This window comes from Methylobacterium sp. 37f, from assembly GCF_023093475.1.
Classification (GTDB): domain Bacteria; phylum Pseudomonadota; class Alphaproteobacteria; order Rhizobiales; family Beijerinckiaceae; genus Methylobacterium.
In genome coordinates this window covers 56415-114085 of the sequence record NZ_JAGHKN010000005.1, presented here as the reverse complement: position 1 = coordinate 114085, position 57671 = coordinate 56415, and the positions used below count along the sequence as shown (strand labels likewise).

General features: G+C 68.9%; 48 protein-coding genes and 1 pseudogene (2 of these 49 cut by a window edge). 26 read left to right on the top strand and 23 right to left on the bottom strand.

The window, feature by feature from the left end:
* On the top strand, positions 1-241 hold the 3' end of the coding sequence (locus tag J7U37_RS05270) for a hypothetical protein (RefSeq protein WP_056483850.1). The gene continues 476 nt to the left of window position 1, outside the view; 241 of the gene's 717 nt are visible here — the last part of the coding sequence; its start codon lies off the left edge, out of view; its stop codon occupies positions 239-241.
* Positions 238-1692 (top strand): cobyric acid synthase, encoded by a 1455-nt coding sequence (locus tag J7U37_RS05265; RefSeq protein ID WP_247635036.1) that lies wholly within the window; start codon positions 238-240, stop codon positions 1690-1692. The genes J7U37_RS05270 and J7U37_RS05265 overlap by 4 nt, the downstream gene beginning before the upstream one ends.
* Before the next feature lie 156 nt (positions 1693-1848).
* Here J7U37_RS05265 and J7U37_RS05260 read toward each other — a convergent pair whose 3' ends face one another.
* Positions 1849-2916 (bottom strand): DUF3616 domain-containing protein, encoded by a 1068-nt coding sequence (locus J7U37_RS05260; RefSeq protein WP_247635035.1) that lies wholly within the window; start codon positions 2914-2916, stop codon positions 1849-1851.
* Positions 2917-2946: 30 nt separating this feature from the next.
* Positions 2947-3948, bottom strand: a complete 1002-nt coding sequence (cbiB, locus tag J7U37_RS05255) for an adenosylcobinamide-phosphate synthase CbiB (protein WP_247635034.1) — start codon at positions 3946-3948, stop codon at positions 2947-2949.
* 36 nt (positions 3949-3984) lie between these two features.
* On the opposite strand from cbiB, the gene cobD reads away from it, so the two are divergent.
* Positions 3985-4977, top strand: a complete 993-nt coding sequence (gene cobD, locus J7U37_RS05250; protein ID WP_247635080.1) for a threonine-phosphate decarboxylase CobD — start codon at positions 3985-3987, stop codon at positions 4975-4977.
* A gap of 25 nt (positions 4978-5002) precedes the next feature.
* On the opposite strand, the gene J7U37_RS05245 is transcribed toward cobD, so the two are convergent.
* A complete protein-coding gene (locus J7U37_RS05245) occupies positions 5003-6190 on the bottom strand; it encodes an MFS transporter (protein ID WP_247635033.1) in 1188 nt (395 codons plus the stop codon).
* A 576-nt stretch (positions 6191-6766) separates the two neighbouring features.
* Here J7U37_RS05245 and J7U37_RS05240 point away from each other — a divergent pair.
* The 3 genes from J7U37_RS05240 (at position 6767) to J7U37_RS05230 (ending at position 10182) form a co-directional block, all read left to right on the top strand.
* Positions 6767-6970, top strand: a complete 204-nt coding sequence (locus J7U37_RS05240) for a hypothetical protein (RefSeq protein ID WP_056179092.1) — start codon at positions 6767-6769, stop codon at positions 6968-6970.
* A gap of 169 nt (positions 6971-7139) precedes the next feature.
* On the top strand, positions 7140-8546 hold the full coding sequence (locus tag J7U37_RS05235; protein ID WP_247635032.1) for a malonyl-CoA decarboxylase: 1407 nt from the start codon (positions 7140-7142) through the stop codon (positions 8544-8546).
* A gap of 106 nt (positions 8547-8652) precedes the next feature.
* Positions 8653-10182 carry a malonyl-CoA synthase gene (locus J7U37_RS05230; protein ID WP_247635031.1) on the top strand — a complete coding sequence of 510 codons (1530 nt, stop codon included), beginning with the start codon at positions 8653-8655 and terminating at the stop codon, positions 10180-10182.
* Between the two features lie 111 nt (positions 10183-10293).
* Here the strand turns inward: J7U37_RS05230 and J7U37_RS05225 are convergent, their stop codons facing one another.
* Entirely contained in the window at positions 10294-11991 is a 1698-nt protein-coding gene (locus J7U37_RS05225; protein ID WP_247635030.1) for a methyl-accepting chemotaxis protein, read from the bottom strand.
* A gap of 500 nt (positions 11992-12491) precedes the next feature.
* Here J7U37_RS05225 and J7U37_RS05220 point away from each other — a divergent pair, with 500 nt between their 5' ends.
* From J7U37_RS05220 to J7U37_RS05180, 9 genes are all read left to right on the top strand, one after another.
* Entirely contained in the window at positions 12492-13691 is a 1200-nt protein-coding gene (locus J7U37_RS05220) for a YihY/virulence factor BrkB family protein (RefSeq protein WP_056179103.1), read from the top strand.
* A gap of 108 nt (positions 13692-13799) precedes the next feature.
* Positions 13800-14210: a peptide-methionine (R)-S-oxide reductase MsrB gene (gene msrB, locus J7U37_RS05215; protein ID WP_056179105.1), complete on the top strand. Its 411-nt coding sequence runs from the start codon at positions 13800-13802 to the stop codon at positions 14208-14210.
* A 325-nt stretch (positions 14211-14535) separates the two neighbouring features.
* Positions 14536-15456 (top strand): hypothetical protein, encoded by a 921-nt coding sequence (locus J7U37_RS05210; RefSeq protein ID WP_056484531.1) that lies wholly within the window; start codon positions 14536-14538, stop codon positions 15454-15456.
* A 289-nt stretch (positions 15457-15745) separates the two neighbouring features.
* Complete coding sequence (locus J7U37_RS05205; RefSeq protein WP_056179110.1) at positions 15746-17137, top strand: dicarboxylate/amino acid:cation symporter; 1392 nt, start codon at positions 15746-15748, stop codon at positions 17135-17137.
* Positions 17138-17190: 53 nt separating this feature from the next.
* Positions 17191-18111, top strand: coding sequence for an ROK family protein (locus J7U37_RS05200; protein WP_247635079.1), 921 nt, complete (start codon positions 17191-17193; stop codon positions 18109-18111).
* 71 nt (positions 18112-18182) lie between these two features.
* A complete protein-coding gene (locus J7U37_RS05195; RefSeq protein WP_247635029.1) occupies positions 18183-19223 on the top strand; it encodes a metalloregulator ArsR/SmtB family transcription factor in 1041 nt (346 codons plus the stop codon).
* A gap of 76 nt (positions 19224-19299) precedes the next feature.
* A complete protein-coding gene (gene metF / locus J7U37_RS05190; protein WP_247635028.1) occupies positions 19300-20217 on the top strand; it encodes a methylenetetrahydrofolate reductase [NAD(P)H] in 918 nt (305 codons plus the stop codon).
* A 136-nt stretch (positions 20218-20353) separates the two neighbouring features.
* A complete protein-coding gene (gene metH, locus J7U37_RS05185; RefSeq protein ID WP_247635027.1) occupies positions 20354-24106 on the top strand; it encodes a methionine synthase in 3753 nt (1250 codons plus the stop codon).
* 143 nt (positions 24107-24249) lie between these two features.
* Entirely contained in the window at positions 24250-24696 is a 447-nt protein-coding gene (locus J7U37_RS05180) for a hypothetical protein (protein ID WP_247635026.1), read from the top strand.
* Here the strand turns inward: J7U37_RS05180 and J7U37_RS05175 are convergent.
* The gene (locus tag J7U37_RS05175) at positions 24693-24908 is read right to left on the bottom strand and encodes a hypothetical protein (RefSeq protein ID WP_156376117.1); all 216 of its coding nucleotides are present in this window, start codon (positions 24906-24908) and stop codon (positions 24693-24695) included. The genes J7U37_RS05180 and J7U37_RS05175 overlap by 4 nt on opposite strands.
* A gap of 214 nt (positions 24909-25122) precedes the next feature.
* Here J7U37_RS05175 and fae point away from each other — a divergent pair, with 214 nt between their 5' ends.
* Positions 25123-25662, top strand: a complete 540-nt coding sequence (fae, locus tag J7U37_RS05170; RefSeq protein WP_247635025.1) for a formaldehyde-activating enzyme — start codon at positions 25123-25125, stop codon at positions 25660-25662.
* 61 nt (positions 25663-25723) lie between these two features.
* Here fae and J7U37_RS05165 read toward each other — a convergent pair whose 3' ends face one another.
* The 3 genes from J7U37_RS05165 to J7U37_RS05155 all read right to left on the bottom strand — a co-directional run bounded on the left by J7U37_RS05165 (position 25724) and on the right by J7U37_RS05155 (position 30716).
* Entirely contained in the window at positions 25724-26188 is a 465-nt protein-coding gene (locus J7U37_RS05165) for a hypothetical protein (RefSeq protein WP_247635024.1), read from the bottom strand.
* Between the two features lie 38 nt (positions 26189-26226).
* On the bottom strand, positions 26227-27195 hold the full coding sequence (locus J7U37_RS05160; protein WP_156633739.1) for a histidine kinase dimerization/phosphoacceptor domain -containing protein: 969 nt from the start codon (positions 27193-27195) through the stop codon (positions 26227-26229).
* A gap of 167 nt (positions 27196-27362) precedes the next feature.
* Positions 27363-30716 (bottom strand): error-prone DNA polymerase, encoded by a 3354-nt coding sequence (locus J7U37_RS05155; RefSeq protein ID WP_247635023.1) that lies wholly within the window; start codon positions 30714-30716, stop codon positions 27363-27365.
* A 168-nt stretch (positions 30717-30884) separates the two neighbouring features.
* Here J7U37_RS05155 and J7U37_RS05150 point away from each other — a divergent pair, with 168 nt between their 5' ends.
* On the top strand, positions 30885-31841 hold the full coding sequence (locus tag J7U37_RS05150; RefSeq protein WP_247635022.1) for a D-2-hydroxyacid dehydrogenase family protein: 957 nt from the start codon (positions 30885-30887) through the stop codon (positions 31839-31841).
* 12 nt (positions 31842-31853) lie between these two features.
* On the opposite strand, the gene nudC is transcribed toward J7U37_RS05150, so the two are convergent.
* From nudC to J7U37_RS05115, 7 genes are all read right to left on the bottom strand, one after another.
* Positions 31854-32759 (bottom strand): NAD(+) diphosphatase, encoded by a 906-nt coding sequence (gene nudC, locus J7U37_RS05145; RefSeq protein WP_247635021.1) that lies wholly within the window; start codon positions 32757-32759, stop codon positions 31854-31856.
* Between the two features lie 4 nt (positions 32760-32763).
* Positions 32764-33180, bottom strand: a complete 417-nt coding sequence (locus J7U37_RS05140) for an HIT domain-containing protein (RefSeq protein ID WP_247635020.1) — start codon at positions 33178-33180, stop codon at positions 32764-32766.
* 46 nt (positions 33181-33226) lie between these two features.
* Positions 33227-34006 carry a molybdopterin-dependent oxidoreductase gene (locus tag J7U37_RS05135; protein ID WP_247635019.1) on the bottom strand — a complete coding sequence of 260 codons (780 nt, stop codon included), beginning with the start codon at positions 34004-34006 and terminating at the stop codon, positions 33227-33229.
* Positions 34006-34611: a cytochrome b/b6 domain-containing protein gene (locus tag J7U37_RS05130; RefSeq protein ID WP_247635078.1), complete on the bottom strand. Its 606-nt coding sequence runs from the start codon at positions 34609-34611 to the stop codon at positions 34006-34008. The genes J7U37_RS05135 and J7U37_RS05130 overlap by 1 nt, the downstream gene beginning before the upstream one ends.
* 105 nt (positions 34612-34716) lie before the next feature.
* A complete protein-coding gene (locus J7U37_RS05125) occupies positions 34717-35316 on the bottom strand; it encodes a hypothetical protein (RefSeq protein ID WP_247635018.1) in 600 nt (199 codons plus the stop codon).
* Positions 35317-35414: 98 nt separating this feature from the next.
* The gene (locus J7U37_RS05120) at positions 35415-36014 is read right to left on the bottom strand and encodes a hypothetical protein (protein WP_056179155.1); all 600 of its coding nucleotides are present in this window, start codon (positions 36012-36014) and stop codon (positions 35415-35417) included.
* Positions 36015-36107: 93 nt separating this feature from the next.
* Positions 36108-36965 carry a universal stress protein gene (locus J7U37_RS05115; protein ID WP_056483910.1) on the bottom strand — a complete coding sequence of 286 codons (858 nt, stop codon included), beginning with the start codon at positions 36963-36965 and terminating at the stop codon, positions 36108-36110.
* A 331-nt stretch (positions 36966-37296) separates the two neighbouring features.
* Here J7U37_RS05115 and J7U37_RS05110 point away from each other — a divergent pair, with 331 nt between their 5' ends.
* The gene (locus J7U37_RS05110; protein WP_056179161.1) at positions 37297-38007 is read left to right on the top strand and encodes a DUF4142 domain-containing protein; all 711 of its coding nucleotides are present in this window, start codon (positions 37297-37299) and stop codon (positions 38005-38007) included.
* 116 nt (positions 38008-38123) lie between these two features.
* Here the strand turns inward: J7U37_RS05110 and J7U37_RS05105 are convergent, their stop codons facing one another.
* The 3 genes and pseudogenes from J7U37_RS05105 to J7U37_RS05095 form a co-directional block, all read right to left on the bottom strand.
* Complete coding sequence (locus J7U37_RS05105) at positions 38124-38795, bottom strand: carbonic anhydrase (protein ID WP_056484543.1); 672 nt, start codon at positions 38793-38795, stop codon at positions 38124-38126.
* A gap of 69 nt (positions 38796-38864) precedes the next feature.
* Positions 38865-39365 (bottom strand): annotated as a pseudogene (locus J7U37_RS05100) (NUDIX domain-containing protein); the annotation flags it as partial.
* Positions 39366-39397: 32 nt separating this feature from the next.
* Positions 39398-40189, bottom strand: a complete 792-nt coding sequence (locus J7U37_RS05095) for a DUF429 domain-containing protein (RefSeq protein ID WP_247635017.1) — start codon at positions 40187-40189, stop codon at positions 39398-39400.
* A gap of 102 nt (positions 40190-40291) precedes the next feature.
* Between J7U37_RS05095 and J7U37_RS05090 the strand changes: the two genes are divergently transcribed.
* Positions 40292-40690 (top strand): DUF3775 domain-containing protein, encoded by a 399-nt coding sequence (locus J7U37_RS05090; RefSeq protein WP_056180025.1) that lies wholly within the window; start codon positions 40292-40294, stop codon positions 40688-40690.
* A gap of 76 nt (positions 40691-40766) precedes the next feature.
* On the opposite strand, the gene J7U37_RS05085 is transcribed toward J7U37_RS05090, so the two are convergent.
* A complete protein-coding gene (locus J7U37_RS05085) occupies positions 40767-41153 on the bottom strand; it encodes a hypothetical protein (RefSeq protein ID WP_056179167.1) in 387 nt (128 codons plus the stop codon).
* 340 nt (positions 41154-41493) lie between these two features.
* Between J7U37_RS05085 and J7U37_RS05080 the strand changes: the two genes are divergently transcribed.
* Positions 41494-42153: a transglutaminase-like cysteine peptidase gene (locus J7U37_RS05080; RefSeq protein ID WP_247635016.1), complete on the top strand. Its 660-nt coding sequence runs from the start codon at positions 41494-41496 to the stop codon at positions 42151-42153.
* Between the two features lie 94 nt (positions 42154-42247).
* Positions 42248-42568: a hypothetical protein gene (locus J7U37_RS05075; RefSeq protein WP_056179174.1), complete on the top strand. Its 321-nt coding sequence runs from the start codon at positions 42248-42250 to the stop codon at positions 42566-42568.
* Between the two features lie 17 nt (positions 42569-42585).
* Here the strand turns inward: J7U37_RS05075 and J7U37_RS05070 are convergent, their stop codons facing one another.
* From J7U37_RS05070 to J7U37_RS05060, 3 genes are all read right to left on the bottom strand, one after another.
* Positions 42586-43719 carry an ABC transporter permease gene (locus J7U37_RS05070; protein ID WP_247635015.1) on the bottom strand — a complete coding sequence of 378 codons (1134 nt, stop codon included), beginning with the start codon at positions 43717-43719 and terminating at the stop codon, positions 42586-42588.
* A gap of 37 nt (positions 43720-43756) precedes the next feature.
* A complete protein-coding gene (locus J7U37_RS05065; protein ID WP_056179180.1) occupies positions 43757-44197 on the bottom strand; it encodes a DUF4112 domain-containing protein in 441 nt (146 codons plus the stop codon).
* 90 nt (positions 44198-44287) lie between these two features.
* The gene (locus tag J7U37_RS05060; protein WP_247635014.1) at positions 44288-45445 is read right to left on the bottom strand and encodes an aminotransferase; all 1158 of its coding nucleotides are present in this window, start codon (positions 45443-45445) and stop codon (positions 44288-44290) included.
* 762 nt (positions 45446-46207) lie between these two features.
* Between J7U37_RS05060 and J7U37_RS05055 the strand changes: the two genes are divergently transcribed.
* The 5 genes from J7U37_RS05055 (at position 46208) to zwf (ending at position 57210) form a co-directional block, all read left to right on the top strand.
* Positions 46208-47653 (top strand): MdtA/MuxA family multidrug efflux RND transporter periplasmic adaptor subunit, encoded by a 1446-nt coding sequence (locus tag J7U37_RS05055; protein WP_056179186.1) that lies wholly within the window; start codon positions 46208-46210, stop codon positions 47651-47653.
* A gap of 4 nt (positions 47654-47657) precedes the next feature.
* A complete protein-coding gene (locus tag J7U37_RS05050; RefSeq protein ID WP_247635013.1) occupies positions 47658-50783 on the top strand; it encodes an MdtB/MuxB family multidrug efflux RND transporter permease subunit in 3126 nt (1041 codons plus the stop codon).
* The gene (locus J7U37_RS05045) at positions 50780-54067 is read left to right on the top strand and encodes an efflux RND transporter permease subunit (RefSeq protein WP_247635012.1); all 3288 of its coding nucleotides are present in this window, start codon (positions 50780-50782) and stop codon (positions 54065-54067) included. Before J7U37_RS05050 ends, J7U37_RS05045 begins: the two co-directional genes overlap by 4 nt.
* Positions 54064-55560 (top strand): efflux transporter outer membrane subunit, encoded by a 1497-nt coding sequence (locus tag J7U37_RS05040; protein WP_056179192.1) that lies wholly within the window; start codon positions 54064-54066, stop codon positions 55558-55560. The genes J7U37_RS05045 and J7U37_RS05040 overlap by 4 nt, the downstream gene beginning before the upstream one ends.
* A 135-nt stretch (positions 55561-55695) precedes the next feature.
* The gene (gene zwf, locus J7U37_RS05035; RefSeq protein WP_247635011.1) at positions 55696-57210 is read left to right on the top strand and encodes a glucose-6-phosphate dehydrogenase; all 1515 of its coding nucleotides are present in this window, start codon (positions 55696-55698) and stop codon (positions 57208-57210) included.
* Here zwf and J7U37_RS05030 read toward each other — a convergent pair.
* On the bottom strand, positions 57190-57671 hold the 3' portion of the coding sequence (locus J7U37_RS05030; RefSeq protein WP_247635010.1) for a restriction endonuclease. The gene runs 376 nt beyond the window's last position; the window shows 482 of its 858 coding nt (coding positions 377-858); its start codon lies beyond the right edge, outside the window; it ends in the stop codon at positions 57190-57192. The two genes, zwf and J7U37_RS05030, sit on opposite strands and share 21 nt — an antisense overlap.

Below are 57671 nucleotides of genomic sequence, written 5' to 3'. Positions count from 1 at the left end.
ACTCCTGTGGCAGCCCCTGCCGCAAGGGTGGGAGCAGGCCCCGCCCCCGGCGGCGACCTGCGGCAACCTCGCGATCCCCGACCATCTGATCCGGCACCGGGCCGTGCTCTTCACAGCGGAGCGGGTGCCATTCTCGGAGGTCGTCGAGACCTACGGTGCCGCCATCCTGGCTTTTCATCGCGTCGCGCGGCCGGTCGATCCCGACTGCGCCGCGCCCCCTCCGGCGCGGCCTCAGCCATGACCCGCGCCATCATGATCCAGGGCACCGGCTCGGATGTCGGAAAGTCGCTGATCGTCGCCGGTCTGTGCCGGGTCTTCGCGCGGCGGGGGCTGAGCGTGCGGCCGTTCAAGCCGCAGAACATGTCGAACAACGCCGCCGTCACCGCCGATGGCGGGGAGATCGGGCGGGCACAGGCGCTGCAGGCCCGGGCGGCCGGGGTGGCGCCGTCGGTGCACATGAACCCGGTGCTGCTGAAGCCCCAGAGCGAGACCGGGAGTCAGGTCGTGGTCCAGGGCCGCATGGCCGGCACCGCCAAGGCGCGCGACTACCAGGCCTGGAAGCCGCGTCTCCTCGGTGCGGTGCTGGAGAGCTTTTCGCATCTGAAGGCCCAGGCCGACCTCGTCATCGTGGAGGGCGCGGGCTCGGCCTCGGAGGTCAATCTGCGGCGCGGCGACATCGCCAATATGGGGTTCGCCCGGGCTACCGGCACGCCGGTGATCCTGCTCGGCGACATCGACCGGGGCGGCGTCATCGCCAGCCTCGTCGGCACGAAAGCGGTGATCGACGCCGAGGACGCGGCGATGATCCGGGGCTTCCTGGTCAACCGCTTCCGCGGTGACCCGACCCTGTTCGCGGACGGGATGGCCACCATCGCGGCGGCGACTGGCTGGCCGAGCTTTGGGCTGATCCCGCACTTTCCCGACGCGGCCCGCCTGCCGGCGGAAGACGCCCTCGGCCTCGCCGGATCGGCCCCCGGCGGCACGCGGCGCAAGGTCGTGGCCGTGCCGGTGCTGCCGCGCATCGCCAATTTCGACGACCTCGACCCGCTCCGGGCCGAGCCCGACGTGGCGGTGGTGCTGGTCCGCCCGGGTGAGGCGATTCCGGTCGCCGACCTCGTGCTGCTGCCGGGCTCGAAGACCACCATCGACGATCTCGAATTCCTCTGCGCCCAAGGCTGGGACATCGACATCCGCGCCCATGTCCGGCGCGGCGGGCGGGTGCTCGGGCTGTGCGGCGGCTACCAGATGCTCGGCCGGCGCATCGACGACCCGCACGGCATCGAGGGGGAGGCCCGCTCCGTCGCCGGCCTCGGCCTCCTCGACATCGAGACCGTGATGACGCCGGTCAAGCATCTCTCTGCCGTCACCGGCACCAGCCTGCCCGACGCGGTCGCGTTCTCGGGCTACGAGATGCATGTGGGCGACACCACCGGGCCGGACACGGCGCGCCCGGCGATCCGCCTGCGCGACGGGCGTCACGACGGGGCGATCTCGGCCGACGGGCGCGTCACCGGCACCTACGTGCACGGGTTGTTCGCCGACGACCGCCAGCGCGGCGCCTGGCTCGCCCGCCTCGGCGCGGCCCCGAGCGGCCTCGCCTACGAGGCCGGAATCGAGGCGGTCCTCGATCGTCTCGCCGATCACCTCGAAGCGCATGTCTCTTGCGACGCGCTGCTCGCGCTGGCGTCGTAGCGACGGAACGGACTTGGCTCACCGCCGGGTCCGCGCCGAATGGGCTCGGCGAGGAACGACCCGACGCCGCCCTCATCCGAGATGGACGCGCGCCTCGCGCACGCCGCCATCTGCCCTGAGATCCTGTTCCTCAGGTCCCTGTGGCGCGTCGCGCTCCTAAGGAATCGCCACCGCGTATTCGCGCGGGCCGCCGTTCAGCACGCTGTCGAACACCACCAGCACCCGGCCGGGGCCGAGGCGGACGATGCCCTCGGGCTTGCCCCGGGCCTCGTCGCCCTCCAGCGGCGCGAGGGTGCCGAGCGGCGTGACCCGGCCCGAGGGCAGGTCCGCCAGGAACAGCCCATAGGGCACGGACAGGCCGTTCCGGGTCGGCCCCGAGAGCACGAGGAGGCGCCCGTCCGGCAGGGCGGTGAGATCGCGGATGCCGGCATCAGCGCCGAGGGCGAGGGGGATCGTCACGGGCTTGGCGGCGAGCGGCGCGTCGCCGGGCGCGAACAGCGGGGCGACGGGCACCGAGACCAGGAAGGCCGTGCCGTCCAGCACCGGTGCGCGCAGCCCGGCATAGAGGGTGTCCCCGATCACCGCGAGGCCCTCGACGTTGAGACCGGACAGCGGCTTGCCGCCCTCGCGCGGCTCGAGGTCCTTCAGGGCATAGGCGCCCACCGTGTCGGCGGTCCGCAGGGCGTCGTTGAGGCGGTAGGTCGTCTCGACGCGGGCCTCGGTGGCGTCCGGGTTCGGGCGCAGGCGGGCGAGGAGGCCGGTGGACAGCTTGAACTCGCGCCCACGCCGGCTGCAGCCATGCGAGCCGGTGACGTAGAAATCGGGGGCGGCATAGGCCACGGCCTCGCCGTCCATCTCCCGGTAGGCGCCCTGGCCGAGGGTGCATTCGCCCGTGACCGGAGGCGCGCCGACGGCGGATTTCGGCGGCTTGCGGCCGACGATGTCGATCACGGCCCCCGGCGTGAGGGTGGTGCCCTGGAGCGTGGCGAACTGGGCGCCCGCCGCCTCGTCGTCCACCACCATGCAGGTGCGCGGGCCGGCTTCGGCCGGCGCACAGGCGATGCCGCTGATGTCCTCGGCGGGCTTGCTCCTGTGCTTGGTGATCTCGCCCGTCAGCCCCTCGGCGACGGTGTAGGTCCTGTCGACCGAATGCAGCACCTGCGCCCAGGCCGGGCCTGAGAGCGCCAGCGCCGAAGCGGCGGCGACGAGCGAGCGGCGGATCATGGCGAGTCTCCGGGGGAGGGGGGGCCGCGCTCATAGCAGGGCGCCGGTGAAAAGGGCGAGGAGCAGGGCCGCGAGACCGAACAGGAGCCCGCACGCAGTGCGGTACAGGGCCAGGGCGCGCTCGACGTCGGCGGGGGTCGCCTCCGCCCGTCCATCGCCCATCCAGCCATCCTCGACCCGGGTGGTGCCGTAGGTGCGCGGGCCGGCGAGGCGCAGGCCGAGGGCGCCCGCCATGGCGGCCTCGGGCCATCCGGCATTGGGCGACCGGTGCCGGCGCGCATCCCGCCGCACGGCGCGCCATGCCGCGCCGGGGGAGGTCCCGGACCGGAGCGCCGCCGCCAGGATGATCAGCAGCCCGGTCAGCCGCGAGGCCGGCAGGTTGACGAGATCGTCGAGGCGGGCGGCAGCCCAGCCATAGGCTTCGTGGCGCGGGGTGCGATGGCCGATCATGCTGTCGGCGGTGTTGATCGCCTTGTAGAGCGTGCCGCCCGGCAGGCCGCCGACCCCGATCCAGAAGGCCGGTGCCACGATGCCGTCGGAGAAGTTTTCGGACAGGCTCTCGATCGCGGCCCGGCAGATGCCGGCCTCGTCGAGGCTCTCGGGATCGCGCCCGACGATCATCGAGACCGCGACGCGCCCGCCCGCGAGCCCGTCGCGGCGCAGGTCCGCGGCGACGCGGGCGACGTGGCTGTGCAGGCTGCGCTGGGCCGGCAGGCTCGCCGCCAGTGCGGCGAGAATCGGGAGGGCGGCCCACATCCCCGCCGCGCGCGCCAGGGCGGTGAGCGCGAGGGCGAGGCCGCCGACGAGACCGAGCAGGACCAAAAGCCCCGCCACGCCGGCGATCCGGCGCCGGGCGGGCGTGCCGCGGTTCAGCCGCCGGTCCAGGGTCCCGATCAGCGCGCCGATCCAGGTGACAGGATGGCCGACCGCCCTGTAGAGCCGGTCCGGATAGCCGGCCGCCGCTTCGATCGCGAGGGCCAGCACCAGAACGATGAGCGTATCGGGCGGATGGGTGAGGGCGGTCCAGGACATGGCGTCTCGGTGAGTTCGGGCCCGGTGGCGGAAGAGGTGTCGGTGAGAGAGCCGATCGCCCATGGCGGCGATCTCGATGCCGCCCGGAGCCTGTTCCCTGAGGCGCCCGAACCGTGGATCGACCTCTCCACCGGGATCAATCCGGTGCCCTATCCGTGTCCGGCCCTGGAGGCCAGCGCCTTCCACCGTCTGCCCTCGGCGGCCGACCTCGCGGGCCTGCATCGGGCGGCCGCCCGCGCCTACGGGGTCGCCGACCCGGACCGCATCGTGGCGGCGCCGGGCACCCAGATCCTGATCGAGACGCTGCCGCGCCTGCGGGCGCCGGGCCGGGTCGCCGTGCTGGGGCCGACCTATGCCGAGCACGCTGCGGCCTGGACCCGCGCGGGTCATCGCGTCGCAACCGTGGCGGAGATCGGGGGGGCGGCCGGCGCCGACGTCGTCGTGATCGTCAATCCGAACAATCCCGACGGACGTCGCTGGACCGCCGGGACACTGCTCGCCCTGGCCGGCGACCTCGCCGGACGTGGCGGCCTGCTCGTGGTGGACGAGGCTTTCATCGACCTGGAGCCGGTCGAGTCCCTGGCGCCCGCAATCGTGCCGGGCCTCGTGGTGCTGCGCTCCTTCGGCAAGACCTACGGGCTCGCCGGTATCCGCCTCGGCTTCGCCCTCTGCGACCCCGCCCTGGCGGCACGCCTCGCCGAGGCTCTGGGTCCCTGGGCGGTGTCGGGGCCGGCGCTCGCCATCGGCCGGACCGCCCTGTCGGACGAGGCCTGGCGGCAGGACGCCCGGGTCGCCCGGGGGGCGGATGCGGCCCGCCTCGACTGGATGATCGCGCGGGCGGGCGGCATTGTGGTCGGCGGCACCGGCCTGTTCCGCACCGCCGACTTTCCCGCGGGGGCCGCCCTGTTCGAGCGCCTCGGTGCGGCCGGGATCTACGTCCGGCGCTTCGCCGGAGCGCCCGGGCGCCTGCGCTTCGGCCTGCCGGCGGACAAGACCGAGTGGTGCCGCCTGTCGCGCATCCTGCGCTAGGGCGCGGCGGGCCGACCGCGCGCGGTCAGGCGCCCTTGCGCTCGAGCGCGCTGACCAGGAAACCCGCCGCCGCCAGGGCGATGCCCACGGTGCAGACGCCAGACCAGCCCGCGATCAGGAAGGCCTGCGAGCCCGCGAAGGCGCCGAAGGCGCCGAACACGAACATCACCGTGAACAGCACCGTGTTGATTCGGCCGCGCGCGCTCGGCACCAGGGCGTAGACGCGGGTCTGGTTGGCGATCAGGGCGGCGTTCAGCCCGATGTCGATCAGCAGCACGCCGATCCCCACCGCCACCAGGGACCAGATCCCGGCCCACAGCACCGCGAAAGCGGCGACCACCAGAAGGGCGCCGATCACCACCATCGGGCGCGGGCCGTGGCGGTCGGCGAAGCGGCCGGAGAGCGGCGCGACGCAGGCGCCCGCGACGCCGATCACCCCGAACAGGCCGGCCCCGGCGGCGGTGAGGTTGAAGGGCGGCGCCTCCACCAGCAGCGCCAGCGTCGCCCAGAAGGCGTTGAAGCCGGCGAACAGCAGCCCCTGCGAGACGCTGGCGCGGCGCAGCGCCGGCTGCGACCGCACCAGATGCAGGATCGACAGCATCAGGGCGCGGTAGCGCAGGGGGCGGGTCTGCGCGGCGCCCGGAAGGGTCGCGGCGGCGATGCCGGCCATCAGGACCGCGATGCCGGCGGCGGCGAAGAACACGGCGCGCCAGCCATACTGCGCGCCGACGAGGCCGCTCGCCGTGCGGGCGAGAAGGATGCCGGTGAGGAGGCCGGTCATCACCTGGCCGACCATGCGCCCGCGCGTGGCGTCCGGCGCGAGCTCGGCCGCGAACGGGACCGCCTGCTGGGCCGCCGAGGCCAGGATGCCGATGATGAGGCTCGCGCCGGCGAGCGCCGCCAGGTTCGGGCTCAGGGCCGCCGCCAGCAGCGCGAGAGCGAGGCCGAGGGTCTGCCCGATGATCAGGCTGCGCCGGGACAGGCTGTCGCCGAGGGGCACCAGCGCGAGGATGCCGAGGCCGTAGCCGATGAGGGAGGCGGTCGGCACCCAGAGCGCCGCCCGGGCGCCGAACTCGTTCACCAGCAGCGCCAGCAGGGGCTGGTTGTAGTAGATGTTGGCCACCGCGCCGCCGGCGATCAGCGTCAGGCCGAATCGGGCCCGGGGCGTGAAGCCGTGCGGCGTGGGGGCGGCCGTGCCCGATGGGGTGCTCATGCGCCGGCCATCGGCAGCCAGCGCCGCGCCGGTGCGCGCGGATGCGGATCGAAGTCAGCCATCATGTCGGACAAGCTCGCAGGTCGCAGGCCCGATGGGCGCGACAGGATCGGGGAATCGGAACGCGGCGTTCGCCGACCGGTTAGGCCCGTGCGCCGGCTTCGGCAACCCGCGCCCGTCTTGGGTTTGTCCCTCCGCCCGCGGAGGTCGGGAGCGGCGCTGCTGCGGCCGCGCCGACCAGGCTTGAGATACACTGTCCGGTCATCGCGCATTGTCTTGCATTCGAGCGTCGAACCATGACGTCGCGGGGTGCTTTGCATCCGATTTCGCGCGTCCCATATACACATTCTTATCGGCGACTGATGCGGCGGGGGGCTTCGGCCCGGGTCACACTTGGAATTCTTCGCATCTTGCGCTCTGATCCGGTTTCGAGGCGATGAGTCTGAACAGGGACGGGTGTTCGCGGTGACAAACGCGCCTTTGCGGTAGCAAATCTTGCGGATCGCGCCCGCGGTCCGTCCATCGGGATCGTCCGGCTGAGGCAGCCTGATCCGCTCATCGACCAGGGAGTTTCGAATGGCGACGTATCGCGTCCACTTTGCCAAGCAGATCTTCGGCGTCCCCTTCACCGTCGGGTCGGTGGACATCACCCGGGCCCGGGACCCGATGCGGGCGCTGCGGGCGGCCGAACTGCGCTTCGCGCGCCAGCACGGAGTCGAGGATTGGCGCGAGCGGGCCGACCGGGCCGACATCGCCCCGGCATCCGGCGGCCAGAACTGAGTGTTCCCGTCGCGCCGGCTGGTCTTTCGCGCCTCGACACGCTTTGCCGCCACGGTCTCTGGCCTCTGGAGCGGACACGCCCTAAAGTAACGGCCAAGCCGGGCACCCACGACGCGCGGGGCTTTGGTTCGCCCATGCCGGGCGTCAGCGAAGGGTCAGGCGGCGTGACATGGCGGCGATCTCTTTCTTCGGCGATCTGCTCCAGACCATCAGCGACCGGGGCCGGGATCTCATCGGAATCGGGCGCGGTGATCTGGCGGCCCGCGCCACCGCCCAGGAACTGGTCAAGCTCTGCGAGGACCTGATCTCCCGGCGCGGCGAGGCCTCCGGCGTCGCTTTGGCCCGGCTGATCCTTGAGCGCTACGCCACCCTGGCGAAGCCGGAGCGCGGCAGCTTCCTGCGCCTCGTCGCCACCGAGTTCGCCGCCGACCATACCGCCGTCGACGAGGCGATCGCGGCCTACCGGGCCGATCCGACACGGGCGGCCCTCAGCGTCCTCCACGACGCGGCCGAGCCGCGCAGCCAGGAACTGATCCGCCGCCTGAACCTCGCCCGCGACGGAACCCGCGCCCTGGTGCGGATGCGCGAGGACCTGTTCGGCCTGCGGCGCGACCTGCGGCAGGAGGAGGCCGACCCCGACCTCATCGACGCGGCCGACAGCCTCGACAGCGATTTCGAGCACCTGTTCGCCTCGTGGTTCAACCGCGGCTTCCTGGTGCTGCGCCACATCGACTGGACCACGCCGGCCCATATCCTCGAAAAGATCATCCGCTACGAGGCGGTGCACGAGATCACCGGCTGGGACGATCTGCGCCGGCGCATCGAGCCGACCGACCGGCGCTGCTTCGCCTTCTTCCACCCGGCCCTGGTGGACGAGCCGCTGATCTTCGTCGAAGTCGCGCTCACCGCCGGCATCGCCCCCGCCATCGCGCCGATCCTGGCCCACGAGCGCGAGCCGCTGCCCCTCAAGGCCGCCACCACGGCGATCTTCTACTCGATCTCGAACTGCCAGAAGGGCCTGGCCGGCGTCACCTTCGGCAACTTCCTGATCAAGCAGGTGGTCGAGGATCTGGCCCGCGAGATCCCGAGCCTGAAGACCTTCGTCACCCTCTCGCCGGTGCCGGGCTTCTCGGCCTGGCTCGACCGCGAGCGCCGCTCCGACGCGCCGCAGGGACTGATCCGCGAGGACGTCGAGGCCCTGCGGCTGATCGACGAGCCCGACTGGCACGGCGACAAGGCCAAGTGCGAGGCCGTGCGCAAGGCGATGATCCCGGCCGCGGCCGCCTACTTCCTGCGCGCCAAGAACGAGCGCGGCCGGCCCCTCGACCCGGTGGCCCGGTTCCATCTCGGCAACGGCGCCCGGCTGGAGCGCCTGAACTTCCTCGGCGACGTCTCGGGCAAGGGCCTGGCCCAGTCGCGCGGGCTGATGGTCAACTATCTCTACGACCTCACGGCCATCGAAAAGAACCACGAGACCTACGCCAATCTCGGCACCGTCGCGGCCTCCAGCGCGGTCAGCCGCGAGCTGCGCACCAATCTGCCGCCGATGCGGGCGGTGGCCCTGGCCGAGGCCTGATCCGCCAGCCCAGCCCGCTTTCCGCCGTTCCTCGAAGGGACCCGCCGAAGATCGTAGGATTCTCGCGATCGACGGCGTATCCGTCGCCATCATGTCCGAAACGCCGATGACCAACCACCTGTTCGATCTCGTCCGCCGAAACCTGCCGGCCGATCCCGCCGCCAAGCTCTTCCTGGAGACCGGGGAGGGCGCGCGCTATTCCTATGCCGACCTCATCGTGCGCTCGGGGGCCTACGCGGCGGCGCTGGCGGCGGCGGGCGTGAAGCCCGGGGACCGGGTGGCGGTGCAGGCTGAGAAGAGCCCGGAATTCCTGTTCCTGTATCTCGGCGCCGTCCGCGCCGGGGCGGTGTTCCTGCCCCTGAACACGGCCTACACCCCCACCGAGATCGCCTATTTCCTGGGGGATGCCGAGCCGGCCTTGTTCGTCTGCGATCCGGCCCGGCGCGAGGCCCTGGAGCCGGTGGCGCGTGGCGCCGGCGTGCCGGTGCTGCACACCCTCGACGCGAAGGGGCATGGCACCCTGGCCGAGGCCGCCGATGCCGAGACAGAGGCCTTCACCGACGTCGCCCGCGGGCCGGAGGATCTGGCCGCCATCCTGTACACTTCGGGCACCACCGGGCGCTCGAAGGGCGCCATGCTGAGCCACGAGAACCTCGCCTCGAACGCCCGCACCCTCGGGGAAGCCTGGCGCTTCACCGCGGACGACGTGCTGCTCCACGCCCTGCCGGTGTTCCACACCCATGGCCTGTTCGTGGCCACCAACACCGTGCTGGCCACCGGCGGTACGATGCTGTTCCTCGGCCGCTTCGACCCGGCACGGGTGCTCGCCCTGCTGCCGCGCGCCACCGCCATGATGGGGGTGCCGACCTTCTACACCCGCCTGCTCAAGGAGCCGGGCCTGACCCCGGAGGCGACCGCCGGCATCCGCCTATTCGTCTCCGGCTCCGCGCCGCTGCTGGCCGAGACGCACCGGGACTGGGAGGCCCGCACCGGCCACGCCATCCTCGAGCGCTACGGCATGACCGAGACCAACATGAACACCTCGAACCCCTATGCGGGTGCGCGGGTGGCGGGCACGGTCGGGCCGGCCCTGCCGGGGGTCGCCGTGCGGGTGGTCGACCCGGAGACCGGTGCGGTCCTCGACGTCGACGCGGTCGGGATGATCGAGGTGAAGGGTCCGAACGTCTTCCGGGGCTACTGGCGCATGCCGGAGAAGACGGCGGCCGAGTTCAAGGCCGACGGATTCTTCGTCACCGGCGATCTCGGCAAGATCGATCCCGACGGCTACGTCCACATCGTCGGGCGCGGCAAGGACCTCATCATCACGGGCGGCTACAACGTCTACCCGAAGGAGATCGAGAACGAGATCGACGCCCTTCCGGGCGTGGTCGAATCCGCGGTGATCGGCCTGCCCCACGCCGATTTCGGCGAGGGCGTCACGGCCGTGGTGGTGGGCTGCGAGGGCGTGCCCGACGAATCCGCGATCCTGCGCACCCTCGAAGGTCGGCTCGCCCGCTACAAGTGTCCCAAGCGCGTGCTGTTCGTCGACGAACTGCCCCGCAACACCATGGGCAAGGTCCAGAAGAACCTGCTGCGCGAGGCCCATGCGAGCCTCTACGACGCCGGTCCCGCCTGAGAGCAGGGGCAGAGACGCAGGAACGGCAAAGCCGCCGGGCATCGCGTGCGATGGCCCGGCGGTTCTGGAGAGTGCCGTTCGGCCCGGGCGGGTCGCGCGGCGTCCGGCTGCTTACGCGGCGCGGACGGTGCCGAGGAAGCGCTGCACCTCGGCGTTGAGGTGCTCCGACTGGCGGGACAGTTCACCCGCAGCCCCCAGCACCTGACTGGCGGCTGCGCCGGTCTCGTCCGCCGCCTGGGCGACGGATGTGATGGTGCTCGTCACTTCGGTGGTCCCCACCGAGGCCTGGGCCACGTTGCGGACGATCTCCTGCGTCGCCGCGCTCTGCTGCTCCACCGCCGCCGCGATCGCCGTGGCCACCGTGTTGATGTCGCGGATGCGGGTGGTGATCGAGCCGATCGCCGAGACGGCCTGTCCCGTGGCCCCCTGGATATGACCGATCTGGCTTCCGATTTCCTCGGTGGCCCGGGCGGTCTGGTTGGCAAGCTCCTTCACCTCGGCCGCCACCACGGCGAAGCCGCGGCCGGCCTCGCCGGCACGGGCCGCCTCGATGGTGGCGTTGAGTGCCAGCAGGTTGGTCTGGCCGGCGATGGTCGAGATCAGGCTGACCACGTCGCCGATCCGAGACACGGCGGTGCTCAGTTCCTGGACCAGGACCGAGGTGGTGTCGGCCTCGGTCACGGCGGATTGGGCCATCTGGGAGGAGTTCGCGACCTGGCGGCCGATCTCCTGCACCGAGTTGCCGAGTTCCTCGGCTGCCGCCGCCACGGTGCTGACGTTGACGGAGGCTTCCTCGGCCGCCGCCGCCACGGTGGTGGATTGCGACGCGGTCGCGCTGGCGGTGGCGGTCATGGTCTGGGCCGTCGTCTGCAGTTCGGTGGACGAGGCGGAGACCATGCCGATGATGCCGCCCACGGCTCCTTCGAAGCTGTCGGCGAGTTCGATCATCGCCGTGCGGCGAGCGGCGATGGCGGCCTCGTCGGCGATGCGGCGGACCTCCGCCTCCTCGGCCGTCTTGCGGGCGACCATGGCCTTGATCCCGTCCACGGCCTTGCCGACCGCGCCGATTTCGTCGCCGCGCCGGGCTTCCGGGATGTCGGCGTCGATCTCGCCCTGGGCCATGCGGTTCAGGATCGCGACCAGGCGGCCCAGCGGCCGGGTGATCCCGAGCACCACGATGCTGCCGCACAGGACGGCGGCGAGGACGAGCCCGACGGCGGTGATGGTGATCAGGCGTGCGATCGTGTCGGACGTTTCGGCGTCGAGGCTGTCCTTTCCGGCTTTCATCTCCTCGACGACGCGCTTGGCACGCTGGTCGAGCAACTTGTTCAGACTGGCCCGCGCGGGTTGCGCGTCGTCCCGGAGAACCTGGATTGCGGCCGCCGCCTCATTCCGCAGCCCGTGCTGGATCACGCGGTTCAGGACCGCGAAATAGGCTTCCGTCAATCCGCGCAGGTCCTGGGCGATCTTGCGGCGTTCCGGTGTATCGGCCAGGTCGATCAGCCTGTCGGTCACTTCCAGCGCCGCCGTTGTCGCCGACACGTACTGGACCTTGTATTTCGCCATTTGCTCTTCGCCCGTCTCCAGAATCATGTTCCGGCTCTGAAGCGCGGCCTCGGTAATGCGCAACTGGGCATTGAGATAGGCCTCCTGGCGGGCGTTGAGGACTTCGATCACATGCCTCGATTGTTCCGCGATGTTGTTCATCGACCCGCGGGCGTAGAAGACGAGCCCAAGGGTGAGGGCGCCCAGGGCGAGCAGGGGAAGGGCGATCTTGGCCAGGACGCTGGCTTGATTGACGAGTCTCACGCACGCGGCTCCTTATGTGGGGAAGCCGTCAAACATGAAAGCTTCTGCGATGCGGGACGATATAGATCAGCGATGAAGATCGGATTAATCATTGAATCTTATTTGAAAAATATGTAATAAAAATCGAATCAAAGGAACTATGCAGAAATCAAATACTGATTTCGGATTTTCTATATCAATATGTCCTCGCCTCTGAAGAACGTTCGCGCGTAATCCCAACGGTTTGGAAGTGAAATGGCCCGTAGGGAGAGAAGGCGGAGGATGGTACAACCTTCGGTGGATTTCTGGTGTGTCAATTGGTCTTGGCCGGAACGGGCGCGGGAGACGATGAGCTTCGGGTGCGGCGCGTCCGCGCGATCGGGCGCAGAGCGCAAGCTCCCGCAAAGGCGGCCGGATTCGGAACGGTCAAGCCTGCGTCACGTTGAGCCCGGGCGCCCGGAACACGGGGCGCCGAGACTCCCGGGCGCCTACGCGCCGTCCATCTTCGTTCCGGTTCTGCCATGCCATCTTCTCTCCGCCGCAGTCCCGCACCCGATGGCGAGCCGGCGAGCCCCGTTCTGTGGACGCTGCTGCTCGGCACCGCGCTGATCGCGCTCGCTGCCGCACCGAAGCGACCGGCCCGGACCGGCCCGGTTGGCGCGCCGGATCATCCGTCCCAGGAGTCTCCGTCGAACGACCAGATATCCAAAAATTCTCCCTCCAAGGATCAAGGCGCGCGCTCGCATTCCGGGGCCGCCGCCGAGCACATCGCCGCCACAGAGGTGGCGCGGGGGCGGGCCGCGCAGTCGCCCGCCGACATCACCGCGTCGGGCTGGAAGGACATCCTCACCCGGGTCTATCTCGAATTCATGGCCGACCGGGTCCTCTCGGTCGCGGCGGGCGTGACCTTCTACTCGCTGCTCTCGCTGTTCCCCGCCGTCGCCGCGCTGGTGTCCTGCTACGGCCTCGTCGCCGATGTGGGCTCGATCAACGGGCACCTCGCCAGCATGCAGGGGGTGCTGCCCTCCGGGGCCATCGAGATCATCGGCGATCAGGTCAAGCGCATCGCCGCCAAGGGCAGCGGCTCCCTCGGGCTGACCTTCTTCACCAGCCTGCTGCTCTCGCTCTGGAGCGCCAACGCCGCCATGAAGGCGATGTTCGATGCCCTGAACATCGTCTACGAGGAGGAGGAGAAGCGCTCGTTCATCATGCTGAACCTGCGCTCGCTCACCTTCACCATCGGTGCGCTGATCTTCACCATCCTGGCCCTCACCGGCATCGTGGTGCTGCCGGTGGTGTTCACCTTCGTGGGCCTCAGCGACACCGCCTGGCTCATCGCCCTGCTGCGCTGGCCCGCCCTCCTCGTCGTCGTCCTCGGTGGCCTGTCGCTGCTCTACCGGTACGGTCCGAGCCGCGAGCGCCCGCGCTGGCGCTGGGTCGGGGTCGGCGGCGCCGTGGCGGGCCTGCTCTGGCTCGCCGCCTCGATCCTGTTTTCCTGGTACGTCTCCAGCTTCGGCAATTACAACGAGACCTACGGCTCGCTCGGCGCCGCCATCGGCTTCATGACCTGGATCTGGATCTCCAGCACGATCGTGCTGCTGGGCGGCGAGATCAACGCCGAGATGGAGCACCAGACCGCGCGCGACACCACCACCGGGCCGGAGCGGCCGATGGGCGCACGCCGGGCCCGCATGGCCGACACCCTGGGGGCGGTGGCCTGACGGGGCGGCGACGTGTCGGGACGACCTTGCCGGGCTGGCCTCCCCGGGATGGCGTCCGGCGCCTACATAAGGGGCACGTCCCGACACCCGCACAGGAGCCGTCGCCCCATGTCCGCATCCCCCACCGACGACATCGAATCCCTCGGCGAGGCCGAATGGCGCGCCCGCCTGAGCCCGGAACAGTACCGGGTGCTGCGTGAGCACGGCACCGAGCGGGCCGGCACCAGCTGCCTCAACGCCGAGAAGCGCCCGGGCGTGTTCCACTGTGCCGGCTGCGACGCACCGCTCTTCGTCACCGGCACCAAGTTCGAATCCGGCACCGGCTGGCCGAGCTTCTTCGATCCGATCGACGGGGCGGTGGAGACCACGGTCGACCGCAGCCACTGGATGACCCGGACCGAGGTGCATTGCGCCCGCTGCAAGGGCCATCTCGGCCACGTCTTCGACGACGGCCCGCCGCCCACCGGCCTGCGCTACTGCATGAACGGGTTGTCCCTTCGCTTCGAACCGGAGGCCTGACCGGCCCGGTCCCGCCCGGTTCCCGTCGATGTTCGACGAGAACCGGATGGGGATGAAGCCCGCCGGAATGCCGCGATGGTCTTGATTTCGCCGTCGTTTTGCTTAGTCCGGAATGGAGAATTCTTGCCAGATCGGTCCCGGCGACACCGGGAATGATCGCATATCCTATCTTATGTCATGGTTCGACGTGGCGGGTCGTCCGGCCCGATGCGGCGAGCCGCCTGAAGCCGGTCGATCCGCCCCGCATCGCTGGAGGTCGGCGGCCCTGACGTCAGCGCCGGTCCGGTGTCCCGCCCGGGGCCGGCCGACTCCGCGGAGAATGTCGATGAGCCTCGTACGCCGGTTTCTCGTGGCCCCCGCCCTGGTGCGCCTCATCCGCAAGGAACGCGGCGGTTCGCGGATCTCCGAGGGCTACTTCGCCCCGCAGGCCGGGCGCGTCTCCTACGTCCGGGTCGACGGACAGACCTGCCACCTCGTCCTCGTCACCTCGGCGCCGGACGGCAGCTCCAGCGAGGAGCGCACCGACGTGCCGCGCGCCCACGGCGACGCGCTGATGGACGTGTGCTCGGGCAAGGCCGCTTACGACCGCACCGCGCTCGCCCTCGGGGGCGGTCGCGAGGCGCTGGTCGACCGCTACGTCGCCCCGGGTGAATTCGACCTCGTGACCGTGGCCTTCGACGGGCCGGACGAGGCTCAGGGCTTCGCGGTGCCGGCCTGGTTCGGCCCCGAGGTGAGCGGCGACCCGAGCTACGACCGCCACGCCGTCGCGCTCCAGGGCGTGCCGCAACCCGGCGAGATCGGCCTGTCCAACGCCGCCCTTGATGCGATCCTGGATCTCGTCGAGCCGCGCTTCGGTTTCGGGCGCTACGGCGCGCCGAAGGCGAACGAGGGCGACGGCATGATGAAGGCCCTGCGGCGCGTGGCCGGCGGTGGTGCGGTCGCGGCCCCCGCCGCGGCCGAAGCCGCTCCGCCGGTGCTCCGGGTCGAGGAGCCCGCTCCCGTCGAGACGCACGCGATGGCCGAGCCCGAGCCCGAGCCCGAACCCCACGCCGATGTCGCTCCGGCCGAGGGCCAGCCCGATTCCGCCTCGCAGATCGATTCTCGCATCGACGACGTGATCGAGAGCCTGTCCCAGGCCCTCGGCAACCCGCAGGTTCCGTCGAAGGGCGGTTCGCGCGGCGAGGAGGACATCGCCGCCGAGTTCGAGCGCTGGACCGTCCGCCCCCGGCGCACCCAGCAGACCTGAACCGGCGCGCCGGCCTCCCGACGAAACGCCGTTCCGACGCAGCACCGCCCGACCGACAGCCACCCGCCTCCCTCACCGGGGGCGGGTTTCGCGTGCGTGCGCGGACGGGGGAGACTGAGGGCAGGCCGGCGGCGGAGCGAGGCAGGCGTCCCACAGGTGCCCGCGAAGTCCGTGTGACGGCTCGCGAATTGTCATCCGACGCCCGGCCCCGCGATTGAGCGGCGCGAATAAACTGGCTAGCGTCGGGATTAACAATCAATGGGTTGCGCGGCGCGCAGCGGGAGGGATCATGGCCCAGGTGACGACACACGGAGCGGCGGCAGCCAGCGCGCCCCGCACCCACAAGGAGCCCTGGTACAAGGTTCTCTACATCCAGGTGCTGATCGCCATCGCGCTCGGCATCCTTCTCGGCTGGCTCAATCCGGAATGGGGCAAGTCGGTCAAGTGGCTGGGCGACGCCTTCATCGCGCTGATCAAGATGATGATCGCGCCGATCATCTTCTGTACCATCGTGCACGGCATCGCCTCGATCGGTGACCTGAAGAAGGTCGGCCGCGTCGGCCTGAAGGCGCTGGTCTACTTCGAGGTGGTCTCCACCGTCGCGCTCCTCATCGGCATCCTGGTCGGCGAGGTGGTCAAGCCCGGCGCGGGCTTCAATGCCGACGTGACCAAGCTCGATGCCGGGGCGGTCGAGAAATACGCCAAGCTGGCGGCCAACGATTCGGTGACCAGCCACATCATGGCGCTGATCCCGAAGAGCTTCTTCGACGCCTTCGCCACCGGCGACCTGCTCCAGGTTCTGCTGATCTCGATCCTCACCGGCGTCGTCGTCACCGGCATGGGCCAGCGCGGCGAGGCCATCACCCACGCCATCGACACGGCCGGGCAGATCTTCTTCCGCATCATCGGCCTCGTGGTGAAGCTGGCGCCCATCGGCGCCTTCGGCGCCATGGCCTTCACCATCGGCCAGTACGGCATCGGCAAGGTGATCGATCTCGCCTGGCTCGTCGGCACCTTCTACGTCACCGCCTTCCTGTTCGTGGTGGTGGTGCTCGGCGGCATCGCCCGCGTCGCCGGCTTCTCGATCTTCAAGTTCCTCGCCTACATCAAGGACGAGCTGCTCATCGTGCTCGGCACCTCGTCCTCCGAGACGGTGCTGCCCCACATGATGACGAAGATGCGCCGCCTCGGTGCCTCCGACTCAGTGGTCGGCCTCGTGATCCCGACGGGCTACTCGTTCAACCTCGACGGCACTAACATCTACATGACGCTGGCGACGCTGTTCCTGGCCCAGGCCGTGGGCGCGGACCTGTCCTTCGCCCAGTACGCCACCATCATCCTGGTCGCGATGCTGACCTCGAAGGGGGCGTCCGGCGTCACCGGGGCTGGCTTCATCACCCTGGCGGCGACCCTGAGCGCCATTCCCAACAACCCGGTCCCGGTGGCGGCCATGACCCTGATCCTCGGCGTCGACAAGTTCATGTCGGAGTGCCGGGCCATCACCAACCTGATCGGCAACGGCGTCGCCACCGTGGTGGTCAGCCGCTGGGAGGGCGAGCTGGATCAGGTCAAGCTGCGCCAGGTCATGGAGCACCCGGTCTCGATCGGCACCGACATTTCGGACCATGCGCCGAACATGGATGTCGACGGTGCGGCGCCGATCCCGGCTCCGGCCCGCTGACGGGGCCGGTTCTGTCCGGCCGCGCTTCGTCCGACCCATCACGGCCGGCGCGCCTGCGCATCGGCATCGATCTCGGCGGCACCAAGATCGCCGGGATCGCCCTCGATGAACGGGGCGCAACCCGGGCCGAGCAGCGGGTCGCGACGCCCCGGGACGATTACGCGGGGACGCTCGGTGCCATCGCCGACCTCGTGGCGTCGCTGGAGCGCGCGGCGGGATGCGCGGGCACGGTGGGCATCGGCATGCCGGGGGCGGTCTCGCCCCGCACCGGCCTCGTCAAGAACGCCAATTCGGTCTGGCTGAACGGTCAGCCGTTCGCCGGAGATCTCGAGCGCGTCCTGTGCCGGCCCGTCCGCGTCGAGAATGACGCCAATTGCCTCGCGGTGTCCGAGGCCGTCGATGGGGCGGGGGCCGGGCTCGGCACCGTGTGGGCCCTGATCCTCGGCACCGGCGTCGGCTCCGGAATCGCGATCGCGGGCCGTGCTCTGTCCGGGCGCGGTCGCATCGCCGGGGAGTGGGGCCACAACCCGCTGCCGGCGCCGCGCGACGACGAGCGCCCCGGCCCCGCCTGCTATTGCGGCCGCCACGGCTGTCTCGAAACCTGGGTGTCCGGCCCGGGCCTGGCCGCCGACCATGCCCGCCGCACAGGAACGCCGATCGGCGGCGAGGCGGTGATCGCCGCCCTGCGCGCCGGCGATCCGGCGGCGGACGCGACGATCGCCCGCTACCTCGACCGGCTCGGGCGCGGCATCGCCCAAGGCATCAACCTGATCGACCCCGACATCGTCGTCATCGGCGGCGGTCTCTCACGGGTGCCCGAAATCCTCGCCGGCCTGCCCGAACGGGTCGCGCCGCATGTCTTCTCCGATGCCTTCGACACCCCCATCGTCGCCAGCCGGCACGGCGATGCCTCCGGGGTCCGGGGCGCCGCGTGGCTGTGGAACGACGGACCCGCCGGCCTGCCGGGGGCCTGAGCGGCGATCCCGATATCACGATGGCCCCGAGGCGCTTGTCACGGCGCCCGGTTTCACATAAAGATATCTTTATGTCTAACTCGGGATCTCAAGACGGACCTGTCCTGCCCTTCGGCGATGCGCTGGCCATTCTGCGTGCCGCCGCCGAGGAGACGCGCCTGCGCATCCTGGCCCTGCTGGCCGCCGGCGAATTGTCGGTCTCGGACCTCACCGACATTCTGGGCCAGTCGCAGCCGCGGATCTCGCGCCACCTGAAACTGCTGGTCGAGGCCGGGCTGGTCGATCGGCACCGCGAGGGGGCCTGGGCCTTCTTTCGCCTGGTGGAAGAGCGCGCCGGCCTCGTCGAGCCGCTGATCGCGGGCCTCGATGCGGCGCATCCGCCCCTGTCCGAGGATTTCGCCCGTCTCGAGGCGGTGCGGGCGCAGCGGGCCGAGACGGCCCAGGCGTTCTTCGCCCGGCTGGCGCCGAAATGGGATCGCCTGCGCTCGCTGCACGTGCCGGAAGCCACCGTCGAGGCCGCCGTCCTCGACGCGCTGGGCGATCGTCCGATCGGCCACCTCATCGATCTCGGCACCGGCACCGGCCGGATGCTCGGCCTGCTGGCCGGCCGCGCCGCCCGGGCCGTCGGCCTCGATTCCAACCACGCCATGCTGTCGGTGGCGCGGGCCAACCTGGAGCGCATGGGCCTGTCGCGGGTCGATCTGCGCCAGGGCGACATCCACGCGCCGCCCTTCGGGCGCGGCGGCTTCGATCTCGTGCTGGTGCATCAGGTGCTGCACTATCTCGACGATCCGGCCCGCGCCCTGCGCGAGGCCGCGCGCCTCGTCGCCCCGGGCGGCCGCCTCCTGGTGGTGGACTTCGCCCCCCACGATCTCGAATTCCTGCGCGAGGCCCAGGCCCATCGCCGCCTCGGCTTCGCGCCCGAGCAGGTGACGGGCTGGCTCAACGATGCCGGCCTGCCCACCGTGACCACCCGCGATCTCGCCCCCACCGGCGAGGTCGAGGACCAGTTGACCGTGACGCTGTGGCTCGCCACCAACGCCGCCGAGATGGCCGCGGCGCCACCCCGTCTCGCTCCGGAAAAAATCCTTCAGGAACGGGCCGTCGCCTGAGGGCGTCCCCCGCAGATCCCGATCCTGCTCTCGTTTCGCAGACCGTCTGAACCGACCGACATAGAGGACGAACCCGATGCCTTCCGCCTCCCACCATCGCGCCAGCCGCGACGGCTACCGTCCGATCCGCGTCTCCATCGAGTTCTTCCCGCCGAAGACCGAGGAGATGGAGAAGATCCTGTGGTCCTCGATCGAGCGCCTCGCGCCGCTCCAGCCGAAATTCGTCTCGGTGACCTACGGCGCCGGCGGCTCGACCCGCGAGCGCACGCACAACACCGTCGCCCGGATGGTCAAGGAGACCGGCCTTCAGCCGGCCGCCCACCTGACCTGCGTCGACGCCACCCGCGAGGAGATCGACGCGGTCGTGCAATCCTACTGGGATGCCGGCGTGCGCCACATCGTGGCCCTGCGCGGCGATCCGCAGGACGGCGTCGGCACCGCCTACCGGCCGCATCCGGGCGGCTATGCCCAGACCGCCGACCTTGTGGCCGGCATCAAGCGCATCGGCGACTTCAAGGTCTCGGTCTCGGCCTACCCCGAGAAGCACCCGGAGGCTTCCTCGCTCGATGCCGACATCGATGCCCTGAAGGCCAAGGTCGATGCCGGCGCCGATCAGGCGATCACGCAGTTCTTCTTCGAGAACGACATCTATCTGCGCTACGTCGACAAGGTGCGGGCCGCCGGCATCGATATCCCGATCATCCCCGGCATCCTGCCGGTGCAGAACTTCAAGCAGGCGGCGAACTTCGCCCGGCGCACCGGCGCCTCGGTGCCGTACTGGCTCGCGGCCCGGTTCGAGGGCCTGGACAACGACGTCGAGACCCGGCGCCTCGTGGCGGCGGCGGTGGCGGCCGAGCAGGTGCTCGATCTCGTCGACCACGGCGTCAACGACTTCCACTTCTACTCGATGAACCGCTCCGACCTCGTCTACGCCATCTGCCACGTGCTCGGCCTGCGGTCCCAGGCGCCGAAGTCGGTGGCGAAGGCCGCCTGACCATCCCTTGTCACGGGCGCGCCGATCGGCACGCCCGTGACTCAAGAGTCGCCGACTCCATCGAAGTTCACTGTCCGGACCCGTCGCGGTTCCGGATTCCGGGTTCCACGAACCCGGATTGACGCGTGAGAAGCCCATGACCGACCTGCGCCCCGTTGACGGAAAAGAGATCGAAGCGGCCCTGCGTCAGCGGGCGGCGGAAAAAATCCTCGTCCTCGACGGGGCGATGGGCACGGTGATCCAGCGCCTCGGCTACGGCGAAGCGGATTTTCGCGGCACGCGCTTTCCCGATCACGGCCACGACCAGAAGGGCAACAACGACCTTCTGATCCTGACCCAGCCCGACGCGATCCGGCAGATCCACCTCGACTACTTCCTGGCCGGCGCCGACGTCTGCGAGACCAATACCTTCTCGGGCACCACCATCGCCCAGGCCGATTACGGCATGGAATCGATCATCCACGAGCTGAACGCCGAGGGCGCGCGCCTCGCCCGCGAGGCCGCCAAGCTCGCCGAAGAGCAGGACGGCCGTCGCCGCTTCGTGGCCGGCGCCATCGGCCCGACCAACCGCACCCTGTCGATCTCGCCGGACGTCAACAATCCGGGCTACCGGGCCGTGACCTTCGATCAAGTCAAGCAGGCCTATATCGAGCAGGTCCGCGGCCTGATGGATGGCGGCGCCGAGCTGATCCTGATCGAGACCATCTTCGACACCCTCAACGCCAAGGCGGCCGTGGCGGCGGCCTGGGCGGTGTTCGAGGAGCGGGACATGGTCCTGCCGATCATGATCTCGGGGACCATCACCGACCTGTCCGGCCGGACGCTCTCGGGCCAGACGCCGGAGGCGTTCTGGAATGCCCTGCGCCATGCCAGCCCGCTCACCATCGGGCTGAACTGCGCGCTCGGCGCCAAGGAGATGCGCGGCCACATCTCGGAACTGTCGCGCATCGCCGACACCCTGGTCTGCGCCTATCCGAATGCGGGCCTGCCCAATGAGTTCGGCCTCTACGACGAGAGCCCCGAGGCCATGGGCAAGCTGGTGGGCGAGTTCGCCACCGCCGGCCTCGTCAACATGGTCGGCGGCTGCTGCGGCACCACCCCGGATCACATCCGCGCCATCGCGCAGGCCGTGGAGGGCGTGAAGCCCCGTGCCATCCCCGAGGTGCCCCGCCTGATGCGCCTGTCGGGCCTGGAGCCGTTCACCCTGACGAAGGAGATCCCCTTCGTGAACGTCGGGGAGCGCACCAACGTCACCGGCTCGGCCAAGTTCAGGAAGCTGATCACCGCCGGCGATTACGCGGCGGCCCTCGACGTCGCCCGCGATCAGGTGGCGGCGGGCGCCAGCATCATCGACATCAACATGGACGAGGGCCTGCTCGATTCCGAGAAGGCGATGGTCGAGTTCCTCAACCTCGTCGCCGCCGAGCCCGACATCGCCCGCGTGCCGGTGATGATCGATTCCTCGAAGTTCCACGTCATCGAGGCCGGGCTCAAGTGCGTCCAGGGCAAGGCGATCGTGAACTCGATCTCCATGAAGGAGGGCGTCGAGAAGTTCATCAGCGACGCCAAGGTGTGCCGCTCCTACGGCGCCGCCGTGGTGGTGATGGCGTTCGACGAGCAGGGTCAGGCCGACAGCTACGAGCGCAAGGTCGAGATCTGCACCAAGGCCTACAAGGTCCTCACCGAGCAGATCGGCTTTCCGCCGGAAGACATCATCTTCGATCCGAACGTGTTCGCCGTCGCCACCGGCATCGAGGAGCATAACGGCTACGGCGTCGCCTTCATCGAGGCGACCAAGACCATCCGCGAGACCCTGCCCCACGCCCACATCTCGGGCGGCATCTCGAATCTCAGCTTCGCATTCCGGGGCAACGAGCCGGTGCGCGAGGCCATGCACGCGGTGTTCCTGTATCACGCGATCCAGGTCGGCATGGACATGGGCATCGTGAATGCCGGCCAGCTCGCGATCTACGCCGAGCTTCCGGCCGAACTGCGCGAGCTCTGCGAGGACGTCGTCCTCAACCGCCGCGACGATTCCACCGACCGCCTGCTGGAGGCGGCCGAGCGCTTCAAGTCCGGCGGCGGCGTCCAGGCCAAGACCGCCGACCTGTCCTGGCGGGAGGCGCCGGTGCAGAAGCGCCTGGAGCACGCCCTGGTCAACGGCATCACCGAGTTCGTCGTCGCCGATACGGAGGAAGCCCGCCTCGGCGTCGAACGTCCGCTCCACGTCATCGAAGGGCCGCTGATGGCCGGCATGAACGTGGTCGGCGACCTGTTCGGCTCAGGCAAGATGTTCCTGCCGCAGGTGGTGAAGTCCGCCCGCGTGATGAAGCAGGCCGTGGCCTATCTCGAGCCGTTCATGGAGGCGGAGAAGCTTGCCAACGGCGGTGACGGCAAGCGCCAGGCCGCGGGCAAGATCCTGATGGCGACCGTAAAGGGCGACGTCCACGACATCGGCAAGAACATCGTCGGCGTCGTGCTGGCCTGCAACAACTACGAGATCATCGACCTCGGCGTGATGGTGCCGGCGGCCAAGATCCTCGACGTCGCGCGCAAGGAGAACGTCGACATCGTCGGTCTGTCCGGCCTCATCACCCCGTCGCTGGACGAGATGGTCCACGTCGCGGCCGAGATGGAGCGCGAAGGCTTCGACGTGCCGCTCCTCATCGGCGGCGCCACCACCAGCCGCGTCCACACGGCGGTGAAGATCCACCCCTCGTACAACCGGGGCCAGACCGTCTACGTCACCGATGCGAGCCGCGCCGTCGGCGTGGTCTCCAGCCTGCTCTCCAAGGAGACGCGGGACACCACCATCGCCAACATCCGGGCCGAGTACCGCAAGGTCTCGGACGCGCATGCGCGCTCCGAACTCGACAAGCAGCGCCTGCCGCTGGCCAAGGCTCGGGCCAACCCGTTCCGGATCGACTGGTCGGGCTACCAGCCCCGGAAGCCCAGCTTCACCGGCACGCGGGTCTACTCCTCCTACGAGGTCGCCGACCTCGTGCCCTACATCGACTGGACGCCGTTCCTGCAGACCTACGAGTTCAAGGGCCGCTACCCGGCGATCTTCGAGGACCCCAATCAGGGTCCGGCCGCCAAGGCGCTGTTCGACGACGCGCAGGAGATGCTGGCCCAGATCGTGTCCGAGCGCTGGTTCAACCCGAAGGCGGTCATCGGCTTCTGGCCGGCGAACGCGGTCGGCGACGACATCACCCTGTTCACCGGCGAGAGCCGGTCGGAGAAACTCGCGACCTTCTTCGGCCTGCGCCAGCAGCTGAGCAAGCGTGACGGGCGTGCCAACACCTGCCTGTCCGACTTCGTCGCGCCCGCCGAGACCGGCATCGCCGATTACGTCGGCGGCTTCGTGGTCACGGCCGGCCTGGAGGAGGTGCGTATCGCCGAGCGCTTCGAGCGGGCCAACGACGATTACCGCTCGATCCTGGTCAAGGCCCTGGCCGACCGCATCGCCGAGGCCCTGGCCGAGCGCATGCACGAGCGCGTGCGTCGCGAATTCTGGGGCTATGCCGCCGACGAGACGTATGCGCCGGAAGACCTCGTGCGCGAGGAATATGCCGGTATCCGTCCCGCCCCCGGTTATCCCTCGCAGCCCGATCACACCGAGAAGGTCACGCTGTTCGACCTGCTCAAGGCCGAGTCGCGCATCGGCGTAAAGCTCACCGAGTCCTACGCCATGTGGCCGGGCTCCTCGGTGTCGGGCCTCTACATCGCCCACCCGGACTCGCATTACTTCGGCGTTGCCAAGGTCGAGCGCGACCAGGTCGAGGATTATGCCGTGCGCAAGGGCATGGATGTGCGCGAGGTCGAGCGCTGGCTCGGCCCGATCCTCAACTACGATCCGGCCCGCTACCTCGCGGCCGCCGCGGAGTAGGGCGCCCGATCCCGTCCCGGAATCCGGGGCGGGATCGAATCACACCGGGATGTGGCCGGGCGAGGCTTGACCGTGGGCCCGCCTGCGCTTCAATGCCGGTCCGGCTCAACCATGGCCCGAGACCAGCGAAGGGCGCCTGAATCGTGTACCGGCTCACCGGCTCCCTCGTCGCCACCGTCGCGCTCGGGCTCATCGCCTCGGGTTGCACCGGCTTCGCCTATATCTCGAAGACCTATGTCAGCCTGACGCCCCAGGTCGTGACCATCGGCTGCAAGGACCCCTACGAGGTCTACGACCAGCGCCGGGTCCGCAAGATGCTGATCGTGTCCAACAGCCTGCGCGAGACCACCGGCTGCGGCATCGACGATGCGTTCGTCGGCGGCGATCCGAGCCTGACCCGGGTCAAGCGCTTCCGCGAGGCGGCCCGGACCTACCTCAACGAGACGGCGCGCGAAGATTGCCGGATCAGCGGCGAGACCGTGTTCACCGACCTGCAGACCGAGTTCAGCTACACCTGCGCGGCGCCGATCGAGGCCCGCGACGCCAAGGTGCCGCGGCTGCCGGGCCGCAGCAACCGCGTCGGTCTCTAACCTTCGGCCGATCCGGGAGCGCGCGGAAACGTCCGCTCCATCGCGTCGCCGGAGGCTGCGAGCAGCGCGCGGGCCAGGGTGCGGGCCTCCTCCCGGTCGAGGGCCAGGATCGCCGTGACGGGCCGTCCGTCGAGGTCGGGCAGGCCGATCTCGATCCGCACCCCGTCCGGCGCGGCCGCCACCGCCACGCTCCAGTCCCGTTCCGTACTCATCGGGTTCACGCGCCTCTTCCCCGCCGTCGACTCTCCCGGTCGGCGGCGCTCCTGCATGACCGATCCCGCGGCGCGAGGCCAGGGGTGCGGTTAAGAGCATCCGGGCGGGAGAGATCGGGCGGCCTCGATTGACGCCGTGCCGCCCCCTGGTGTTTGTGCGCCCCGACGCGGCCCGAAGACCGGGCCCGAGCATCATTCGTTGGAGGAAGACCCCATGTCCGAGATCTGGTTCCGTACCGGGGAGGCCACCGTGCTCGCGGCGGACGGGCAGTACACCGACGCGATGCCCGAGGTCCTGATCGGCTCCACCCGCGGTCCGGCCGGACAGGCCTTCGCCGGCATGATGGGCCAGGTCCAGGGCCACACCCGGATGTTCGTGGTGCGCGACCTCAACCAGCTCGTGCGCCCGGCCACCATGATGACCACCAAGGCGACGATCCACACGGCCGCCTATGTCGAGCTTCTCGGCGGCGTGGTCCAGGCCGCCACCGGCGACGCGATCATCGACTGCGTGATCGAGGGCGTGCTGCCGAAGGACGGCCTCGACGACCTGTGCATGATCATCATGATCTGGCTCGACCCGCGCTGCGCCGACGACGCCAACCTCGACCAGAAGGACCTCTACCGCACCAATTACGAGGCGACGAAGCTCGCCATCGGCCGCGCCATGCGGGGTGAGCCCACCATCGACGAGCTCATCGCCAACCGGAAGACGGTGAAGCACTACGCCCTGGAAGACGTGATCGAGTACTGATCTGCGCTGGGATTGACGACGGGGTGCGGGTCTCGGCTGATCCGCGCCTCCCGAGGGGGGATCACTCCGGCGGAATCCGTCCCACCGAGCACAGGGTCCGGATCGAGCCGCTGGTGTCGGTGTAGCAGCTCGCCGACCATCCGTTCTGCTGGATGAAGGATTTGCGCCGCTCCTTGAGGGCGGTGGCATGCGCCGTGGCGATGGCCGCCTGGACCGCGCCGGCGCTCTCGCCGATCACGATCTCGGCCGCCAGGGCGAGGTCGGCGAAATAGGCCGCCGAGGGCGTCGGTTCGGCCGAGGCCGCCTGCACGATGGGCTCGGCCCGGCAGGTCAGGTCGAGCTTGAGTCCGCCGGGAACGCGGATGTCGATGCTGGGGCCGGTCCGTCGGCCGACCTTGCCACCCATGGCGCCGGCGATGTGGCCGGCGAGGCCGTCGCAATCGTCGGCCCGCGCGGGGCCGGAACCGCCAAGACTCACGACGAGCCAGAACGCGCTGAGGAGCAGGGGGACGCTGGGCGGTCGCATGGCTGGGCTCCGGCTGTCCGGGACGGCGTGAGGGGCGTTCAGGCCGCGAAAGCGAGGCGGACCACGGTGCCGCCCGCATTGCTGTAATCGAGCTGCCCGCCGAGCTGCCCGGCGAGGCCCTGAGCGATGCGGAAGCCGAGGCTGCGGCTGGTCTCCGGGTCGAAGTTCACCGGCATGCCGCGCCCGTCATCCGCGATGGTCAGCTGCAGGCGCTCGGGATCGAGCCGTTCGATCTGGATCGTGATGGTGCCGCGCCGCCCGTCCGGGAAGGCGTGCTTCAGGGCGTTGGTCACCAATTCGACCACGAGCAACGACAGGGTGGTGAGCTGGGACAGGTCGAGCCGCACCGGGGGCATGTCCACCAGGCAGACGATGTTCTGTGCCCCCGTGGCATCGAGGAGGTCGGCGCAGAGTTCCTTGAGGTACTGGCCGACCGGGCCCTCGATGCTGCTCGGATCGTAGAGGCGGCGGTGGATGCGCGAGATCGTCTCGAGCCGCACCCGAGCCTCGTCGAGGGCGGTCAGCGCCGCCTTCGGGTCGTCGCCGACCTTGCGCTTCTGCAGCGTCAGAAGGGCCGCCACGAACTGCATGTTGTTGGCGACCCGGTGCTGCAGCTCCTGGAACATGGTGCGCTGCTGCTCGTAGAGCCCCGCCGTTACCGCCTGCTCGGTGCGCAGCCGCTCGCCCGCCCGGTGCATGATGTGGATCAGCGCGATGTCGACCGTGACGATGAAGGCGTAGAAGGTCAGGGCCAGGGCGCTCGGCCCGTCGAGGATGAAGCCGGTGTCCGGCGGGATGAAGAAGTACCAGGCGGCCAGACCGCTCAGGATCGCGCAGGTGATGCCGGGCCGCAGGCCGAAGAAGAAGGTCGTCAGGATGACGGCCGGGAAGAAGGTCAGGTAGGGAAAGCCCGGCGGCAGCACGTCGTCGAGGGCGAAGCGCAGGGCCAGGGCCAGGGCCGAGGCAGCCAGTGCGGCGCCCTCGCCGAGCCAGACGCGCGCGCGCAGGCGCTCGGTCGCGTGGACGGCCTGCCAGCCTTTCCACCATGAGACCGGACTCTTTGAGGTGCGGGTCGAAAATTGGGGCAGCGTCGTCGTCTCTTTGGAATCGCACCAGATTTACTGGGGCCGGCGTCGGCTGACCAGCGGGCCGGGGCGACAGTCGTGATTTAGCCTCAATGGAAATCGCGGCTGCGGTAAATTCGTCGATCTTCGGGCGCCCCGAAATCCGTGGTCTCGGGCGGCAGGCGCAGGCCGCCCGCCCGCAGGTCGCGCAACGCCGGCGAGAGATCGCGGAAGCGCTCGGCCAGCAGGTGGACCACGAGGCCCTGGCGCTGCACCCGGCCCCGCACCGCGAGGAAGCGCCCCCCCATGGCGACGGCGCGGTTGGCCTCGAACACGTCGCGCCAGACGATGACGTTGGCGATGCCGGTCTCGTCCTCCAGGGTCAGGAACACCGTGCCGCGCGCCGTGCCCGGCCGCTGCCGGGTGAGCACGAGCCCCGCCACCGTGACCCGGGCGTTGTGGGCCACGCGGGTGGCGTCGTGGTGGTCGCGGGCCGGGATCGCGCCGATGCGGGCCAGGCGCTCCCGGAAGAACGCCACCGGGTGGCCCTTCAGCGACAGGCCGGTGGCGGCGTAATCCTCGGCCACGTGCTCGGAGGCCTCCAGGGCGGGCAGGGCCACGGCGGGCTCGGCCCGGAACAGCCCGTCATCGGCGTGGAAGGCGAAGAGCGGCATCGGCGTGTCGAGGAGGTGCGCCCGCCGGTCCCCGCCCGCCCGCAGGGCGGCCTTGCGGGCCGAGGTGCCCTCCAGGGTCCGCACCGCCCAGAGGGCGGCCCGCCGGTCGAGGTCGAGAGAGCGGAACGCATCCGCCTCCGCCAGCCGCTCCAGGGCGTTGCGGGGCAGCGCCAGGGCCGCCTGCAGGCCCTCGATGCTGGCGTAGCCATTGCCCCGCAGGGCGACGAGGCGGTGCATGGCGGCCTGCGGCACCCCGCTCACCTGGCGCAGGCCGAGGCGCACGGCGAAGCGCCGCTCGACACCGGGGGGCGGCGGCTCCGAGGCGGGCTCCAGGGTGCAGTCCCAGTCGCTGGCATTGACGTCGATGCCGCGCACCTCGACCCCGTGGGCGCGGGCGTCGCGCACCAGCTGCGCCGGCTGGTAGAAGCCCATCGGCTGGGAGTTCAGGATCGCCGCCAGGAAGACGTCCGGGTGCCGGCACTTCATCCAGGCCGAGGCGTAGACCAGCAGGGCGAAGCTCGCCGCGTGGCTCTCCGGGAAGCCGTAGGTGGAAAACCCCTCGATCTGCTTGAAGCAGCGCTCGGTGAAGTCGCGCGGATAGCCGCGGGCCACCATGCCCTCGACGAACTTGGTGCGGAAGTTCACGATCTGGCCGTTGTGCCGGAAGGTCGCCATGGCCCGGCGCAGGCCGTCGGCCTCGTGCGGCTCGAATCCGGCGGCCGTGATGGCGATCTGCATGGCGTGCTCCTGGAACAGGGGCACCCCGTAGGTCCGCCGGAGCACGCTCTCGAGTTCGTTGGCCGGCCCATGGTCGGGATGGGGCGAGGGGTACTCCACCGGCTCGATCCCCTGGCGCCGGCGCAGGTAGGGATGGACCATGTCGCCCTGGATCGGACCCGGCCGCACAATCGCGACCTGGACCACCAGATCGTAGAATTCCCGCGGCTTCAGGCGCGGCAGCATCGACATCTGCGCCCGGCTCTCGACCTGGAACACGCCGACCGAATCGGCCCGGGCCAGCATCGCGTAGGTGGCGGGGTCCTCGCGCGGCAGGTCGGCCAGCGTCGGGTAGTCGTGGCCGTACGCGCGCGCCAGGAAATCCACGCCCCGGCGCAGGCAGCTCAGCATGCCCAGGGCCAGCACATCGACCTTCATCAGGCCGAGGACGTCGATGTCGTCCTTGTCCCACTCGATGAAGGTGCGGTCCGCCATGGCGCCGTTGCCCACCGGCACGGTCTCGTCCAGGCGCCCGCGCGTCAGCACGAAGCCGCCCACGTGCTGCGACAGGTGGCGCGGGAAGCCGATCAGCGCATGGGCGAGTTCCAGCGCCTGCCGGATCCGCGGATTGTCCGGGTCGAGCCCGGCCTGCCGGATATGCGCGTCCGGCAGATCCTTGCCCCAGGAGCCCCAGACCGTGTCGGCCATCACGCCGGTGATGTCGGGGGGCAGGCCGAGGACCTTGCCGACCTCCCGGATGGCGCTGCGCGGGCGGTAATGGATCACCGTGGCGCAGATCGCGGCCCGGTCGCGGCCGTAGCGGTCGTAGAGATACTGGATCACCTCCTCGCGGCGCTCGTGCTCGAAATCCACGTCGATGTCGGGGGGCTCGGCCCGGTTTTCCGAGATGAAGCGGGCGAACAGCAGCCGGATCTCGGTGGGGTCGACCGCCGTGATGCCCAGGCAGTAGCAGACCACGGAATTGGCCGCCGAGCCGCGCCCCTGGCACAGGATGCCGCGCTTGCGCGCGAATTCGACGATGTCGAACAGGGTGAGGAAGTAGCGCGCGTAGTTCATCTTGTGGATCAGGCGCAGCTCGTCTTCGATCGTGTTCGTGATTTGTTCTGGAATGCCATCGGGATAGCGCCATTGGGCGCGCTTCATCACCTGATCTCTGAGGTAGGCCTGAGCGGTGAAGCCCGGCGGCACCGGCTCGTCGGGATATTCATAGGTCAGTTCGTCCAGGGAGAAGTCGCAGGTCTCGGCGATCTCGATCGTGCGGGCCAGGGCCTCAGGATGGTCGGCGAACAGGCGGGCCATCGCATCGGCGGGCCTCAGGTGCCTCTCGGCATTGGCCTCCAGGCGGTAGCCCGCCGCGTTCAGGGTGCAGCCCTCGCGAATGCAGGACACGACATCCTGCAGGGGGCGCCGGTCCGGGTGGTGGTAGAGCGCGTCCGAGACCGCCACCAGGGGCGCGCCGAGGCGGTCTCCCCAGACGGCGAGCTGCCCGAGGCGGCGGCGCTCGTCGCCGCGCCGGCGGTGGCTGCCCGCAAGGGTGACCCGGCCGGGCGCCTGGTCCGCCAGCACCGCCAGCCGCTCCAGGAACGGATGCGTGTCGTCGAGGTCCTTGCCCACGAGGTTCCTCCCTGCAAGATCCTCCGGGGGAATCGCGATCAGCATCTGCCCCGCGCTGGCCTCCAGAAGCTCCGGAAAGCCGAACCGGCACTGGCCCTTCTCCGAGCGGCGGTTGCCCAGGGTCAGGAGCCGGCACAGGCGGCCATAGGCGGCCCGGTCCATTGGGTAGGCGACGACCTCGAAGCCGTCCTCGGTCACCAGCCGCACGCCCGGCAGGAAGCGGATGCCGGGTTCGCCGGCGGCCCGGCGCCGCTTCGCCTCGGCATGGCCCCGCACGATCCCCGCCAGGGTGTTGCGGTCGGCGATGCCGATGGCGTGCAGCCCGAGTTCGGCGGCCTGCCCCACCATCTCGCCGGGGGACGAAGCTCCGCGCAGGAACGAGAAGTTCGTGGTCACCGCGAGTTCGGCGTAGGCCGGCGGCCCGGATGTCGGCCCCATCTCGCTCGCTCCCCCCGCGTCGCCGAACCCGTCTCAAGATTGAGAACGAATCGTGATCATATTCGATCCCGGGGGTGCCGGTTTCGGGCGCCGGAGTCAAAGCCCCGCCGCCCCCTGGCCAAGCGTTCCGCCGTGGCGTAGCCCCATCCTCCCCAGACAGGATGTCCCATGCTGACCTGCGCGATCCTCGACGACTACCAGGGCGTCGGCCCGACGATGGCGGATTGGTCGGGGCTGCTGGACCGCGTCAAACTCCGCGACCTCGACGCGACCTTCGAAATACGGGACGCGTTGGTCGATGCGATCCGGGACTGCGAGATCGTGGTGCTGATGCGCGAGCGCACGCCTTTTCCGGCCGACCTGTTCGCCCGGCTGCCGTGCCTGAAGCTCCTCGTCACCAGCGGTATGCGCAACGCCGCGATCGATCTCGCCGCCGCCCGCGCCCACGGCGTCACGGTCTGCGGCACCGCCAGTCACCCAGAGCCGCCTGTGGAACTGACCTGGGCGCTGATCCTCGGCCTCGCCCGCCACCTCGTACCCGAGGTGCAGGCGCTGCGGAGCGGCGGACCGTGGCAGAGCAGCGTCGGCCGTGATCTCGCGGGTCGCCGCCTCGGCCTCCTGGGACTCGGCAAGACCGGCGCCCGCGTCGCCCGGATCGGCCAGGCCTTCGGCATGCGGGTCAGCGCCTGGAGCCAGAACCTCACGGCCGACCGGGCTGCGGCCGAGGGCGTCGCCCTGGCGCCCTCCCTGGAGGCGCTGCTGGAGGACAGCGACGTGGTCTCGATCCACCTCGTCCTCGGCGACCGCACCCGCGGCCTCGTCGACGCTGCGGCCTTGAGCCGGATGCGGCCCGACGCCTACCTCATCAACACGTCCCGGGCCGCGATCGTGGACGAGGCCGCGCTGATCGCCGCGTTGCGCGAGAACCGCATCGCCGGCGCCGGCCTCGACGTCTTCGAGACCGAGCCGCTGCCGCCGGATTCTCTCTGGCGTCGCCTGCCCAACGTCCTGGCGACGCCGCATCTCGGCTACGTCACGGAGCGCAACTATCGCACCTACTTCCCTGAAATCGTTGAGGATATTTCGGCTTATCTCGACGGCGCGCCGATCCGCGTCCTCGCGTGAACGGTCTCGGGTTCAGGCCCGCCCCTCGACGAAGGCCCGCACCAGCAGGTGGGCGATCGCCAGCGGGGGCGGCGCAGTCAGTCCCTCGGGATGGCGGCCGTCCAGCATGGCGGTGACGTCGGCCCGCGAGAACCAGCGCGCGTCGGCGAGTTCCTCCGGGTCGATTGTGATCGCGTCGTCGAGGCTTTCGGCAACGCAGCCGATCATCAGCGAGGACGGGAAGGGCCAGGGCTGCGAGGCGTGGTAGCGTACGGCCCCGATGGTCAGGCCGACCTCCTCGAACGTCTCCCGCCGTACGGCATCCTCGACCGTCTCGCCGGGCTCCAGGAAACCGGCAAGGCAGGAATACATGCCCTCGTTGAAGCGCGGCGAGCGTCCGAGCAGGCAGGCATCGTCCCGGGTGATCAGCATGATCACCACGGGATCGGTGCGGGGGAAGTGGTGCGTGCCGCAGGCCGCGCATTCGCGGCGGTAGCCGCCGGCCGCGAGGGTCGTCGGGGTTCCGCAATTCGCGCAGAAGCCGTGGCGCGCATGCCAGCCGAGCAGGGACTTCGCCGTGGCGAGGAGCCCGAGTTCATGGGGGGCGATCCGGCCTTCGCCCGCGAGGCTGCGCAGGTCGTTGGTGCGGAACTCCGGATCGGCCTCGAGGCCCTCGGTCACCTCCGCCGGCACGGCGGCGGCGAAGACCGGGTGTCCATCGAGGCGGCCGAGGAACAGCGTCAGGCTGCGCGTGCCCAGACGAGTCGCCGTGTCCGGCGCCAAAAGCGCCGTCTCGCCCGCGAGCACGACGCGGTCCCCGGCCAGCACGACGATGCGCGCACCGGGTGCGTCGAGGTCGGGAATCGCCGCCGCGCTCTCGGCCGAGTGGCGTACGAGGCGGCTGTGGACGTAGCCGAGCTGGGCCAGCGGGTCGCTCATCGCTTCAGGCCGCCGCGAACAGGGCGCCGATGCGGTCGATCATCTGGGCGCGGGCATGATGGGGGTAGGGGGTCGCGGTACCGATGCCCCAGATGGGTTTCGGCCAGGCCGGATCGGAGTGGAAGCGCCCGATCACGTGGACATGCAACTGTGCCACCACGTTGCCGAGGGCGGCGACATTCACCTTGTCGGGCTTGGCCAGGGCCAGCATCACCCCGGTGGCGATCCGCATCTCGTCCATCAGGCTGCGGGCCTCCTCGGGCGCGAGATCCGTGATCTCGCTGGCGCCGGCCCGGCGCGGCACCAGGATCAACCAGGGAAAGCGGGCATCATCCATGAGGAGGACGCTGCAGAGGGCGAGGTCGCCCACATGCACGGTGTCGGCAGCAAGCTGCGGGTCGAGGGCGAAGTCGGTATCCATGCCATTGCGGTGTAGAGCGGAACCGTGGCCGATGCGAGGGCCGCCGTCAGATCCCGCTGAACCAATTGTAGCCCTGGTCCTCCCAATAGCCGCCTGGATAGTCGTTGGTGACGAAGATCGCCTCGATGTGCTTGGGACTCTTGAAGCCGAGCTTCGTCGGCACCCGGACGCGGAGCGGATAGCCATATTCGGGAGCCAAGGGCTGGCCGGCGAAGTCGAGGGCCAGGATCGTCTGAGGATGCAGGGCGCTCGGCATGTCGAGGCTGCCGTAATAGCGGTCGGCGCACTTGAAGCCGACATACTTCGCCGTGAGGTCGGCGCCGCTTCGCTCCAGGAAGCTCCGCAGCGGCACGCCGCTCCACTGGCCGATCTGGCTCCAGCCCTCGATGCAGATGTGGCGGGTGATCTGGCTCTCCTGCGGCAGGGATCGCAGCTTCGCCAGCGTCCAGGGCGCCTTGTCGGCGACGAGGCCGGAAACCTCGAGCGTCCAGGTCGCCTCGTCGATCTCGGGAATGTTGTCCGGGGGGTAATAGGCGTTGAAGCGGAACGGCGTATCGATCATCGAGGCCGGGTAGGTGGGGGCCAGGGTCGCCGGGTCGAACAGCCATTGCTGGACCCGGTCGTTGGCCCGCGACATGGCCCAGAGCACCCGGTCGGCCAGGGTGCCGTTGCTTCCCGTGGAGAGGTCGCAGCCGGATAGGAGCGTCAGGGCGCCAACCGAGAGGCCGCCGCGCAGGAGCATGCGGCGCTCCAGACTGGCGAGTTCCGGGGCGATGTCCCTGCGCAGGGCCTTCAGCCGGGCGGCGGTATCGGGATCGCGGGTCATCAGCGGACGGTTTCCTCGGAGATGCGAGCACGACCGGTGATCATCGCCAGCAGCGTGCTCGGCACGACCACCACGAGGGCAAGATGCAGGAGGATGAAGGCGCCAAGACCCGCCATGGCGCCGAAATGGACTCGCCGGGCCCACTCGTACCCGCCGAACAGGTTCGCCAGGGTCTGCCACTGTACGGGCTTCCACAGGGCGCAGCCGGAGGCGACGAGGAGCAGGCCCAGCACGATCGCGATCAGGTAGGCGAGTCGCTGGACGGCGTTGTAGCGCCCGATCCGGTGGCTCAGCCGGAGCCGCAGGGCCGCCCGGGCGTCGCGCCAGACCGCGCCGGGGCTGAGGGGCAGGAAGGCGGTGGCGAAGTGCCGGGCGAGGACGCCGTAGGCGATGTAGGCCAGACCGTTCAGGGCGAAGAGCCACATCGCGGCGAAGTGCCAGGCGAGGGCGCCGCCGAGCCAGCCGCCAAGGGTCGCCCATTTCGGGAACACGAAGGGGAAGAGCGGCGACGCGTTGTAGATCGCCCAGCCGCTGAACAGCATGCAGAACACCGCGACCGCGTTGATCCAATGGGTGATCCGCACCACGAGGGGATGGATCACCATGAGGCGCGAGGGTGTTTCGGGAGCGATCGTCAACAGGACCTCAGCAGCTTAGGCCAATATCTCGGGCCGACCCCGCCGGGGGATGCCGGTGGGGCGAGGGAGCAATCACATCGACGGGACGGTGCCGTTGCGGCCGACGATCAGGACGGCAGCATTGAGCTTGCCGTCGGCGCCCGCCTTGGTGAAGGCCACGACCTTGGCGCCCGGCACCACGATGCTCTTCTCGCCCGGATCGACCAGGGTCACGGGCACGTCTTCCGGCACCATCACCTTCTTCTCGCCACCCTGGTACTTGACCAGCAGGGTGCGTCCCTCGGTGCCGGACAGGCTGCCGATGGCGCCGTTGGTCATGGTCGAATTGGAGCCGAGATCCCACGGATAGTGGCCATCGGCGGTGCCGCGGAGCGACGAGGCGAAGACCGTGACCTGCAGGGCCTTCTGGGTGCCGTCAGGCTGCGGGATGGCGGCGGTACCGATGTAGCTCTCCGACTTGATGTCGGACAGCTTGCCGGTGCTGGCGGCCAGGATCTTGGTGTCGTCTCCGAAGATCACGGTTTTGGTCTCACCCATCCGGGGCTTGATCGTCACCGTCGACCCCTCGACGGACTCGATCGTGCCGCGATAGCGCACCACATCGGCGGCGTGCGCTGGCGCGGCAGCAAGCGCGAGGCCGAGCGTCAGGCCGGCCAGCAGCGTCTTCATCATGGCGTTTTCCCTGGTTGATCTTGGGCGGACGCTTTGCGTCCGCCGCCACCCGGCGACTGCGGGTTTCTGCGAGGTTTTCGACCGAGCTGCAGCCCCGGTTACATCGGCGGAACGGTGCCGTTTTCGCCGACGATCATCCGGTCCGCCACGGCGACGCCGCCGGCATCCGCCTTGGTGAAGGCGACGACCCGGGCGCCCGGCTTGATCTTGCTGACATCACCAGGCGCAAGCGCCACGACCGGGACGCCCTCCGGCACCGTGATGGTCTTCTCGCCACCCTTGTAGGTCACCGTGATCGTCCGGTCGGTGGTTCCCGAGAGGGCGCCCACCGCGCCGTTGGTCATGGTGTTCTCCTTCTCGAGATCCCACGGATAGTGACCGTCACCGGTTCCACGCATGCTCGGTGCGAAGACCGCGACTTCGAGGGCCTTCAGGGTGCCGTCCGGCTGCGGCGTGGCCGCGGTCCCGATGTAGCTGTCCGGCTGAATGTCGCCGATCTTGGCGCTGTTGGCGGTCGCGACCCGGAGCGAGTCGCCGAGCTTCACCTGCACGGGGGCGCCGAGGCGCGGCTTGATGGTCACGCTCGCGCCGTCCACCGCCTCGATCGTGCCCCGGATACGGACCACGGGCGAATCGGCGCGGACCGGCAGACTGAAAGCGAGGCCGGACAGGGCGAGGGCGACGGTCAGCGACTTCATGCAGAGACTCCTGGCAACCGGCACCGGCCGGCGGTGGAGACGCTGCCTTCCCTTTGTCCAGCGCGCAAGTCAATTGCGCGCGACCCGGATGCGTCAGTGTGCCATCAGCATGGGAATGGCCGCGTGCGTCAGGAGATGGCTCGTCGGGCCACCGAAGATCATCTGGCGCAGCCGGCTCTGGGTATAGGCCCCCTTGATCAGAAGATCGCAGCCGAAGGCTTCGGCCTCCGCGAGATACACCTCGCCCGGCGTGCGTCGTCCGGCCGAGTAGGCCCGGAAATCAGCGGAGATGCCCTCGCACGCGAGGGCGCGCGCAAGGTCCTCGGCTGTCGGGCCCGGGACCGTGCCGCCCTCGACGCTGATAACGCGGATGCGCTGGGCCTGACGGAGGAACGGCATGGCGAAGGCGACGGCCCGGGCGGTCTCGGTCGAGCCGTTCCAGGCGATCAGGATCGCATCCCCGAGGGTGGCTGGGGCGATCGGAGGGGCCAGCAGGATGGGCCGACCGCTCTCGAACAGGGCGGTCTCGAAGGTGGTCATCCGCGGAGCCCCGTCCTCGGTGCCGGGCCGACCCACCACCGTGGCGGTGAACAGGCGGGCATGTTGGCCGAGAAAACCGTCGCCGGCCGGCACGTCGGCCCGCCAGCGATAGCGTGGACCGGCGGCCAGAACCTCCGGATTGCATGGACCCTCGGGGGCCAGGGGAACACCGGCCTTGGTCATGAAGTCGATGAACTGGTTTCCGGCGCGCTCGGCCTCGACCTTGTCCGCCTCTTCGTCGCGCAGCCAGGTCATTCCCCCGACCATGTCGACGGGGACGTACTCCGCGAGGGCAGGGCGCAGGGACACGCCTTCGATGAGGCTGCCGAACCGCCGTGCGGTCAGGATGGCGGTCTCGAAAACGGAGGGCAGGGCATCGTGGAGGGCAACGGGGACGAGCAGGGTCTTCATCGCGGAGCCTTTCTCGCAACGGCACGAATGCCCGTTAGGCTAGTGCGAAACGCGATCTCGGAAAACTCCGATGGCAGGACCACACAGGGTTTTCTCCATGGGATCCCATCTCCGGCGGGAAAACCGAGCATCCTAAGATTACCTGCCGAAAAGCTTGACCGTTGGGAAGATCGACCTCTCGCTTGCGAAGCTACCGAATAATCCAGTTCGAGACGGGAACTGAATTCATCTTGGGTCGTTGGCCCAGCAATCGTAGCCGGTCAGCGCTGCTCTATGCCTATACAATTCATAGTGTGTGCTGCCGCTTCTGACTGTTCGCATTGAGGAACGCATGATCAAGAAGACTTTCGCTCTCACGGCTGTCATGGCTGCTCTGTCCGCACCGGCCTTCGCGCAGGGTATGCAGGGTGACTTCCGCATGGAGGCCATGCAGGCCAACGCCTTCGAGATTCAGTCGAGCCAGATCGCACTCAACAAGAGCCGGAATCCGCAGGTTCTGCGCTTCGCCCGCGAGGCGATCCGCGATCACCGCGCCGCCAACGTGGCGCTGGCCGGCGGCGAGGGCAATTACGCGGCCGCTCGCAGCAACGAGGGGCTTGGCGGTCTGGTCACGGCACCGCTCGCGGTGGCCGGTGGTGCCGTCGGTGCCGCGACCGGCATTGCGACCGGTGTGGTCGGCGGTACCCTGAGCGGCGGACCGGTCGGGGGCGTGGAGGGGATAGGAAGCGGTGCGGCTCGCGGTGCCGCCGCCGGTAGCCGTGCCTTCACCGGCGACGTCGATACCACAGCCGGGACCACCCTCGTCCAACCGAACCCGCAGCAGCAGGCGATGCTCTCCGAGCTGTCGCAGACTCCGGCAGGCCCGCGCTTCGACCGTCTCTACGGTAGCATGCAGGTCCAGTCGCACGAGATGACGATCGGCATGTTCCGTTCCTACGCCGCCTCGGGCCCGAACCCCGCTTTGCGCGCCCATGCCGAGCAGGCCCTTCCGGTTCTACAGTCGCATTACCAGATGGCCCAGCGCCTGCCGGGCGCCCGCTGAACCAGCGGGTCTTCAGCTTCGGGACCCGGTCTCCTGCTTAATGACCTGAAAAAAAGACGTCGAGCCCGGGGCTCGACGTCTCTTTTCGTATTCGCCAGGGTGTCTGGCGGGTCCTGTCAGGACTGGAAACAGCCAATCAGCGAGGTCGGGCTGAGGCTGCGCCCCTCCCGGTCGATCGCAGGCTTGAAGACGCCGGTATCCGGATCGCGCAGCAGCAATTCACCGCGCGCGATGCCGAAATGGGCTCCGTGCAGGGCCAGCCGCCCACTCATCACCCGACTGCGCACGAACGGGAAGGTCATCAGGTTTTCGAGGCTCTGCGCGACCATCGCGTATTCGAGGCGGGTCAGGTAGTCCGGCCCGCTCTGATCGCCGGCTTTCTCGGCGGCCGCACCGACGAGCGACACCCATTTGCCGATGAAATCGCCCTTTGAAAGCGGTGCCGATGGGTTGGCGTAGGCTTTGATGCCGCCGCAGCTGGCATGCCCCAGCACCACGATGTGCTTCACCTCCAGCCCCTGCACGGCGAACTCGATCGCCGCAGAGGTGCCATGAAAATCACCGCCAGTTTCGCAGGGCGGCACGATGTTGGCGACATTGCGGATGACGAAGAGTTCGCCCGGTCCGGTATCGAAGATCACTTCCGGCGAGACGCGGCTGTCACAGCAGCTGATCATCAACACTTCCGGGCTCTGGCCCTGCGCCAGCTTGGCGTAGCGCTTGGCTTCGTCGGGGAGGCGTCCGTCAATGAAGGAGCGGTAGCCGGATTTGAGCGTCTCTGGGAACATGCGGGAATCCTCTGTTGGCGTGTCGGTGGAGGGCTGGCCTTCATGGGGCATGCCGGATGAGGGTGATTGCCAGGCAAGGGCAACGGGAGAGGCCGGCCTCCGCCCGGCGACGACGTCCCGGGCGACTTGCACGAGGCCGGCCGGTTCGATCCGCTCGGCGGTGGATTCCAGTTCGTCGAGGGTCCACCAGCGGGTTCCGAGCACCGGATTGTCCTCGGTCTCGGCGAGGCGGCTCGTGTCCACGGTGGCATCGGGCAGGCGGACGACGAAGTAGCGCTCGCGTGCGAAGCGCGGGGTCTTGAACAGGTGGAACGGGCCATCGCAGGATGCGACCTGGGGGCCGATCGCGGAATCGGTCACGCCGATCTCTTCCGAAAGCTCGCGCCGGCAGGCTTCGACGTGCGTCTCACCCGGCTCAAGCCCGCCGCCGGGCATGAACCAGAAGGTGCGTGCCTCGGGCGCGGCGGGATCGATCGGGCGCACCGCTTCGTAGGCGATCAGTAGAAGGCGGTCATCGGGATCGAACACCAAGGCTCGGGCGATATCGCGAACCGGAAGGTTCGGCGTCACGGAGGAGTCCTGCGTCACGATCAACTCCTTGGTTATTCGCTGTCCTTTCCCGCTTTACCAGGGAAATCCAAAGGAGCCAGGGGCGTACCCGTTGGAACGGCCGGCATCCAGATCACGATCGGCAGATCGCGATCGTCTCGTCCTGGCGGATCGGGCAGGGGGATGGCCCGGTTGTCCAGAAGATCGCGGGCCACGACGAGGCCTGCCAGCGCGTCGAGATGATCGTCGGCACCGACACCGGGCGGACGGGCGGCGATCAGGCCTTCCGGAAGGCCCGCAGTGGCCAGCAAGGCTCGACGTTCGGCCAAGCCCTGCTGGCGCCCCGGTCCCTTCTTTCCAGCCGCCAGGCCCCGCCCACCATTGAGTTGGCGGAACGCGATCTCGGGATGGACCTCGTGCAGGCGTATGCCCAGTTCGGGCCGGCGATCGAGGAGTGCATCGACCTCACGGATATAGGGCAGGATGTTCCAGCACTGGATCGAGGGCGCGAAGGGCGGCGTGCTGTTCGAGCGGGACAGGGCCTTGGCCTCCGCGTAGGTCGCTGCGTAGACCGCGCACCGGGCCGGCACCGGAAAGACGCTGGCGCGACCCGATCCGAGCATGGCCCGGGCGGCCCGGTCGGCAACGCGTCCGCCGGCAACGACGTGGGTGTCCAGGCCGATCGGAATGTCGATCCCGACGCGAAGCGGCGCCTCGGGGGCGTCGAGAAGGTCGGCAACTTGGTCAAAACGCGCGGCGCGGTAGCGCGCCGGGTCGTCGAGATCGAGAAGGACACCGGCCCAGGCCCCACGGCAGCCGTCGAGGCCGCCGATCCAGCACGTCATCGGAGCGACCCTGGATACGGCCACGCGAACCGGATCGAGCTTGGCTCGTTGTCGCTGCTCAAGGCCGCCGCTGCCGGCGACCGCCGAAACAGGACTGCTTTCATGGACATCGCCGTCGACAAGGTCACCGAGATCATCCTGCGGGTTCGGGCCATCGATGTGAAGGAAGGGCCGACTGACCCCGATTCCGGTTCCAATCCCATCGATGACGGCGCCACCGACGTGCTCGTGTCCGGCACCGACGATGCGACCGAAGAGGAGCTGAGCGCCATGATCGGCGCCCTCAACGATGACGAGCGCGCCGACCTGCTCGCCCTTCTCTACATCGGGCGTGGCGACATGGAGCCGGAGGAATGGGCCGACGCGGTCCGGTTCGCCCGCGAGCGCGAAGCGGCCGGGGAGGGCGCCGCCCACGAGATCCTGGGCATCCCCAACGCGGGCGATCTCCTCGATGAGGGGCTCGCCAATCTGGGGATCACGCCGGACCTGCCGCAGGCCTGACGACGAAACAGCCGGACCGGTCCCGCATCAGCGAGACCGGCCCTAGCCCGAGCAGCCGTCCGGGACCTGCAGCGTTTCACGGCTGGCAGGGCAATGCCAGGGCGGTATCGGCGACGAAACCGGCCGTCTCACGCAGGCTTTGCGGCTGCCTCGCATCGAGCGAAACCGCCTCGGCCTCGCGATGGAGTCGGTCGTTGCAGGCACAGGTGGGGATTTCCCCGCGCGGCGGCGAACAGATGTCGTGATGCATGCAGGCGAGATCGAGGGAGTCGATCGGGGGCCTTGGACTCCGATTGCCCGGTCCGCAGTAATTTCCATGGATCAATAGGGTGCCTCGCGCCGGGTCGATGTAGGGCAGGTCCTGGGCCGACACGGGCATCGAGAGCCCGGCCGAGAGGACCGCAGCAAGCGCGAGCGGCGCCACCTGCGAGCGATCGGCTCGAACAGCGTGATCTGGGTCCATCGTCGAAGCCTCGTCTTCGTGATCCACCACCCTCCGTCGAGAAAATGGAGCCGTGGCCCGCGGTGACAAGCGCCCGCGGCGTTTCCCACTGGGAACCGCCACCGACCGACCCCAAGCGTCGCCTTTGGGATTCTGCCCGGACGACTTGCTCGCTCATCTCAGCCGAATGCGCCGGCCGGTCGCAGACGGCGAACCGCAACCGCGAACCGTTGGGGTGCCGGTCGAGGGAGCCGTTACCCCCATCATCCACACCGTTAACCTTTTCTTAACCCGCCGATTGTCGTGCAACGCCGGCCGTGGGACATTCGTTAACAGAAGCTTAACGAGGCCAAGGGCGGTCATGCGGTACGGGTTTTCCCAGCGTTTCTCGGCCCGGACGGTCCGCCGTGCTGCCATCGGCGCCGCCACCCTGTTGGCCGGCCTGCTCGCCGGCTCCGGCGCCGGTGCGCAGACCCTGGCTTCGCTGCCGACCGTTCCGAGCGCCATCAGCGCCGGTGTCCAGACCCGTCCCATCGCCGCCTGGGTCGATTTCTGCGCGACCTATGCCAGCGAATGCTCCGTGAACACCGCCGAGCCGACCCAGATCACCCTGACGGCGGCGGTCTGGAGCGCCATCGTCGCGGTCAACCGCCGGGTGAACAAGTCTCTGGTGGCCGTCACTGACATGGATCACCTCCATGTCGCCGACCGGTGGGACCTAGCCGAGGACGGCTCCGGCGACTGCGAGGATTTTCAACTCCTCAAGCGCAAGCTCCTGGCCGAGATGGGCCTACCGCGCCGCGCCATGCGGATGACCGTGGTCATCGACGAGAAGGGCGAGGGCCACGCCGTGCTCACCCTCATCACCGACCGGGGCGACATCATTCTCGACAACAAGACGAGTGCGATCCTGCCCTGGCGCCAGACCGGCTACACCTTCATCAAGCGTGAGAGCCAAGATACCGTCGCCTGGGTGTCCCTCGGTCGGGCCATGTCGCCAGTCACCACCGCCAACCGCTGAGTGGTCCCGGTTCGGGATTGTGGACAACGCGATCCTTTAACTCGCGGTTAAGCTTGGTCACGCGAGGGTGCGCCCGTTCGGGAAGCCCCGCCTCATGACGATCCGCCCCACCGCGCTCCTGCTTCTCCTGATGATGTCGTCCGCCGTGGCGCAGGATGGTGCGGCCGTGCCCGATCGCCATGCCGCGTGGCGTTCGTGCCTGCAGCGAAACTTTGCCCTCCAGGCCGCGATCGCCAGCCGCATCATCGCGGCGGATGCTGCGCTGCGGACCTGCCGACAAAGCGAGCAGGCCTATCTCGCCGCTCTGTCGGTCTCACCGTTGGTCGACGGTGACGACGTCGCCCGCGTCCGCCCGGCCCTGCTCCTGCGCGCCAAGGACTGGCTTCTCGACGGCGGACGCCAGCGCCCGCTCTGACGGCCCACGCGCAGAGCTCAGCGGAAAGATTTCCGCGGGTCGAAGGCATCCCGCACGGCCTCGCCGGCGAACACCAGCAGGCTCAGCATCACCGCCACGACGAAGAAGCCGGTCAGGCCGAGCCAGGGCGCCTGTATGTTGTCCTTGCCCTGCGCCAGCAACTCTCCGAGCGACGCCGATCCAGGGGGGAGACCGAAGCCGAGGAAGTCGAGCGACGTCAGCGTCCCGATCGATCCGTTGAGGATGAAGGGCAGGAAGGTCAGCGTCGCCACCATCGCGTTGGGCAGCAGGTGCCGGCTCATGATGCGGATGTTCGACAGCCCGAGGGCCCGTGCGGCGCGGACGTACTCGAAGTTGCGGGCTCGCAGGAATTCCGCGCGCACGACGCCCACGAGGGACACCCACGAGAACAGCAGCAGGATACCCAGCAGGATGAAGAAGCCCGGCTCGATGAAGGCCGAGATGATGATGATCAGATAAAGGGTCGGAATTCCGCTCCACACCTCGATGAACCGTTGCAGCGCCAGATCAACCCAGCCGCCGAAATAACCTTGGACCGCTCCCGCAACGACGCCGATCGCCGAGGAGATCAGGGCCAGGATCAGCCCGAACAGCACCGAGATGCGAAAGCCGTAGATGATGCGGGCCAGCACGTCGCGGGTGGTGTTGTCGGTGCCGAGCCAGTGCGTCTCGAGTTCGGAGCACGACTTCCCGACATTCTGGCACTGGGCCTCCATCAGCATCCAGGTCGGCGGCGACGGGGAGGGGGTCGGCAAGCCGTCGATGATGGTGTCGTAGGAATAGGGGATCGGGGGCCAGATCGCCCAGCCGTGATCGGCGATCTCCTTGCGGGTCTCGGCCGAGCGGTAGTTCGGGCGGGCATAGAACCCCCCGAACTTCTCGTCCGGATAGTCGATCAGGACCGGGAACAGGATCTCGCCCTTGTAGGAAACCACCAAAGGGCGATCGTTCGCGATGAACTCGGCGAACAAGCTGGTGACGAACAGGGCGGAGAAAATCAGGAAGGACCAGTAGCCAAGCCGATTGCGTCGGAAATTGGCGAGCCGTCGCCGATTAAGCGGCGACAGACCGCGGGGCGGCAGCGGCAGGGCGACGGCCTGAGCCCTCTCGGGTCGCGCGACCTCGTTCATCGGGCGCCCCGTTTGCTGCCGCTCACCGAGAGGCCGCTCAGCCGTCGATGCGCGTCGCCGTGCCCTCGATCTCGTTCGGGCGCAGACCGCCATGGCGCTCGAGATGGCGGCGCAGCAGGCGGACGTTGCGGCGATTGGCCTTGAAGGCCGCGTCGAACAGGTCTCCGGCCAGGGGCACCGCTCCGAGCGCTCCATCGGCCGCGATGTTCAGCGCCATCCGGGCGATTAGCCAGCGCGGGGCCCCGAGGCGACGCGCTTCCACCACGATGTAGGAGGCCAGCAGCATTCCTGCCACATCGCCGACCACGGGAACCAGTCCGACCAGGGCGTCGATGCCCACACGCCGATTGAGGCCCGGGATCACGAAGGCGGAATCCATCAGGTGCGCGAACGCCTCCAGGCGCAGCAGCGTCGCCTCCCGATCGTCCGCCTTGGCGCGAAAGCGGGTCGTGGCACCGGCGGTCTGAGTGAAGTCCATGGTCGGGCTCCGGGCGATGCGCGGCGTTGTCATGAACGGTGATGTGGCCCCGGCGTCGCACGCCCGCAAGCGCCGTCTGCACGAACCGTTTCATCGGGCTGCAGGCCGCGCGACGGCCGAGAGCCGGTCGAGGGCCCGGTCCAGGACATCGTCGGCTTTGGCGAAACACAGCCGGACGAGATGGCGCACCGAGGCATCGGGATAGAACGCGCTGATCGGGATCGCGGCGACACCGTGCTGGCGTACCAGCGTGTCGCAGAACGCGACGTCGTCGTCGCAGCCGAGCGGCGCGAGGTCCACATTGAGGAAATAGGTGCCGTGGGAGGGCAGGACACGAAATCCGCGTTCGCTCAAGCCTGCCGTCAGGCGATCGCGGGAGCGCGCGAAGCGGGCGCGCATCGCCGCGAAGGAAGCGTCCTCCTTGGAGAGGCCGTAGGCCACCGCCGTCTGCAGTGCCGGAGGTGTCGTGAAGGTAAGGAACTGGTGGGCATTGGCGACGACGCGCAGGAGGGGGGCGGCCGCCATCACGAAGCCGACCTTCCAGCCCGTGAGGCCGAAGATCTTGCCGGCCGAGCCGATCTTGATGGTCCGGTCGCGCATGCCGGGAAGCGCCATCAGGGGGATATGGCGCGCTCCGTCGAAGACGATGTGCTCCCAGACCTCGTCGCAGACCGCGATCACGTCGTGCCGGGTGCAGAAGGATGCGAGCAGCGCCAGATCCTCGCGCCCGAAGATCGTCGCGCTGGGATTGAGCGGATTGTTGAGGATGACGAGCTTCGTCCGGTCCGAAAAGGCCTCCGCGAGGGCCGCCGCATCGAGCCGGAAATGCGGCGGCTGCAGCGGCACGATCCGGGCGATTCCGCCGGCCCGGCGCACCAGCGGCAGGTAGGCGTCATAGAGGGGAGCGAACAGCACCACCTCGTCGCCCGGCGCAATCAGGGCGAACAGCGATGCTGCGATCGCCTCGGTGGCACCCGAGGTCACCATCACCTCGGACATCGGGTCGAGGTCGAGGTCCTGGTGATGCGCGTAATGGGTCGCGATCGCCCGGCGCAACTCGGGCAGGCCCATCATCGGCGGATACTGGTTGTCACCGTGCAGAACCGCCTCGGCCGCTCTCCGGCGGACATCCTCCGGGCCGGGGTCGTCGGGAAAGCCCTGGCCGAGATTGATCGCGTTCAGGTCCCGGGCGAGGCCCGACATGACCGTGAAGATCGTCGTCGGCAGATCGGCAAGGACGGGATTCATGAGACGCTGGGTTCGAAGACAACGGGAATGACGCGGAAGCCGGAGGCGTAGCACGCTCGTCCATCCGGACGAAATGTGCGTCTTCGCACGCCTTCCCCGCCGGTCTGCTCAACGCTACCTGACGATTGTTGACTTTCATCACCCATCACTTAGGTTTCGGTTCACGGCTGGAGCGGCGATCGCCAGCACGGGACTTCGCCCCCTCGTTCCGGGCTTGTGTCGTTGCCGCTCCGGTCCGTTACGAGAAGAGGCCGTCGCTCACCCCAGCGACGGCCTCTTTCGTGTCGACTTGAGACTCGCCTTGCGGGGAATTGCCAACCCGCCCGTCTTCTCGCCCGCCGGATGTTCGATCGCCCGTTGCGGGCCCTCGTTGAAGACCGGCGCGCCAGCAATATCGTGGAAACGCGAAGGCCGTACTGGCGTCGTATTGGTCTACTAGAACCCGTCCCATGCCGTGTCGCGACTGCCATGATGACGTGGGACCGGCCGGGGCAACGAATTCCGTATCCCTGCTCGGAAGACGTCCCGCACCGGCCCGTGGTGCGAGCCGGGTGCGACGTTGCCCGATTCTGGGCCGGGGCGCGCGCCGGTCTTGTCTGACATCGACCCGGAGCATCCGTGGTTGCTGTCTCCGCACGAGCGGGCCGGCGGTTCCGAATGGACTGGTGGTCGAATCCGCGTGTCTCGTGAGAGGCCGCCGAATCTCCCGCTCGCAACGCCGGCTGCAACACGCCATGATCGTCAGGCCATGATCGTCACGCCATGAACGAAACCTCGCCCATCCGCACCGAGACAGCGCGCGAGTACCCGGGAACGCTGCCTGGCGACGCGCGCCCGCGGGAGACGCCCGTTGAACCGCCCGTCGGGCGCCGCAGCCGGGCTCGCTTCTGGTTCATCCTGCTCCTGATCCTGGCAGGCGCCGGCTATGCCGGATATCGCTTCTACCTCGCTCCGAAGTCGGAAACTCAGGTCGCTACCGCGCCCGGGCGCGGCAAGGGTTCGGGTGGACGCGGCGGCCACGCAGAGCCGCCCCAGGCGGTCGGCATTGCTACGGTCGCGCCCGGCGACGTCCCGATCGTGCTGGCGGGCCTCGGCACCGTGACGCCGCTCGCCACCGTCACGGTGCGCTCGCAGATCAGCGGCTATCTCACGGAGATCGGCTTTCGCGAGGGTCAGACCGTCAAGAAGGGCGATTTCCTCGCCCAGATCGATTCGCGCCCCTACGAGGCTCAGCTCGCCCAGTACCAGGGCCAACTGATGCGGGATCAGGCGCTGCTGCAGAATTCCAAACTCGATCTCGCCCGCTTCCAGCGGCTCTCTCAACAGGATTCGATCTCGAAACAGAACGTCGACACGCAAGGCGCCCTCGTCAAGCAGAACGAGGGTACGGTGGCGGCCGACCAAGCCCTCGTCGACCAGCAGAAGCTCAATATCACCTACACCCGCATCGTCTCGCCGGTGGAGGGACGCGTCGGCCTGCGCCAGATCGATCAGGGCAACTACATCACGGCTGCCTCGACCAGCATCGTGGTGGTGACGCAGCTCCATCCGATCTCGGTGGTCTTCACCCTGCCGGAGGACGACGTCGCGCGGGTGATGCGCCGCGTGCGCTCCGGCGCCAAGCTCGCCGTCACGGCCTACGACCGGGGTGACACCAACATCATCGCCACCGGTGTCCTCGACACCGTGGACAACCAGATCGATACCACCACCGGCACGGTGAAGCTGCGGGCGATCTTCGAGAATCAGGACGACGCGCTGTTCCCCAATCAGTTCGTCAACGCCAAGCTCGTGGTCGATACCGTGCGCGACGCGCCCATCGTTCCGACCGCGGCGATCCTGCGCGGCACCCCGGGCACCTACGTCTACCTGCTGCAGGGGGACGACAAGGTGGTGGTCCGCCCGGTCAAGCTCGGCGAGGCGGACGGCCCGCGGACGGTGGTCACCGAGGGCTTGAGCGTCGGCGACCGCGTGGTCGTCGACGGCACCGATCGTCTGCGTGACAACGCCCCCGTGCGCATCACCGAGGAGGCCGGCAAGACTCGGACCGGCGCGCCTGGCAATCGCCCGACCGCCGATGGGGCCGCGATGCCGGCCGCCGCGCCGGTGACGGAGGGCGCCAAGCCCGATGCTGTCAAGGCGGATGCCGTCGCGCCCGAAGGCCAGAAACGCGAGCGCCGCCGGCAACGTCCGGCCGAGGCCCAATGAGCCGATGAATCCGTCCCGCCTCTTCATTCTGCGGCCCGTCGCCACCACGCTGTTCATGCTGGCGATCCTGCTGGTCGGCATGGTGTCGTATTTGAACCTGCCGGTCTCGGCGCTGCCGTCGGTCGATTACCCGACGATCCAGATCCAGACCTTCTATCCGGGCGCGAGCCCGGAGGTGATGACCTCGGCGGTGACGGCCCCCCTGGAGCGGCAGTTCGGACAGCTCGCCAACCTCAACCAGATGACGTCGCAGAGTTCGGCCGGCGCCTCCGTCATCACCCTGCAGTTCAGCCTGGATCTCGCCCTCGACATCGCCGAGCAGCAGGTCCAGGCCGCGATCAATGCGGCCGGCAACCTGCTGCCCTCCGACCTGCCGGCGCCCCCGATCTACGCCAAGGTCAACCCGGCCGACGCACCGATCCTGACCCTGGCGCTCACCTCAAAGACCCTGCCGCTCACGGAAGTGCGCGATCTGGCCGAGACGCGACTGGCCCAGAAGATCTCTCAGGTGGCCGGCGTCGGCCTCGTCAGCACCGGCGGTGGGCAGCGCCCCGCCGTACGCATCCGCTTCAACGCTCGCGCCCTGGCGGCCTATGGCCTCAACATCGACGACCTGCGCACCACGGTCACCAACCTCAACGTCAACACCCCCAAGGGGACCATCGACGGGCCGACACAGTCCTATTCCATCAACGCCAACGACCAGATTCGCGACCCGAAGGCCTATGACGATGCGATCATCGCCTACAAGAACGGCGCACCGGTCCGGCTCTCGGACGTCGCCGACGTGGTCAACGGTCCCGAGAACACCAAGCTCGGTGCCTGGATGGACGAGACGCCCGCAGTCATCCTGAACATTCAGCGCCAGCCCGGCGCCAACGTCATCAGTACCGTCGACAAGATCAAGGCGCTGCTGCCCCAGCTTCAGGCGACTCTGCCGGCCGCCATCGGCGTCACCGTGCTTACCGACCGCACCACCACCATCCGTGCCTCGGTCCACGACGTCCAGGTGGAACTGGCGCTGGCCATCGGCCTCGTGGTGCTGGTGATCTTCCTCTTCCTGCGCAGCGTTTCGGCGACCCTGATCCCGAGCCTGTCGGTGCCGCTCTCCCTGATCGGCTCCCTGGCGGTGATGGATCTCTACGGCTTCTCCCTCGACAACCTGTCGCTGATGGCTCTCACCATCGCCACCGGCTTCGTCGTCGACGACGCCATCGTGGTGATCGAGAACATCGCCCGCCACGTGGAGGAGGGCGACTCGCCCTTGGAGGCGGCGCTCAAGGGCAGCCGCGAGATCGGCTTCACCATCATCTCGCTCACGGTCTCGCTGATCGCCGTGCTGATCCCGCTCCTGTTCATGGGCGATGTGGTCGGGCGCCTGTTCCATGAATTCGCCATCACGCTGGCCGCCACCATCATCATCTCGGCGGTGGTCTCGCTCACCCTCGTGCCGATGCTGTGCGCGCGCCTGCTGAAGGCGCATGTGCCCGGTGTCCAGGACCGTCACGAGGGACTCATCGCGCGCAGCGCGCGCCGCTTCATGGACGAAATCATCGCAGGCTATGGCCGCATGCTGCGGGTGGTGCTGCGCCACCAGACGCTGACGCTGATCGTCACCCTCGGTACGATAGCGCTCACCGCCTACCTGTTCGTTGTGATCCCCAAGGGGTTTTTCCCGGTGCAGGATACCGGCGTCATCCAGGGCGTGACCCAGGCCGACCAGACCGTCTCCTACGCGGCGATGGCCGAGCGCCAGCAGAAGCTCGCCGCCATCGTGCTGAAAGACCCGGATGTGCAGAGCCTGTCCTCCTTCATCGGAGTCGACGGCCAGAACGTGACCCTGAATTCCGGACGCTTCCTGATCAACCTGAAGCCGCAGGATCAGCGCATCGCCCGCGCGCCCGAGATCATCGAGCGGCTCAAGGCAGCCACAACCAATGTCGCGGGCATCCGCCTCTACCTGCAATCGGTGCAGGACCTCACCATCGACACGGCGGTCGGGGCGACGCAGTACCAGGTCATCCTGGAGAACCCAAACCTGACCGAGTTCGAGACCTGGGTCCCGCGCTTCGTGCGGGCGCTGCAGGCCTCCCCGCTGCTGATGGACGTGGCAAGCGACCTGCAGGCGAGCGGGCTGGCGGCCTACATCACCATCGACCGCCCCACCGCCGGCCGCTACGGCATCACCCCGGCCACCGTCGACAACGCCCTCTACGACGCCTTCGGCCAGCGCATCATCTCGACCATCTTCACCCAGTCGAACCAGTACCGGGTCATCCTCGAAGCCGATCCCGACTTGCACAAGACCATCGAGAGCCTGGACCACATCTACCTGCCGTCCTCGACCGTGGCCGCAGGCCAGGTCCCGCTCTCGGCGGTGGCGCGGGTGAGCGAACGGCGGGCCCCCTTGCTGATCAGCCATCTCGGCCAGTTCCCCGCCACCACGGTGTCGTTCAACCTCGCCCCCGGAGCAGCCCTCGGCGACGCGGTCACGGCGGTGGAGGCGGCCCGTCAGTCGATCGACCTGCCGCCGAGCTTCCGCGTCGTACCGCAGGGCTCGGTCTTCGCCTTCCAGTCGGCGCTCTCGAACCAGCTCTTCCTGGTGCTGGCCGCCATCGTGACCGTCTATATCGTGCTCGGCGTGCTCTACGAGAGCTTCATCCACCCGATCACCATCCTGTCGACGCTGCCCTCGGCCGGGATCGGGGCGCTGATCGGGCTGATGCTGTTCGGGCTCTCCCTCGACATCATCGCGATCATCGGCATCGTGCTCCTCATCGGCATCGTGAAGAAGAACGCCATCATGATGATCGACTTCGCGCTCCAGGCGGAGCGCGAGGAAGGCATGAGTCCGCGCGACGCGATCTACGAGGCCTGCATTCTGCGCTTCCGGCCGATCCTGATGACCACGCTGGCGGCCCTGTTCGCGGCGGTGCCGCTGATCGTCGGCACCGGCGTCGGCTCGGAACTGCGCCAGCCACTCGGTATCGTCATCGCCGGTGGCCTCATCGTCAGCCAGGTGCTGACCCTGTTCACCACGCCGGTGATCTACCTCGCCTTCGATCGCCTGGAGCGCCGCCTGTCCGGCCGCCGCGCCGGCGGGGCCGACAGCGTCGAGGCGCTGCCGTGAACGTCTCCGAGCCGTTCATCCGGCGGCCGGTCGCCACCACGCTGCTGACCATCGGCGTGCTGCTCGCCGGCATCTTCGCCTTCCTGAAGCTGCCGGTGGCGCCGCTGCCGCAGGTGGATTTTCCCGTCATCCTGGTCCAGGCGCAGATGGCCGGCGCTTCGCCCGAGACCATGGCAACCACCGTGGCGGCGCCCCTGGAACGCCGCCTCGGCGCCATCGCGGACGTCACCGAGATGACCTCGACGAGTTCGCTGGGTTCGGTCCGCCTCGTCCTGATGTTCGGGCTCAACCGCGACATCGACGGCGCGGCCCGGGACGTCCAGGCGGCGATCAACGCCGCCCGGGCCGATCTGCCGACGGCGCTCCGGTCGAATCCCACCTATCGGAAATTCAACCCGGCCGACGCGCCGATCCTGATCCTGGGCCTGACCTCCGATACCCTGACGCCGGGGCAACTCTACGATTCCGCCGCCACGGTGGTGCAGCAGAAGATGTCCCAGCTTCCCGGGGTCGGGAACGTCGACATCGGAGGCTCCTCGCTCCCGGCGGTGCGGGTCGAGCTCGATCCGACGGCTTTGTTCAATTACGGGATCGGACTCGAGGGCATCCGCGCGGCGCTCGCATCCGCCAACGCGAATTCGCCGAAGGGCGCCATCGAGACCGAGACGCGTCACTACCAGCTCTATGCCAACGACCAGGGCCGGGTGGCGGCCGACTACCGGGATCTCGTCGTCGCCTATCGCAACGGCGCCGCCGTGCGTCTCACCGATGTCGGCCAGATCGAGGACTCGGTGGAGGACCGGCGCAACCTCGGCCTCGTCAATGGCAAGCCGGGCGTGATCCTGTTCATCTACAAGCAGCCGGGCTCCAACGTCGTCGACACGATCAAGGGGCTGAAGGCCGCGATCCCGCAGGTGAAGGCGGCGCTTCCGGGCGACATCGACCTCATGGTCACGGGCGACCGCAGCGCCACCATCCGGGCCTCCCTGGCCGAGACCGAGGAGACGCTGCTGATCGCGGTCGTCCTCGTCGTCTTCGTGGTGTTCCTGTTCCTGCGCTCGGGCCGCGCCACGCTGATCCCGGCGGTGGCGGTACCGATCTCCATCGTCGGCACCTACTCGGCGATGTACCTGCTCGATTACAGCCTCAACATCCTGTCGCTGATGGCGCTGATCATCGCCACGGGTTTCGTGGTCGACGACGCCATCGTGGTCCTGGAGAACATCCAGCGCCACATCGAGAAGGGCAAGCCCCGGGTCGAGGCGGCCCTTCTCGGCTCACGCGAAGTCGGCTTCACCGTTATCTCCATGAGCCTGTCGCTCATCGCGGTGTTCCTGCCGATTCTGCTGATGGGCGGCATCGTCGGGCGCCTGTTCCAGGAATTCGCCGTCACGCTGTCGCTGGCGATCCTCATCTCGCTGGTGCTCTCGCTCACCACCACGCCGATGATGTGCGCGCTGCTGCTGCGGCGCGAGGCACCTCATCAGGCCGTGCGGCCGAACGGGTTCGTGCGCGTCCTGGAGGCCGGATTCGACGGGATGCTGGGGGGCTACGAACGCACCCTGCGCATCGCCCTGCGCCATCGTCGTCTGGTGGCCCTCTCGCTGCTCGCGACCGTGGGCCTGAACGTCTACCTCTACATCATCGTGCCGAAGGGCTTCTTCCCCGAGCAGGATACGGGACAGATGATGGGCGGCATCCAAGCCGACCAGCGCATCTCGTTTCAATCGATGAAGCAGAAGCTGGAGCAGGCGACCGCCATCGTGCAGGCCGACCCGGCGGTCGACAGCGTCGTGGGCTTCACCGGCGGGCGCGGCACCAACTCGGCCAACGTCTTCGTGGGCCTCAAGCCCCGGGGCGAGCGCGATTCGATCACCGCCGTGATGGCGCGCCTGCGCCCGAAGCTGTCTCGCGTCGCCGGCGCCCGGCTCTACCTGTTTCCGCGCCAGGATCTGCGCATGGGCGGCCGCCAGAGCTTCGCCCAATACCAGTACACCCTTCAGGGCGACACGGCGGAAGAGCTTTATGCCGCTGCGCCGAAGCTGGTTCAGGCGCTGCAGAAGAACCCGATCTTCGGGGACGTCACCTCGGACCAGCAGGAGGGCGGTCTCGAAAGCCGCCTCGTCATCGATCGGGCCACGGCTTTCCGCTACGGCCTGACTCCGGACAAGATCGACAACACGCTCTACGACGCCTTCGGCCAGCGTCAGGTCTCGACGATCTACAATCCTCTCAATCAATATCACGTCGTGATGGAGATCGCGCCGCGCTACCTCCAGAGCCCCGACACCCTGAAGATGCTTTACGTCTCGACTTCGGGCGGCAAGGCCCGGGGTTCGGCCACCACCAACGCGGTGGCGGGCACGGTGGCGGGTGGCCCGGCCTCCGCGGGCACGGCGGCGACGGCCGATGCGACGGCCGCCAGCATCGCGACCGACTCCGCCCGGAACGCGGCCGCCAACGCCATCGCGGGCGGCAAGGGCGGCGCCTCGTCGAGCGCGCCGGTCTCGAGCGCCAAGGAGACCATGATTCCGCTCTCGGCCTTCGCCCGCCTGGAGACCGGCAACGCGCCTGTGCAGGTGAGCCACCAGGGCCTGTTCGTCGCTACCACGGTCTCGTTCAATCTCGTGCCCGGCAAGAGCCTGTCCGATGCCACCGCCGCCATCGAGCAGGCGATCACCGATCTGCGCCTGCCTGCCACCATCCACGGCGAGTTCGCAGGCTCGGCCAAGAGCTTCCAGGAATCGTCCTCACGCCAGCCCTTGCTGATCCTGGCCGCGCTGCTGGCGGTCTATACGATTCTCGGAATCCTCTACGAGAGCTTCATCCACCCCATCACGATCCTGTCGACGCTGCCCTCGGCCGGCATCGGTGCTCTGCTGGCACTTCTCGTCTCCGGCACCGAATTCACCGTCATCGCGCTGATCGCGGTCTTCCTGCTCATCGGCATCGTCAAGAAGAACGCGATCATGATGATCGACTTCGCCCTCGATGCCGAGCGTACGCACGGAGCCTCCCCGCAGGATGCGATCTTCGAGGCCTGCCTCTTGCGCTTCCGCCCGATCATGATGACAACGCTCGCCGCGATGCTCGGTGCATTGCCCCTCATCCTCGCCGGCGGGGAGGGCTCCGAACTGCGCCGGCCCCTCGGCATCGCCATCGTCGGCGGCCTGATCGTGAGCCAGATCCTGACCCTCTACACCACCCCCGTCGTGTACCTGTATCTCGACCGGCTGCGCCGCCGCGCGCCGGCGGACGGCACCGCGCTGAGCCCGGCCGAATGAGGCTGCGCCCCGAACTTTTGACGACGCTGGGTCTCGCCGGACTCCTCTCCGGCTGCATGGTCGGGCCGGACTATTCGCGTCCCTCGGTGGAGACACCGCTGGCGTTCAAGCAGGGCGGCACCCGCGAGGACAGTGCCGCCTCTGTGGCGAGCCGCAAGGGCTGGCGCCCGGCCGCGCCCAACGACGGGGCCGAGCGCGGCGACTGGTGGCGGGTGTTTCGCGATCCCACCCTCGACCGGTTGATCCGCCTCGTCGACGTCGACAACCAGAGTCTTCGGGCCCAGGTGGCGGCCTACGAGCAGGCACGCGGTTTCGTTGCCCAGGCCCGCGCCGCGCTGTTTCCCACGGTGACCGGCGCCCCCAGCATCTCGCGGTCCCGCACCATCGGCATCGAGCGCACCAACGTGTCGCTCCAGGGGCAGGCGAGCTGGGAACTCGACCTGTTCGGCCGCATCCGCCGCAACATCGAGAGCGAGGTCGCGACCGCCCAGGCCACCGCCGCCGAACTCGCCCTCGTGCGCCTGACGCTGCAATCCGAGCTTGCCACCAACTATCTCACGCTGCGCTACCAGGATTCGCTCCAGCGCGTGCTCAACGAGAATATCGAGGGCTACAAGAGAAGCCTCGCAATCACCGAGAACCAGTACAATGCCGGGGTCGCAGCCCGCTCCGACGTGATCACGGCGCAGACCCAGCTGCAGACCACCCAGGCTCAGGCCATCGCCGTTGGTCTGCAGCGCGCCACCTTCGAACACGCCATCGCGCTGCTGGTCGGCCGGCCACCGTCGGAGCTCAGCCTCCCGGTGGCGCCGCTGGCCGCGCGTCCGCCCGGGGTTCCGGTCGGCATCCCCTCTGGGCTGCTCGAGCGGCGCCCGGACGTGGCCCAGGCGGAACGCAACGTTCAGGCCCAGAGCGAGCAGATCGGTGTCGCCGTGGCGGCGTTCTATCCGACCGTGACGCTGTCGGCCTCGGGCGGCATCTCCGGCAACCCGGCGAACGGTCTGTTCTCGGCCGCAAACCAGGTCTGGTCGGTGGCGGCCGCCGGGTCCGAGGTCTTCTACGACGGAGGCGCGCGCGCGGCAGCCCTGCGCATCACCCGTGCGGCCTACGACGCCAGCGTCGCGAATTACCGTCAGACGGTGCTGACAGCCTTCTCGGAGGTCGAGAACGGACTGGCCGGCGTGCGGATCCTCGCCCGCCAGCAGGTGGCCCAGGACGAGGCCTTGGCCTCCGCCCGCCGCGCCGTGGAGATCACCCTCAACGAGTACCGGGCCGGCACGCAGAACTTCACCACCGTGGTCACCGCGCAGGCGCTCGCCCTCAACAACGAGGTCACGGCCCTCCAGATCCGGCTCAACCGCTTCACCACCGCCGTCTCGCTGATCCGCGCCCTGGGCGGTGGCTGGGACGTGCGCAGCCTGCCGACCGGCGAGGAACTGAAGGAAGCCCGGTTGCCGGTAGATTCCGGGCAGGCCGTCCGCATGGACGAGTAGGGGCCGGTGCCAAGCGATCCGTGGCAGCCTGTGCGATCTGTCACGACCTTGGCCGGAACGTGCCGCGATGCCGCAGGTTGACGAGCGGATTTTGCCGGCGCGCCGCCCGGCAACCGTGAGTGGAGGCCGTGGGCCATGGACCAGATACCCCCCGCCGATGCACCCGAGCCAGAGGCCGTTCCGGCGGCACCGCCCTGCACCCTGGTGATCTTCGGAGCCGGCGGCGATCTCACGAAGCGACTTTTGATGCCGGCCCTGTACAATCTGGCCGCCGGAGGCCTGCTCGATCCGGGATTTCGGGTCATCGGGGTCGACCACAACCCCAACACCGACGAGGGCTGGCGTAAGGATCTGTCCGAGACGATGCAGTCCTTCACCACGGACCGCACCTCGGAATTCCATCCGGAACGCATCGATCCGAGAGCCTGGGGCTTCGTCCGCGAGCGACTGAGCTTCCTCCAGGGCGACTTCACCGCCACCGAGACCTTTTCGAGCCTCGCGGGTGCGCTGTCCAGCAACGTGATCTTCTATCTCGCCGTTTCGGCTCGCTTCTTCGGCCCGGTCGTCGATGCTCTGGGCGAGGCGGGCCTGCTCAAGGAACAGTCCGGTGCCTTCCGCCGCGTCGTCATCGAGAAGCCGTTTGGCAGCGACCTCGACTCGGCGCGAGCGCTCAACGCGCGCATTCTGAAGCACGGCACGGAGAGCCAGTTCTTTCGCATCGATCACTTCCTCGGCAAGGAGACGGTGCAGAGCATCTTGGCGATCCGCTTCGCCAACGGTCTGCTCGGACCGGTCTGGCACCGCGACCACATCGACCATGTCGAGATCACTGCGGCGGAGACCATCGGCGTCGAGGCCCGCGGTGCCTTCTACGAGCCCACCGGGGCGCTGCGCGACATGGTGCCGAACCACCTGTTCCAGCTCCTCTGCATGGTGGCGATGGAGCCCCCCGCGACCCTCGATGCCGAGGATGTCCGCGATGAGAAGGCCCGGCTGATCCAGGCGGTGCAGCCGGTTCAGCCCGCGCAGGCGGTACGAGGCCAGTACGGCGCCGGTCGGGAGCACGGGCACGCCGTGCCCGGCTACCGCGACGAACCGAACGTCGCCGCGGATTCGCGGACCGAGACCTACGTCGCGCTGAAGCTTTCGATCGACAATCCGCGCTGGAAGGACGTTCCGTTCTATCTCCGCACCGGCAAGCGGATGACCGACCGCGTGACCGAGATCGCACTTCACTTCCGGCCTCCGGCCCGCTCGCCCTTCGCGGCTCCCGATGCGCCCGTGACCCCGGATGTGCTTCGCTTCCGGATCGACCCCGAGCAGGGGATGGATATCGTGATGAACGCCAAGCGGCCCGGGCCGCGACTCGATCTCGGTCGGGTCACCGCTGCGTTCGACTACGGTGACTTCTTCAAGGAAACGCCGAGCGTCGGTTACGAGACGCTGCTCTACGATTGCCTGATCGGCGATGCGACGCTGTTCCAGCGCGCCGACAGCATCGAGGCGGCCTGGGCGGTGGTCGATCCGTTGCTGAAGGCCTGGATCGATGCCCCCGTGGAGTTCTATTCCGCCGGCAGCGACGGGCCGGAAGGTGCGACCGCGTTACTGGCCGCCCAGGGCCATCGGTGGCTACCGCTCGGCGAGGGATGACCGCGTCGCTTTCGATGGTTTCGCGCCCCGGGATGCTGTCGAGATCGGCCGGCCCGCGCCTTGCCTGCCGGCCGGCCGGCCCTTGTCCGGTGATCCCGGTTGGAGCTCCGTCAGGGCATCGTGGTGCAGGAGCAGGACTCCGGTGGCGGCGGCGAGCTTTCGCGCCGCTGGCGTGAACCCGGCATTGGAGACCACCGCCGCCATGTCGCCGGACCAGTAATGCAGGGCCGCGGCGATTTCCTGCACGGCGCCATTCCCCACCGGCCGACCATAGCGCTTGCACTGGACCACCAGACGGATGCCGGCCTGCTCGGCAACGATGTCGGCCCCCTGGTCGCCGCTGGCCTGCGTCGCGCGGGCGGCCCAGCCCGCCTCCCGCAGTCGTTCGGCGCAGTAGCGTTCGTAAGCGATGCCGTCTTCTGGCGCCTCACTCTCGTCGGGCAGGTTAATCTCTGATGCGA

Excerpts from the sequence above, each read along its gene's own strand:
- J7U37_RS05265 (WP_247635036.1), top strand. The coding sequence starts at position 238 with ATGACCCGCGCCATCATGATCCAGGGCACCGGCTCGGATGTCGGAAAG.
- J7U37_RS05260 (WP_247635035.1), bottom strand. The coding sequence starts at position 2,916 with ATGATCCGCCGCTCGCTCGTCGCCGCCGCTTCGGCGCTGGCGCTCTCA.
- cbiB (WP_247635034.1), bottom strand. The coding sequence starts at position 3,948 with ATGTCCTGGACCGCCCTCACCCATCCGCCCGATACGCTCATCGTTCTG.
- J7U37_RS05245 (WP_247635033.1), bottom strand. The coding sequence starts at position 6,190 with ATGAGCACCCCATCGGGCACGGCCGCCCCCACGCCGCACGGCTTCACG.
- J7U37_RS05240 (WP_056179092.1), top strand. The coding sequence starts at position 6,767 with ATGGCGACGTATCGCGTCCACTTTGCCAAGCAGATCTTCGGCGTCCCC.
- J7U37_RS05235 (WP_247635032.1), top strand. The coding sequence starts at position 7,140 with ATGGCGGCGATCTCTTTCTTCGGCGATCTGCTCCAGACCATCAGCGAC.
- J7U37_RS05230 (WP_247635031.1), top strand. The coding sequence starts at position 8,653 with ATGACCAACCACCTGTTCGATCTCGTCCGCCGAAACCTGCCGGCCGAT.
- J7U37_RS05220 (WP_056179103.1), top strand. The coding sequence starts at position 12,492 with ATGCCATCTTCTCTCCGCCGCAGTCCCGCACCCGATGGCGAGCCGGCG.
- msrB (WP_056179105.1), top strand. The coding sequence starts at position 13,800 with ATGTCCGCATCCCCCACCGACGACATCGAATCCCTCGGCGAGGCCGAA.
- J7U37_RS05210 (WP_056484531.1), top strand. The coding sequence starts at position 14,536 with ATGAGCCTCGTACGCCGGTTTCTCGTGGCCCCCGCCCTGGTGCGCCTC.
- J7U37_RS05205 (WP_056179110.1), top strand. The coding sequence starts at position 15,746 with ATGGCCCAGGTGACGACACACGGAGCGGCGGCAGCCAGCGCGCCCCGC.
- J7U37_RS05195 (WP_247635029.1), top strand. The coding sequence starts at position 18,183 with ATGTCTAACTCGGGATCTCAAGACGGACCTGTCCTGCCCTTCGGCGAT.
- metF (WP_247635028.1), top strand. The coding sequence starts at position 19,300 with ATGCCTTCCGCCTCCCACCATCGCGCCAGCCGCGACGGCTACCGTCCG.
- metH (WP_247635027.1), top strand. The coding sequence starts at position 20,354 with ATGACCGACCTGCGCCCCGTTGACGGAAAAGAGATCGAAGCGGCCCTG.
- J7U37_RS05175 (WP_156376117.1), bottom strand. The coding sequence starts at position 24,908 with ATGAGTACGGAACGGGACTGGAGCGTGGCGGTGGCGGCCGCGCCGGAC.
- fae (WP_247635025.1), top strand. The coding sequence starts at position 25,123 with ATGTCCGAGATCTGGTTCCGTACCGGGGAGGCCACCGTGCTCGCGGCG.
- J7U37_RS05165 (WP_247635024.1), bottom strand. The coding sequence starts at position 26,188 with ATGCGACCGCCCAGCGTCCCCCTGCTCCTCAGCGCGTTCTGGCTCGTC.
- J7U37_RS05155 (WP_247635023.1), bottom strand. The coding sequence starts at position 30,716 with ATGGGGCCGACATCCGGGCCGCCGGCCTACGCCGAACTCGCGGTGACC.
- J7U37_RS05150 (WP_247635022.1), top strand. The coding sequence starts at position 30,885 with ATGCTGACCTGCGCGATCCTCGACGACTACCAGGGCGTCGGCCCGACG.
- nudC (WP_247635021.1), bottom strand. The coding sequence starts at position 32,759 with ATGAGCGACCCGCTGGCCCAGCTCGGCTACGTCCACAGCCGCCTCGTA.
- J7U37_RS05140 (WP_247635020.1), bottom strand. The coding sequence starts at position 33,180 with ATGGATACCGACTTCGCCCTCGACCCGCAGCTTGCTGCCGACACCGTG.
- J7U37_RS05135 (WP_247635019.1), bottom strand. The coding sequence starts at position 34,006 with ATGACCCGCGATCCCGATACCGCCGCCCGGCTGAAGGCCCTGCGCAGG.
- J7U37_RS05130 (WP_247635078.1), bottom strand. The coding sequence starts at position 34,611 with ATGGTGATCCATCCCCTCGTGGTGCGGATCACCCATTGGATCAACGCG.
- J7U37_RS05125 (WP_247635018.1), bottom strand. The coding sequence starts at position 35,316 with ATGATGAAGACGCTGCTGGCCGGCCTGACGCTCGGCCTCGCGCTTGCT.
- J7U37_RS05120 (WP_056179155.1), bottom strand. The coding sequence starts at position 36,014 with ATGAAGTCGCTGACCGTCGCCCTCGCCCTGTCCGGCCTCGCTTTCAGT.
- J7U37_RS05115 (WP_056483910.1), bottom strand. The coding sequence starts at position 36,965 with ATGAAGACCCTGCTCGTCCCCGTTGCCCTCCACGATGCCCTGCCCTCC.
- J7U37_RS05110 (WP_056179161.1), top strand. The coding sequence starts at position 37,297 with ATGATCAAGAAGACTTTCGCTCTCACGGCTGTCATGGCTGCTCTGTCC.
- J7U37_RS05105 (WP_056484543.1), bottom strand. The coding sequence starts at position 38,795 with ATGTTCCCAGAGACGCTCAAATCCGGCTACCGCTCCTTCATTGACGGA.
- J7U37_RS05095 (WP_247635017.1), bottom strand. The coding sequence starts at position 40,189 with ATGACGTGCTGGATCGGCGGCCTCGACGGCTGCCGTGGGGCCTGGGCC.
- J7U37_RS05090 (WP_056180025.1), top strand. The coding sequence starts at position 40,292 with ATGGACATCGCCGTCGACAAGGTCACCGAGATCATCCTGCGGGTTCGG.
- J7U37_RS05085 (WP_056179167.1), bottom strand. The coding sequence starts at position 41,153 with ATGGACCCAGATCACGCTGTTCGAGCCGATCGCTCGCAGGTGGCGCCG.
- J7U37_RS05080 (WP_247635016.1), top strand. The coding sequence starts at position 41,494 with ATGCGGTACGGGTTTTCCCAGCGTTTCTCGGCCCGGACGGTCCGCCGT.
- J7U37_RS05075 (WP_056179174.1), top strand. The coding sequence starts at position 42,248 with ATGACGATCCGCCCCACCGCGCTCCTGCTTCTCCTGATGATGTCGTCC.
- J7U37_RS05070 (WP_247635015.1), bottom strand. The coding sequence starts at position 43,719 with ATGAACGAGGTCGCGCGACCCGAGAGGGCTCAGGCCGTCGCCCTGCCG.
- J7U37_RS05065 (WP_056179180.1), bottom strand. The coding sequence starts at position 44,197 with ATGGACTTCACTCAGACCGCCGGTGCCACGACCCGCTTTCGCGCCAAG.
- J7U37_RS05060 (WP_247635014.1), bottom strand. The coding sequence starts at position 45,445 with ATGAATCCCGTCCTTGCCGATCTGCCGACGACGATCTTCACGGTCATG.
- J7U37_RS05055 (WP_056179186.1), top strand. The coding sequence starts at position 46,208 with ATGAACGAAACCTCGCCCATCCGCACCGAGACAGCGCGCGAGTACCCG.
- J7U37_RS05050 (WP_247635013.1), top strand. The coding sequence starts at position 47,658 with ATGAATCCGTCCCGCCTCTTCATTCTGCGGCCCGTCGCCACCACGCTG.
- J7U37_RS05040 (WP_056179192.1), top strand. The coding sequence starts at position 54,064 with ATGAGGCTGCGCCCCGAACTTTTGACGACGCTGGGTCTCGCCGGACTC.
- zwf (WP_247635011.1), top strand. The coding sequence starts at position 55,696 with ATGGACCAGATACCCCCCGCCGATGCACCCGAGCCAGAGGCCGTTCCG.